General features: G+C 33.1%; 46 protein-coding genes and 2 pseudogenes (1 of these 48 only partly in view). 18 read left to right on the forward strand and 30 right to left on the reverse strand.

Annotation, left to right across the window (positions count from 1 at the left end; genetic code table 11):
• A protein-coding gene (locus CELAL_RS21645; protein ID WP_013552247.1) for a VIT domain-containing protein crosses the window boundary here: on the reverse strand, positions 1-1,638 show its 5' portion. Its footprint begins 1,227 nt before the window's first position; the window shows 1,638 of its 2,865 coding nt (coding positions 1-1,638); its start codon is at positions 1,636-1,638; its stop codon lies off the left edge, out of view.
• Positions 1,639-2,069: 431 nt separating this feature from the next.
• Between CELAL_RS21645 and CELAL_RS17635 the strand changes: the two genes are divergently transcribed.
• Together CELAL_RS17635 and CELAL_RS17640 are read left to right on the forward strand one after the other, a co-directional pair.
• Positions 2,070-3,863 carry a hypothetical protein gene (locus CELAL_RS17635; RefSeq protein WP_013552248.1) on the forward strand — a complete coding sequence of 598 codons (1,794 nt, stop codon included), beginning with the start codon at positions 2,070-2,072 and terminating at the stop codon, positions 3,861-3,863.
• Between the two features lie 103 nt (positions 3,864-3,966).
• Positions 3,967-4,194 (forward strand): hypothetical protein, encoded by a 228-nt coding sequence (locus CELAL_RS17640; RefSeq protein ID WP_013552249.1) that lies wholly within the window; start codon positions 3,967-3,969, stop codon positions 4,192-4,194.
• A 364-nt stretch (positions 4,195-4,558) separates the two neighbouring features.
• On the opposite strand, the gene CELAL_RS17645 is transcribed toward CELAL_RS17640, so the two are convergent.
• On the reverse strand, positions 4,559-5,815 hold the full coding sequence (locus tag CELAL_RS17645; RefSeq protein ID WP_013552250.1) for an NAD(P)/FAD-dependent oxidoreductase: 1,257 nt from the start codon (positions 5,813-5,815) through the stop codon (positions 4,559-4,561).
• 245 nt (positions 5,816-6,060) lie between these two features.
• On the opposite strand from CELAL_RS17645, the gene CELAL_RS17650 reads away from it, so the two are divergent.
• Both CELAL_RS17650 and CELAL_RS17655 read left to right on the forward strand, forming a co-directional pair.
• On the forward strand, positions 6,061-6,585 hold the full coding sequence (locus CELAL_RS17650) for a glutathione peroxidase (protein ID WP_013552251.1): 525 nt from the start codon (positions 6,061-6,063) through the stop codon (positions 6,583-6,585).
• Complete coding sequence (locus CELAL_RS17655; RefSeq protein WP_013552252.1) at positions 6,585-7,007, forward strand: hypothetical protein; 423 nt, start codon at positions 6,585-6,587, stop codon at positions 7,005-7,007. The genes CELAL_RS17650 and CELAL_RS17655 overlap by 1 nt, the downstream gene beginning before the upstream one ends.
• 7 nt (positions 7,008-7,014) lie before the next feature.
• On the opposite strand, the gene CELAL_RS17660 is transcribed toward CELAL_RS17655, so the two are convergent.
• From CELAL_RS17660 to CELAL_RS17700, 9 genes are all read right to left on the reverse strand, one after another.
• Positions 7,015-7,506: a CIA30 family protein gene (locus CELAL_RS17660; protein WP_013552253.1), complete on the reverse strand. Its 492-nt coding sequence runs from the start codon at positions 7,504-7,506 to the stop codon at positions 7,015-7,017.
• 52 nt (positions 7,507-7,558) lie between these two features.
• The gene (tamL, locus tag CELAL_RS17665) at positions 7,559-9,868 is read right to left on the reverse strand and encodes a translocation and assembly module lipoprotein TamL (protein ID WP_013552254.1); all 2,310 of its coding nucleotides are present in this window, start codon (positions 9,866-9,868) and stop codon (positions 7,559-7,561) included.
• A 40-nt stretch (positions 9,869-9,908) separates the two neighbouring features.
• Positions 9,909-14,900, reverse strand: a complete 4,992-nt coding sequence (locus tag CELAL_RS17670) for a translocation/assembly module TamB domain-containing protein (RefSeq protein WP_041557795.1) — start codon at positions 14,898-14,900, stop codon at positions 9,909-9,911.
• A 224-nt stretch (positions 14,901-15,124) separates the two neighbouring features.
• Positions 15,125-16,360, reverse strand: a complete 1,236-nt coding sequence (dsrP, locus tag CELAL_RS17675) for a sulfate reduction electron transfer complex DsrMKJOP subunit DsrP (RefSeq protein ID WP_013552256.1) — start codon at positions 16,358-16,360, stop codon at positions 15,125-15,127.
• Between the two features lie 92 nt (positions 16,361-16,452).
• Positions 16,453-17,589 (reverse strand): 4Fe-4S dicluster domain-containing protein, encoded by a 1,137-nt coding sequence (locus CELAL_RS17680; RefSeq protein WP_013552257.1) that lies wholly within the window; start codon positions 17,587-17,589, stop codon positions 16,453-16,455.
• Positions 17,590-17,599: 10 nt separating this feature from the next.
• Positions 17,600-18,229, reverse strand: coding sequence for a cytochrome c3 family protein (locus tag CELAL_RS17685; protein ID WP_013552258.1), 630 nt, complete (start codon positions 18,227-18,229; stop codon positions 17,600-17,602).
• Positions 18,219-18,935, reverse strand: coding sequence for a cytochrome c (locus CELAL_RS17690; RefSeq protein ID WP_013552259.1), 717 nt, complete (start codon positions 18,933-18,935; stop codon positions 18,219-18,221). The genes CELAL_RS17685 and CELAL_RS17690 overlap by 11 nt, the downstream gene beginning before the upstream one ends.
• 3 nt (positions 18,936-18,938) lie before the next feature.
• Complete coding sequence (locus CELAL_RS17695) at positions 18,939-21,266, reverse strand: molybdopterin-dependent oxidoreductase (RefSeq protein WP_013552260.1); 2,328 nt, start codon at positions 21,264-21,266, stop codon at positions 18,939-18,941.
• Positions 21,267-21,274: 8 nt separating this feature from the next.
• On the reverse strand, positions 21,275-21,508 hold the full coding sequence (locus CELAL_RS17700; protein ID WP_013552261.1) for a hypothetical protein: 234 nt from the start codon (positions 21,506-21,508) through the stop codon (positions 21,275-21,277).
• Positions 21,509-21,683: 175 nt separating this feature from the next.
• Here CELAL_RS17700 and CELAL_RS17705 point away from each other — a divergent pair, with 175 nt between their 5' ends.
• Genes CELAL_RS17705 through CELAL_RS17715 form a run of 3 tightly spaced genes read left to right on the forward strand, consistent with a single transcriptional unit; the run spans position 21,684 to position 23,679 of the window.
• Positions 21,684-22,883: a molybdopterin molybdotransferase MoeA gene (locus tag CELAL_RS17705; RefSeq protein WP_013552262.1), complete on the forward strand. Its 1,200-nt coding sequence runs from the start codon at positions 21,684-21,686 to the stop codon at positions 22,881-22,883.
• 10 nt (positions 22,884-22,893) lie between these two features.
• On the forward strand, positions 22,894-23,235 hold the full coding sequence (locus CELAL_RS17710) for a winged helix-turn-helix domain-containing protein (RefSeq protein ID WP_013552263.1): 342 nt from the start codon (positions 22,894-22,896) through the stop codon (positions 23,233-23,235).
• A 3-nt stretch (positions 23,236-23,238) separates the two neighbouring features.
• Complete coding sequence (locus CELAL_RS17715) at positions 23,239-23,679, forward strand: molybdenum cofactor biosynthesis protein MoaE (RefSeq protein ID WP_013552264.1); 441 nt, start codon at positions 23,239-23,241, stop codon at positions 23,677-23,679.
• Positions 23,680-23,776: 97 nt separating this feature from the next.
• Here CELAL_RS17715 and CELAL_RS17720 read toward each other — a convergent pair whose 3' ends face one another.
• Together CELAL_RS17720 and CELAL_RS17725 are read right to left on the reverse strand one after the other, a co-directional pair.
• A complete protein-coding gene (locus tag CELAL_RS17720) occupies positions 23,777-25,069 on the reverse strand; it encodes an alginate export family protein (RefSeq protein WP_245529648.1) in 1,293 nt (430 codons plus the stop codon).
• A 136-nt stretch (positions 25,070-25,205) separates the two neighbouring features.
• Positions 25,206-25,655, reverse strand: a complete 450-nt coding sequence (locus CELAL_RS17725; protein WP_041557796.1) for a DUF7738 domain-containing protein — start codon at positions 25,653-25,655, stop codon at positions 25,206-25,208.
• A gap of 243 nt (positions 25,656-25,898) precedes the next feature.
• On the opposite strand from CELAL_RS17725, the gene CELAL_RS17730 reads away from it, so the two are divergent.
• The 3 genes and pseudogenes from CELAL_RS17730 to nagB all read left to right on the forward strand — a co-directional run bounded on the left by CELAL_RS17730 (position 25,899) and on the right by nagB (position 28,550).
• Complete coding sequence (locus CELAL_RS17730; protein WP_174260386.1) at positions 25,899-26,273, forward strand: hypothetical protein; 375 nt, start codon at positions 25,899-25,901, stop codon at positions 26,271-26,273.
• A gap of 1 nt (position 26,274) precedes the next feature.
• Positions 26,275-26,544: pseudogene (locus CELAL_RS17735) on the forward strand (glucose/galactose MFS transporter); the annotation flags it as partial.
• A 77-nt stretch (positions 26,545-26,621) separates the two neighbouring features.
• Complete coding sequence (nagB, locus tag CELAL_RS17740) at positions 26,622-28,550, forward strand: glucosamine-6-phosphate deaminase (protein ID WP_013552267.1); 1,929 nt, start codon at positions 26,622-26,624, stop codon at positions 28,548-28,550.
• Between the two features lie 538 nt (positions 28,551-29,088).
• Here nagB and CELAL_RS17745 read toward each other — a convergent pair.
• The 5 genes from CELAL_RS17745 to CELAL_RS17765 all read right to left on the reverse strand — a co-directional run bounded on the left by CELAL_RS17745 (position 29,089) and on the right by CELAL_RS17765 (position 33,165).
• The gene (locus tag CELAL_RS17745; protein WP_013552268.1) at positions 29,089-30,444 is read right to left on the reverse strand and encodes a DUF2314 domain-containing protein; all 1,356 of its coding nucleotides are present in this window, start codon (positions 30,442-30,444) and stop codon (positions 29,089-29,091) included.
• Positions 30,445-30,569: 125 nt separating this feature from the next.
• Entirely contained in the window at positions 30,570-31,229 is a 660-nt protein-coding gene (locus CELAL_RS17750) for a hypothetical protein (protein WP_013552269.1), read from the reverse strand.
• A 143-nt stretch (positions 31,230-31,372) separates the two neighbouring features.
• Positions 31,373-31,879 (reverse strand): RDD family protein, encoded by a 507-nt coding sequence (locus CELAL_RS17755; RefSeq protein WP_013552270.1) that lies wholly within the window; start codon positions 31,877-31,879, stop codon positions 31,373-31,375.
• A gap of 12 nt (positions 31,880-31,891) precedes the next feature.
• Positions 31,892-32,548: a sterol desaturase family protein gene (locus tag CELAL_RS17760; RefSeq protein ID WP_013552271.1), complete on the reverse strand. Its 657-nt coding sequence runs from the start codon at positions 32,546-32,548 to the stop codon at positions 31,892-31,894.
• Positions 32,549-32,595: 47 nt separating this feature from the next.
• Positions 32,596-33,165: a hypothetical protein gene (locus CELAL_RS17765; RefSeq protein ID WP_013552272.1), complete on the reverse strand. Its 570-nt coding sequence runs from the start codon at positions 33,163-33,165 to the stop codon at positions 32,596-32,598.
• A gap of 266 nt (positions 33,166-33,431) precedes the next feature.
• Here CELAL_RS17765 and CELAL_RS17770 point away from each other — a divergent pair, with 266 nt between their 5' ends.
• From CELAL_RS17770 to CELAL_RS21650, 3 genes are all read left to right on the forward strand, one after another.
• Positions 33,432-34,226, forward strand: coding sequence for an alpha/beta fold hydrolase (locus tag CELAL_RS17770; protein WP_013552273.1), 795 nt, complete (start codon positions 33,432-33,434; stop codon positions 34,224-34,226).
• Between the two features lie 18 nt (positions 34,227-34,244).
• Complete coding sequence (locus tag CELAL_RS17775) at positions 34,245-35,426, forward strand: ATP-binding protein (RefSeq protein WP_013552274.1); 1,182 nt, start codon at positions 34,245-34,247, stop codon at positions 35,424-35,426.
• 555 nt (positions 35,427-35,981) lie between these two features.
• The gene (locus CELAL_RS21650; protein ID WP_013552276.1) at positions 35,982-38,483 is read left to right on the forward strand and encodes a PAS domain-containing sensor histidine kinase; all 2,502 of its coding nucleotides are present in this window, start codon (positions 35,982-35,984) and stop codon (positions 38,481-38,483) included.
• 136 nt (positions 38,484-38,619) lie between these two features.
• On the opposite strand, the gene CELAL_RS17785 is transcribed toward CELAL_RS21650, so the two are convergent.
• Complete coding sequence (locus CELAL_RS17785; protein ID WP_013552277.1) at positions 38,620-39,180, reverse strand: DUF421 domain-containing protein; 561 nt, start codon at positions 39,178-39,180, stop codon at positions 38,620-38,622.
• 312 nt (positions 39,181-39,492) lie between these two features.
• Here CELAL_RS17785 and CELAL_RS17790 point away from each other — a divergent pair, with 312 nt between their 5' ends.
• The gene (locus tag CELAL_RS17790) at positions 39,493-39,891 is read left to right on the forward strand and encodes a hypothetical protein (protein WP_013552278.1); all 399 of its coding nucleotides are present in this window, start codon (positions 39,493-39,495) and stop codon (positions 39,889-39,891) included.
• Between the two features lie 62 nt (positions 39,892-39,953).
• Positions 39,954-40,034: pseudogene (locus tag CELAL_RS22880) on the forward strand (PQ-loop domain-containing transporter); the annotation flags it as partial.
• A 228-nt stretch (positions 40,035-40,262) separates the two neighbouring features.
• On the opposite strand, the gene CELAL_RS17795 reads toward CELAL_RS22880, so the two are convergent.
• Both CELAL_RS17795 and CELAL_RS17800 read right to left on the reverse strand, forming a co-directional pair.
• Positions 40,263-42,011, reverse strand: a complete 1,749-nt coding sequence (locus tag CELAL_RS17795) for an FAD/NAD(P)-binding protein (protein ID WP_013552279.1) — start codon at positions 42,009-42,011, stop codon at positions 40,263-40,265.
• A gap of 145 nt (positions 42,012-42,156) precedes the next feature.
• On the reverse strand, positions 42,157-43,971 hold the full coding sequence (locus tag CELAL_RS17800) for an alpha-amylase family glycosyl hydrolase (RefSeq protein ID WP_013552280.1): 1,815 nt from the start codon (positions 43,969-43,971) through the stop codon (positions 42,157-42,159).
• Between the two features lie 249 nt (positions 43,972-44,220).
• Between CELAL_RS17800 and CELAL_RS17805 the strand changes: the two genes are divergently transcribed.
• A complete protein-coding gene (locus CELAL_RS17805; RefSeq protein WP_013552281.1) occupies positions 44,221-44,763 on the forward strand; it encodes a hypothetical protein in 543 nt (180 codons plus the stop codon).
• 79 nt (positions 44,764-44,842) lie between these two features.
• Here CELAL_RS17805 and CELAL_RS17810 read toward each other — a convergent pair whose 3' ends face one another.
• Together CELAL_RS17810 and CELAL_RS17815 are read right to left on the reverse strand one after the other, a co-directional pair.
• Positions 44,843-45,694, reverse strand: coding sequence for an SDR family oxidoreductase (locus tag CELAL_RS17810; protein ID WP_013552282.1), 852 nt, complete (start codon positions 45,692-45,694; stop codon positions 44,843-44,845).
• A gap of 193 nt (positions 45,695-45,887) precedes the next feature.
• Entirely contained in the window at positions 45,888-46,334 is a 447-nt protein-coding gene (locus CELAL_RS17815; RefSeq protein WP_013552283.1) for a response regulator, read from the reverse strand.
• A gap of 272 nt (positions 46,335-46,606) precedes the next feature.
• Here CELAL_RS17815 and CELAL_RS17820 point away from each other — a divergent pair, with 272 nt between their 5' ends.
• Both CELAL_RS17820 and CELAL_RS17825 read left to right on the forward strand, forming a co-directional pair.
• Positions 46,607-46,759, forward strand: a complete 153-nt coding sequence (locus CELAL_RS17820; RefSeq protein WP_013552285.1) for a YqaE/Pmp3 family membrane protein — start codon at positions 46,607-46,609, stop codon at positions 46,757-46,759.
• A 199-nt stretch (positions 46,760-46,958) separates the two neighbouring features.
• The gene (locus CELAL_RS17825; RefSeq protein ID WP_013552286.1) at positions 46,959-49,088 is read left to right on the forward strand and encodes a catalase; all 2,130 of its coding nucleotides are present in this window, start codon (positions 46,959-46,961) and stop codon (positions 49,086-49,088) included.
• A 119-nt stretch (positions 49,089-49,207) separates the two neighbouring features.
• Here the strand turns inward: CELAL_RS17825 and CELAL_RS17830 are convergent, their stop codons facing one another.
• From CELAL_RS17830 to CELAL_RS17860, 7 genes are all read right to left on the reverse strand, one after another.
• The gene (locus CELAL_RS17830; RefSeq protein ID WP_013552287.1) at positions 49,208-50,482 is read right to left on the reverse strand and encodes a chloride channel protein; all 1,275 of its coding nucleotides are present in this window, start codon (positions 50,480-50,482) and stop codon (positions 49,208-49,210) included.
• A 393-nt stretch (positions 50,483-50,875) separates the two neighbouring features.
• On the reverse strand, positions 50,876-51,829 hold the full coding sequence (locus CELAL_RS17835) for a serine hydrolase domain-containing protein (protein ID WP_013552288.1): 954 nt from the start codon (positions 51,827-51,829) through the stop codon (positions 50,876-50,878).
• Positions 51,830-52,038: 209 nt separating this feature from the next.
• The gene (locus CELAL_RS17840; RefSeq protein ID WP_013552289.1) at positions 52,039-53,778 is read right to left on the reverse strand and encodes a leucine-rich repeat domain-containing protein; all 1,740 of its coding nucleotides are present in this window, start codon (positions 53,776-53,778) and stop codon (positions 52,039-52,041) included.
• A gap of 147 nt (positions 53,779-53,925) precedes the next feature.
• Positions 53,926-54,405, reverse strand: a complete 480-nt coding sequence (locus CELAL_RS17845) for an RbsD/FucU domain-containing protein (RefSeq protein ID WP_013552290.1) — start codon at positions 54,403-54,405, stop codon at positions 53,926-53,928.
• Positions 54,406-54,441: 36 nt separating this feature from the next.
• The gene (locus CELAL_RS17850) at positions 54,442-55,212 is read right to left on the reverse strand and encodes an SDR family NAD(P)-dependent oxidoreductase (RefSeq protein ID WP_013552291.1); all 771 of its coding nucleotides are present in this window, start codon (positions 55,210-55,212) and stop codon (positions 54,442-54,444) included.
• A 285-nt stretch (positions 55,213-55,497) separates the two neighbouring features.
• On the reverse strand, positions 55,498-56,613 hold the full coding sequence (locus CELAL_RS17855) for a polysaccharide lyase family 7 protein (RefSeq protein ID WP_013552292.1): 1,116 nt from the start codon (positions 56,611-56,613) through the stop codon (positions 55,498-55,500).
• Positions 56,614-57,224: 611 nt separating this feature from the next.
• Positions 57,225-57,596 (reverse strand): hypothetical protein, encoded by a 372-nt coding sequence (locus tag CELAL_RS17860; RefSeq protein ID WP_013552293.1) that lies wholly within the window; start codon positions 57,594-57,596, stop codon positions 57,225-57,227.
• Positions 57,597-57,671: the final 75 nt, after the last annotated feature.

Raw genomic sequence — 57,671 nt, forward strand, 5'->3', positions numbered from 1 at the left:
TTGTAATGAAGCAGGGGGAACAATTTCATAGCGTACATAATCTGCTACATCGTCTAAAACAATTAAAGACGTATTTGGAGTAACTAGGTTGAATTTTTTTCCGTGTGACTTTATAGCAGCCACATTTTGATCTACGAGTAATGTTTTTAACTTTTTCTGCGCCCAAATACGTTCTCCTAAATTATGATCTAATGCTTCGGCATTATCAATAAGTATACGCTTTGTTTCCGTAATTTCACCTCCAAAACCAAAATGCAAAGTTAATTCTGCTTTATCACCTTCAATTTTGCCAGACATACTGAAATTGTCGGTTATTTTTTCTCTATTATTCGGGAATATTTCTTTTATCTTGTTGGTGTCAAATTCGGCTCTAATAAACTGCTTTTGTTCGTGGGTAGCCTTATCAATGGCTTGATCTGTAGCGGATTCGAAAGCATTAATGTAGGTACCATTTGAACAAACAGCCATATATGCTAATAAACTGTGGTTTGCTATATTAGAAGTGTTAACGGCAATAATAGGCGATTCAAAATTGTTTTTATTTTTTTCACCGAAATTAGAAACTCCATCTGAAAATAATAGAATTTCTTCGGTTTTAAATGTTGAAAAATCTATTGCATTTATAGCAGTGCCACCATCATAATGTTCTGCTTTTAAATCGCTAATAAGCTTTTCATTTTTTCCATTTGTTAGATCATATGTTTTAGAGGAATGTATGGTATTGGAAAAAGTAACTAGCGTTACCTTGCCTTGTTTCATCCAATCAAAATATCCTTGAAGAATGGCAACTTCTTTCTCTAAATCTCTATTTTGTACTGAAGAAGAAACATCCCAAACCACAGTTGTTTTTTTTGGAGTTTTCTTTTTGCGTTGTTCAGGTGTTATATCAAGATGGGTATAAAAATAATTATCTGAAGTAACAGACCCCTTATAGGTAATTACTTTAGACACCTTTTTAGGTTTTGGAATAGCAAAGCTTAGATTACTTTCCAATGTTTTATTTTCTTCTTTATAGGTACTAATATAGGAGTTACGAGCTTCTGTAAATTTTAAATTAATTTGTGGGTCGTTGCTCTTTAGAATCTTTGGTTTGTTTAAAACGACTTCAACCTTCACAGAAAAGGTTTCTAATGCGTTTTTTATATGTAAAGGCAGTTGGTAAATATAATTAGCAGCATCTCCTTTAATTTCATGTTCAAAGGCTATGATCGCTTTTTTATACCCTTTTGCAGGTATTGGGTAAACTCTAGCTTTAAAATTATTACCAGTAGTAACTTCTGCAAGTCCTGGGTCAACGTTTCTACGTGTTACCGCTTCAAAGGCTTGGGTGGCAGTCTCTTTATCAACAACAACACCTTCTCTCATTTCTCCATTTACATCTAATGCAAAACGAGAAATTGTTATTCCGTTACCTAATGGAAAATTTAATTCACCCTCCATTACGCGGTTATTAGCATTGTAAAATCGCATCTCTAATGTGGTGGTAGCAATATTATCGATGACAAAAACATTAATATGGAGATCGCTTAATTGAATAGGTTTACTGGTGTCATCGGTGGTCTTAAGTATTGGAATCCCTTGTGCAAGGGCAATTCTAGAGAAGATTAAGAACAAAATAAGAATAGAATGTTTTTTCATAATTTAATATTAGCAATAAGCTTAAAATAGAAGCATGTTATTTTTATAACGAACATTTATTCAGCTATTGTATAAATATAGGATTTAATACCTATTTATAGGCTGCTTTATTCTTTAGGAGACCAGATGTTTTTTAAATAGAAAAATAAAAGGATGCGCTATTCTTATAATTGTGAATTAATAATTAGTATAAATGTCATTAAAAACGATGTCTATGACATAGTTGGTTGTTAACTGTTTGGCGCTGTTAACAAACAATTCTACTTGTTTTATGGAAATTAATTAAAGGTAAATCAAGTAAAAGAGCTAAGAAAGTAGAGTGCTACGCTAATTACAAAGTATTAAAAAATGATAAAAATCATATTCTATAGCTAATAATAGCGCCAGTTTTGATCTAAATTATTCTATCAGAAATTATTAAAAACATTGTTATGAAAGCACATTCTTTTCATATTCCTGTAATGGGGATAGGTTTTACTATAGATACTCCATTAAAAGTTTCGCACCTTGGCATTGATTCTGCTATTTCCTTAGTAGACGATATTTTATTAGAAAAATTAAGAAAAATGTATGCCAACATATTTGACCAATCTTATATAGAAATAACAGAAGATTCTGAGGATTTTAGAGCCAAAAGGATTACTTCTTATTTAAATTTAGTGAAGAGTATTGCTGAGAAAAAATTTACAGAACTCAAAAATATAACCGATGGAGCTAGCGAGAGTTTAAAAGAATATTTTGACTTTTTGCCAGATACTTCTACGCTTAAACAACAGTTTAATAACTTAACAACTAAGTGTTGTACGGTGAATGAATTGAAGGATTTTTTAGAAGAGACTTTATGCATGGGGAGTATAGATGTAAATATTATGACTAAAGTGGATAAAGAAAATTTCACTAAAAAAGAAAAATTACCTACTATTTATAATGATGCGCACGCTGCACTCAGAGGATTTGCTCAAAGTGATTTAAAATCGTCCGTGATTTTCTCTGCCGGAATGAATCCTAGACTTTATAGTTATTTAGAAGAATTTGAAGATTTTTATCCTGATAAGGAAGGCGTATTAAAAAAGAAAATAGTATTAAAAGTAAGTGATTATAGATCTGCTTTGATTCAAGGTAAGTTTTTAGCAAAAAAAGGATTATGGGTATCAGAATATAGAATAGAATCTGGACTTAATTGTGGCGGACATGCCTTTGCAACAGACGGATATTTGTTAGGCCCTATTTTAGCCCAATTTAGAGACCAAAGAGAGGATTTTTTAACGGAGACAAGTAACATTTTTAAAAAAGCATTAAGCCTTAAAGATCGTTACATTCCAGAATCTATATTACCTGTTAAATTTACGGCTCAAGGAGGTGTAGGGACAGCCGAAGAGCATGAGTTTCTGCTAAGACATTATAAGGTAGATTCTATTGGATGGGGTACTCCTTTTTTATTGGTTCCAGAGGCTACAACTGTAGATGACGAAACTTTAAATAAAATGGTGAAAGCTAAAGAAGATGAGCTGTATTTGAGTGATATTTCCCCATTAGGGATCCCTTTTCATAGCCTTAAAAGTAATACTAAAGATGAAGAAAAGAGAGCTTTAATTGCGAAAGATAGACCAGGGAGTTCTTGCCCCAAAAAATTTGTAGCCTTAAATAAAGAATTTACAGAAAAAGGTATTTGTACGGCTTCTCGCCAATATCAGCACTTAAGAATTAAGGATTTAGATAAAGAAAATCTGAACCCAGAAATGTACCAAAAAGAATATGATAAAATCACTGAAAAATCTTGTACTTGTGTTGGTCTAGGAACTTCTGCCTTATTAAAATATAATCTGGACACAAAAACAGAAGGGAGCGGAGTTTCAATATGTCCAGGACCCAATTTGGCTTATTTTTCAAAGATTATGGGGTTAAAAGAAATTATTGGGCATATTTATGGACAATCAAATGTTATAGAAAGAACAGATCGTCCTAATTTATTTATAAAAGAACTAACTATTTATATTACGTTCTTAGAAAAGAAGTTAAAAGAGACAGGAAATTTAATAGATCTTAAACAAAAAAAATATTTACTGGTTTTTGTTAAAAATTTAAAAGAAGGCGTTTTTTATTATAAAGAGACCTTTAATACGTGCAAAAAAGAGCTTGAAAACTCCTATGAGAAGGTGTTGGCCGATTTAGAAATAAATGAACAAATATTGAACCAGATAAAAGTAAAAATTGAAAATTCTTAAAGAATTCATAAAATACACCTTAAAAATGGAAGAATCATTATCATTTAGTTGTGTAATTCCTTTTGTTTAATTATATTTATTTTTGTCTAAACAAAAAAAAACTATGGATATTTTAGAAGAAGCGACAATCTTTGAAAAAGCCAAAATGAGTCATATGTCAACTAGTGATAGAGTAGTAGCTTCAAGAGAAGCAAAACGACTGATTTTAGCTATTAATGAGCAATATAAAGAAACAAAAGATGAAGATTTAATGGAGGTAATGAAAAGGTTAACTATTAAGAAAAAAAAGATTGAAATTAGATTAAAAGGAAAACCTGATTCAGGAATTTAATATTTTGTAGGATGATATTTAATCAATTTTTTTTTAATCTATTCTATTTATCCTTTTTTAAGGGTGTTTAGAACTATATTTTTAGCGCTAACGAAAAAAAAATAAAGAATTTATATTCTTAGTTTCTTAGCCACTTAAAAGTAATAGGTTTTATAAAATATTTTGAAATTGATTCCTAATCTTTATAAATTCCAGATTTAAAACCTGGATTCAAATGGTGCTTATGTACTCCTAAATGGTCAATAGCCAAACAGGAATGCAAAGCACCATTTGTTTTGTTTAAACCTTATTTTTTAGTAGCTGTATACTTAGAAATGCATCCTAATTATTTAATAGAGTAACTAGGTATATTTTGGATCCTAATTTAGGATAACACTGTGCCAGAAATTGTTTCTATAACAGCCAGTGCTGCTCTTTCTCCACTAATGATGGCAGCATTTAAAGAACCATTAAGTTGCGTGTCTCCCGCCAGAAAAATGCCTGATGTTAATCGCGTTTCAGACGGACTCATTTCATAACGTAAGTGATCTAAATTAGGTAGTGCCGTTGGTATATGGTACAGTTTTATAAAACGTGTACCTTCTATAGCACACTGTTCTTTGAGTTCTATTTGCACTCGTTTAATAAGTGCTTCTTCAGATAGGTTTTTATGATCTATAACTGTTACCGAAAGCAACTCTTTAGTAGCTGTTGTTGCCGTATTTAAACTGGTATGATAGAAAATGTTATTTACTACACTTTCTTTATTAGGTACAAGTCCGATTAAAGGTGTACGAATAGTTCTTTTTTCTACTTCAAAATATAGTGTATAGCAAGATTTCCATTCCGTTTTCTGATTCTTCAATCTAGAAATCAAATGACTTGCTTCTGTTGCAACAATAATAAAATCACTTGCTAATTCTGTACCATCGGCAAGATCTATTTGCTTGTCTTTAACGGCACTTACTTTTGTGTTAAATTGAATTGTTGTACGTATTAATTTCTCTGAGAGTTGTTTTGGTATAGCTGCAATCCCAGATTTTGGCAAGGCTGCATAGCCTTCTCCAAACATTTTATAAATAAAATTGAACATTCTACTAGAAGTAGTTAACTTGTTTTCTAAAAAAATACCACTGAAAAAAGGAGAGAAAAAGTCGGTAATCATTTCATTAGAAAAACCAAATTCTTTTAAATACGATAATGTTGTTTGTTCTTTCTCTGAAAATATCTCTAAAACCGATTTTTGTTTTAATAACCGGTTTAATTTTAATATCAATAATTTATCAGAAAATAGACCTATTCCAGAAAGTAAAGTGGGGAAAAGTAAAGAAATATTTCTAATTGGGTCACCAATCACTAGCTGTTGACCGTTTTTAAAAATAGCAGCACCGGGTAAAAATTTTTGTAAATCTAAGGCTTTAAAATCTAGATATTTTTGAGCAGCAGGGTAGGCAGTTAAGAGTACTTGAAAACCATGATCTAATTGATAACCTTGGACAATATCTGTTTTTATTCTTCCTCCAATACTACCTGTAGCTTCAATAATAACAGGAGAGAAGCCATTTTGTTCAAGTACTTGAGCGGCAATTAAGCCACTAATACCTGCACCGATAATATGTATTTTATGCTCCTGTTGTGCCATGCTAAATTTTGTTTAATAATTTAAAAGTAATAATAAACAAAATTAGTATTTTTGAAGTAGGATTGCGTATCATTTTAATTTTTTATCCTATTTAAAACTATTTATAATTCAACGGAAAGGATAAAATTAAAAGCTTAAGGAACTGCATATTCCTTAAAATAAGTAGTACCTCTATTTATTAAGGGTATAACATAAATAGTACGATTCTAAAAGTGTAATAGTTAGTAACCACTTAAAAATAGATCATGAAGTTAACGGATAAAGCAAAAGTAACACCGACAAATTCTAATGAATTGCAAAAGCGTTCTATTTATGATATAGCAATTAATGCCATAAATGGAACACCTATTTCTTTGAAAAAGTTCAAAGGGAAAAAAATACTTTTTGTTAATGTAGCCTCAGAATGCGGCTTTACAAAACAATATGAAGATTTGCAAACCTTGAGTGATACCTATAAAGATAAGTTAGTTGTTATTGGGTCTCCTTGCAATCAGTTTGGAAAACAAGAACCTGGTGCTGCATCACAAATTCAGGAATTTTGTTCACTAAATTTTGGAGTTACTTTTTTACTCACAGAAAAGATAGCAGTGAAAGGGGCTAAGCAGCATCCTCTTTATGAATGGCTCACCCATAAATCATTAAACGGTAAAAAGAGTTCTAGTGTAAAATGGAATTTCCAAAAATACCTTGTAGATGATACAGGTCAATTTATAGATTATTATTTTTCGATAACGAAACCACTAAGCTCAAAAATAATTAAGCAGTTGTAATGTCTCTAGCAATTATTGGGCTTTTAATAGATTTTGGATTGGTTGTTTTAATTTGGATGATACAATGTATTGTGTATCCAAGTTTTAGTTATTACAGTGCGGAAAATCTTATCGTTTGGCATAATAAATATACCGCGCGCTTTAGTTTTATCGTTGTTCCATTAATAGTGCTTCAGCTTATTCTGTCTATTTACGAAGTGGTATCTGTAGCTAATTTATATACTATTTTACGTCTATTACTTATTGTTGCTCTTTGGTGCGCTACTTTTTTTCAATTTGTACCTATTCATACAAAAATATCAAATGGAAAAATCTCTAGTGAACTGCTTGTTTCTTTAGTGCATAAAAACTGGGTGAGAACCGTATTATGGACACTTTTATTTCTACTTAATTTATATTACTATCTAAGTTTTGCAGTGTAGCGATACGCTATTCCAAAATTATAGCACCTAATTCTAACATAAAATCTTCTTCTTTTTTATTGCCAATTATAAAAGCAATTTCTTCTATAGTGTTGTCTTTATAATTAGGAAGGTCTAATTTACGACCTCTAAAAATTGGTGTCATCTCAGCTAAAGAAAAGGATAGGGTTTCCCATTTTTTTGAGGTGTTAAAATGAGTTATATACGAATGACTATCAGATTGTTTAGTTTTAAATCTCAACTTATAGCTTTTTCCATCGCCTTTAATTGTTATTGTAATTTTTGAATATGAAGAAGTGTCAAGGGCCTCAAATTGATATCTTAAAGATGAAAAACCGCCATTATCCTCTAATGAAACATGACCATCAAAAATACCTTTACCTTCTTTATTTTGATAAAATTTACCTGAAGATTTCCCTCCCATTACAACATCATCTATGACAGACCACGTAGAAATATCAGAATTTTCATCAAATTTAAAAACAGTTAAGGATTGCATAGTTTCTTTATTTTTAATTTCTAAAATAAATTAGGTTTATGTACTCGTAATTTTAAAAAGGATATCCGATAGCAAAATTAAACATTAAGTTATTGTCTCCACCATCAAAAAAAGGAATCCTGCTTCGTTCTCCTTCCTCATAATATGGCACGCGTATTGGAGAAGCTAAATCTAATCGAATAACAAAACTTTGGATATCTACTCTTAATCCAAACCCCACGCCTACACCTAATTCTTTGATCCAGTTATTGCTAAATTTCCCTTTGCTATTTAGTTCTTCTATAAAGGCTATATCATCTTCGCTATCATCATCTGATGTTTCTACATCATAGGTTAACCAAACGTTTCCAGCATCAGCAAAAATGGCACCTTTTACATAAGAAAAAATAGGAAATCTGTATTCAAGATTGGCTTCAAACTTTAAATTACCAGACTGGTCATAGTAAGAGGTAGTATCATCATCTTCAGAATAGAATGTTCCAGGACCTAGTGAACGAATTTGAAATGCTCTAACACTATATGCACCTCCTGAGAAAAACTGCTTCGCGTAGGGTAGTGTAGTGGAATTTCCGTAAGGTACTCCAATTCCGGCATAAGCTCTAGCTATAAACGTGTTTTCATTTTCCCAACGATGGTAATAGCGAACATCAACATCCATTTTTGCATATTGAGCATAATCTAGTCCAAAAGCAGTTTCTTTTCCTCCACTTAAAAGGTTTAACGTATTTCCTGCAATGTCAAAATTAGTTTCTAAAAATATTGGATTTGTTTTTTCTTCATTGGCTAATTCATTATACGTGAATTTGTAATTGAGACCTGCAATAAATTGTTGCTCAAAACTATTTTCTAAATAAGGATTTTCATCCAAAATTTCTTCAAACTCCTCTGTGGTATTGGCTAAATTTACATAGTTAATGCTTATGGGTGTTAACTCGTGATAAACGTATTTGTTTTCATTCCATAAATAACCAAAGGAACTTGTGAACGATGTTAAGGTGTACAAATCTGTTCGGCTTAAAAACTCTACACCAAGGCTAATTTTTGTTTTCGGAACATTATCTTTAAATAGGCTAGGGGAAAAGGGCACCAATCTTGGTATGATTAAATCTGCAGTTAAACCACCACCAATACTACTGTTGTTATCACTTCCTGTAAGTTGCATTTCGTAAGAGAAATTTCCTGTGATACTTAAGGTCTCACCGCCTTTAAAAACATTTCTATTGCTATGCGATATAGCTAATCCTGGACCTGTAAATCCATTTGATTTTGTTAAAGCTTGAAGCTCAATCCGTGCAGACCTTTTTGTTAATGGCGATAGATAAATATCCATATCTAATGATCCGGCGTCATCTGTATTTGCAGTGGTATCCTTTTCTTTAAATTGAATGTTTACATATTTATAACTTCCTATGGATGATAGCCTGTTACTGGTAAGTTTTGCTGTATTTGCGTTGTATTTTTGCCCTTTTTCAAATAGAATATAAGGTTTAAGGCGCTTTGTTTTAAAAAACTCATTTTCTTGAATAAATTTTATACCATTCACAACGGTTGTCTCCTTTATCGTAGAGGTGTCTTCAATAGAATATTTAGGGTAAACAGTAATAGAATCAATAGTGTAAGGAATGATAGATTTTTGTGGGGTATTTTTCTTTAGACGTAGGAGAAGATCAAATTTTGGAGTTTTATAGTGGTTTGTATCCGCTTCAAAAATTAAAAAATCTGAATTAAAATTGTAATATCCACGTTGTTTTAATTGATGATCTATACGTTCTCGTTCATATTTTAACACCGCTAAATCAAACCTAGTACCTGCTTTAATTGGGGTATCTGTAAGTATTTTTTCTATCTCCTTATAAATTGGAAGCGAGTCCTTCTGAATATTAAAGTTTTCTAAGCGATACGGTTGGGGTAAATTTGCGGAATACGTAACACTTCCATACTTGGGTGTTGTTTTTATTTCTGAACTTACCTTATTGTAAAAAAAGCCTCTATTATCTAAACGGTTGCGCATTAGCTCTTCTACGCGTTGGGTATTTACGTCGGATAAATAAACAGGTTCTTCTCCAATTTTTTTGTTCAACCATTTGTTTATAAAACCAGGCTTATCTTTTTGTGCCTTAAAATGATAGTAAAGACCCAATCTCATTCCTAAAAATTTAGAATTAGGTGAAGTTGGCAATAGCGTTAATAACTCTTCTTTTATTTTTTTAGTATTCAACGTATCTTCTTGCGCTTGCAGGTTTATTTCTGAGCCTGTATATAGCACCTCTCCCTCTGGTAAATATTTAGAAACACCGCAAGAGTAACAAATGAGTACAATTGCAAGACCAATAATATAGCTGTATTTAAAATGATTTTTCAATTTCTATGAGTTGTATGTTATGATTTTAATCTTGTTAAAACTAGTTGTCTACTTTGTCCTTTTCTTTACGGTCCTTTTTATCTTTTTCCTCTTTCTTAATAGGATTGAATAATTCGCTAAAACTATTAAACTCTCTATTGAAAATTAATGCTACGCCCGTGATAATTAGCTGTCCATCAATTACGTTTTCATATTCATTTTTACGAAAGCCTTTTAAACGGTACCTACCATCTTCTGATAATAAATATTCAAGGCTTACATTGCCAATTATAGGGGTTTCCTCTTCATTTGTTTGCGCACTACCTTCAACATCTACTGTGCTACCTGCACTAACAATTAACCGATCATTGAATAGTTTTTTCTGAGCATTGATGTTTAATTGCGTTCTATCTTCTGGACTATCACCTTCATAATCTGTATAGCTATCGAAGTCAAAACCTAATTCAAAACCAGACTTACCCAATAGCTTATCTGAAAATGTATTTAACTGATCAGAAAGTACTTTGCTTACATTATTTCTAGCGATTGTTGCAGTACCACCACTACTACCATCACTACCTGAACTAGGGAAAAAACGATTTAATGTTAGTAATGAGAATACCTGTTTGTTCAATTCTGACTCTTGGTCATTTAGTTGTTGCACTTGTTCATAAACAGCGCCACTGAGGGAACTTTGCTCTTCTTCTGGCATGTCTAATTCAAAAGAAATCTCTGGGGTTAAAATTTCTCCATCAACATTTAAATATACCAGAAACGAAAGTACTTGTTGGTATTTGCTTGAAATGCTAGAATCTTCACTAGAGGTAAGGCTTGCCATTAAGGGACTGGCTGATGCCTCAACATTGTATATTGCAGTGATATCGAGATTAGCATCCGTTGGACTGCCTGTCCATGTAATTGTACTTCCACGTTTAATAGTAAATTTTCGTTTTACGACATTGTACAAGATTGTTTCATAATGCCCACTCTTTAATTCATACCTACCAGATAAACTCATGGCACCTGTAGTGTTCATGCCAAAATTTAAATTGGCTTCTCCAGAAATCTGAAGATTATCGCCTGTTTTTTTATCAATGATAACATTGAAAACAGCATCGTTATCAATTTCAATTATGGTATTTACTTTGTATCCTTTTAATATAGAAGAGGGTTCTTCTTCATCTTTTCTGGTTAGTATGGCATCAGGGTTTTCTTGATTTACAAAAATTACAACACCATCTCTTTCTTCAATGTCCAATTGTGATTCCGGAACTATGTATGTTATGTCTGTGCCTTTATCGACTTTAAATACTCCAGACACGACAGGTAGATTTAAGTCTCCTTTTACGGTAATATCAGCATTCATAAAAGCCTTTCCGTAAAAGAGGTCATTATCTTCTTTTGTGGAATTCATTACTTGAAAAGTATCCGCTTTTAACTGTAAATCGAATACAGGATTCGTAAGTTCTGAAGTTTTTATAGCACCATTTATGGCAAATGAATTGCTATTGCTGTCTTGTATCGCAAAATTGTTAAAATAAATACCTTCGTTGTTTACCTTGAGCTTTTCGTTGTTTATTTTAAATAGTGCATTTAATTGTGCCACTTTAAATTCTGCTTTATTAAAAGAAAAATCTCCGGTGTATATCGGGTTTGTTGTTGTTCCATTAACTTTTACGTTTCCAGAAATAGCACCAGATGTGTTGGTGAAAGCACCTTCAGAAAAAGCTTCGATCACTTTTAAATCTAACCTATTCAAGTCTAAATTTAAATTAAGATTTGCCCCAGTTTTAGCTGCGGTATAATCTCCTATTAAATTAAAATCGATACCTCCATCTTTTAAAGCCATATCAAAATTATATTGAGCATTGCCAGTAGCGTTAGCTTTTAAAACTAGATTTCCTAATGGGCTTTGAAGAGCTTTTAGCTGATTGATTTTAAAATCAGCAATAATACCTGTAGCGCCAAAGGGTTCTTCAATAATTAGACTACCCTCAACAAGGCCAGAGGCCAAAGCTTCATCTGGGTTTAGATAACTTAGAAAAGTTTGAAGCTTAAAATCGCTAAATACAATACCTATGTGCTCTTTTTGAGTGCCTTTTATAGCATTGGAAATACGGAGCTCTTGTGAGTTTCTTGTGAGCTTTACATGGTTAAATTCTAATCTGTTTTCACTAAATTTAATGCTGTTATCTTCTGGAATTGTCCATTGTTTTTTATTGAAAATTAATTCTGAAGGAAGAATTCTAAATGTCGTAATATCTTTTGAAAGAGAGACTTCTGAACCAATATGCAATAGCTTTTGGTCTTCATCATAGGAGGTGAAATCCAATTGCATAGCACTGTTTTTTAATTCACCTTTAAATATTGTTTTCTTTATAAATATAGGGTCTGATGATAGTTCGTTAAAACCAGCCGTAAAATTTAAATCTTTAGCATCTCCATGTATCAAAACATTTAAGCTGTCTATTGAACTCCCACTGTAAACAGCAGAAGGAACCAGCAGTGATGCATATAGCTTTTTAGTAACAGCATTAAAATTAGCCTTTATGGAGATAGTATCTAATTTTTCAATATCCCTAAAAAAAACATCGGTAAGAATAGGAGTAGGGCTAAGTTTAAAATCCATGCTTAAAACTATAGGGTTTAGCTTTGTTTTTACAGCCAAACTATCAGAAAAGTAACTAGTAATCTGTTCGTTTAAAGCAGAACTTACCTTCTCGATTGAACTGTTCGCTTTTATACTTCCGTTAAAAAAATTACTGGTAACTACTACATTAGTCGTTAAAGAATCAATTTGAGTCTTTACCAATAAATCTCCCATTCTGTAAGGTTCATCATTAAATACAGCAATGGTCTCATTAATGGTGGTGTTTAGTTTAAAAGCTTCTATAGAGCCTTTAAATTCTGAATTTATCTCAGTTGCCATTTTAATATTTTCATTGGTGATACCTAATGCATACAAATCAGCTCCTATAATATTTAAATTTAGTTTTACAACAGAGGCAATACTGTCTAATTTTAATTTAGTATTTGCTTGAAGATTTAAATTTTCATCCTTGAAATTCAGGTTGAGATCTCCATTCCCATTTACAATTTTGCCATCGAGCTTAAGGTTTGAGAAATCATAAGTATTAAATTCTAATTGTGTAAAATCAGTCTCTAGATAGGCATTTAAACTGTTGATGCTATTTCCATTACCCGAAAGATTCATGGTCATTGAAAGTGCACCCAGCTGTTCATTTTTAAGGAGTTTATCTAAACGGAGGCTGTCTACTTTTAATTTTCCTTCAAATGCTATTTGGTCTTTCGTACTATACTTTCCAGTAACTGTAGCAGTGCCTTCCGGTATCTTTAGCTCTAAATTTCCTTTGAGATTATCAGGACTTCCGCTAACTACAGCATTTAGTTTTATGGTGTTAGGGATAGAGATTCCTAAATCGCTTTCGGAAACAAAAGCAAGGATATCTTTTCTATTAGTGGAGGCTTGAATGGTATTAAAATCGAAAGATAATATATCGGGCTGCATACTATCGTAAAGCTTTCCTTTTGCAACAAGTTGTGTGTTTTCTCCCCAGTTTAGTTTTATATTAGAGAGGTCTATTTCTTTTAAAGTACCTGATGCATTTATGTTTCCTGTAAAAGGTTTGAGCGCTATTTTTTTCAAGTATTCGTTATGGGTTAACGCTGGTTGAAAGATAAAAGCATCTTTAAGATCTAACGTAATTTTGGGAAGCGTAAGGTTTAAACTAGCCTTTTCTGGAGCAGCTATCAGATCTTCAATAGAAGTAAATTTAAGTGCTGCAGCACCAAATATTGTACTATAATTTGTTTGTAGCTTTAATTTAGAAATGACTGCAGCAGTATCATATAATTTTGCATCAAAACTTAAATCTTTTAATTGAAAACCACTCTTTTCATAAAATGAAAAAGCTTCTAAGGATAGCTTCGTTTTACCATTATCATAAAATAGATCATTAGCTTTTAGGCGTAGGTTAGAAATAGCTAATGCAGCAGGATTAAATGTTCCTGCAAGGGGTTTTTGTTTTCCAGAAATATAGGTGATATTATTCTTTTCAAAATCAATTTCATTTACCCGAACCATATATTCAGGCCATTCAAAATTAGTGGTTTTATTTACAAGTTGGTCTGTATTTTCGCTACTTAATTGAAGCTCTTCTTGTTTTAAATAAATTGTTGAATTGTTTAACGATAAGTAATTGACATCAAATATATTACTTTCTAAATCTAGCTTTTCTAAACTCAATTCAAAATCACCAATTTCAGCCTTAGCGACTATCTGGTCTGGAATAGAATTATATCTCGTAGTTACATGCTCAAGCTTAAATTTCCTTATGGATACATGTGGAAGTTGAGTGTCTGTTGTTTCTTCTGTTACAGGAAATTCTTTAGTCTGTTTGTAGGTAATAGTTGTATTATTTAATTCGAAATTATCAACATCAAAATCCATGTTTTCTAAATCAAATTCTTCTAACGCTAAGTAAAGTTTTCCTAGTCGGATATCACTTTCTAAACCTAAAAAACCATCATTGTATTTAATATCAAATTCAGAAAGAGAAATGGAACCAATAGTAAGGTCTAAGGGTTTACTTTCTTGAACAGTCTTAACGGTATCTTGTGTGGCAAATGCTTGAATTAAAAAATCAAAATTGAATTCTTCAACCCCCTCTTTTCTGCTAATGTTTGCTTTTACACCTTGCCATTCTAAAGATTTTAACGTTATGCCATTTCCAAAAATGATAGGAGCTAAAGGAAGGTTAGCCTCTAAAGTTTTGGAGTAAATTAAGGTATCTCCTTTTGTGTCCTCTAAGTAAAGTCCTTCTAAAAAGATATTTCCAGAAAAGGTTACGAAAAGTCGGTCTATACCTATTTTCGTATTGGTTTTCTCTGCTGCGTAATTTACGACCTTGGTAACGATGATATCTTGCCCCCACGGACTTCTTATAAATAGTATACTACATATAAAAAATAGCAGGAGTACAGCAAAAACTCTAAGTATTCGCTTTAGAATTCGTTTTTGTTTCTTTTTCATTTGAAGCGACAAATATCTACTTTTTTAATTAAAGATATGTGCTTTACTCCATGTTAGATTAACCCAATAGCATTGTGTTTTAATAAAAAATTAGGGAGATCTACCTTTCTGTGTTAAGTATTATAAATACGCTATGAACACTGCATTTAATACCCCTATATGAATTTGGATGTATTTGATTAATATAGTTTGGTGTGTACTGACTCGTTTAGAGACATCATAGATTAGGAGGTTGTGGAGTTTTTGTCCTTAAACCTTAACTCTCCCAATTCAATCCCAATCGCCGTTTTAGCAAGGATAGTAAATACAAAGGCTCCCATTGCCCAGATACCAATAGTTACGCCTATTTCTATTCCAGAAGGCAGGTATTCTACTATTTTACCGTAGGGTCCAGGAATAAAGCCAGGAACAATTAACCCAAAACCTTTTTCGATCCATATGGCGACAAATAGCATTCCACAACAGAGGTATAATATTTTAAGATTGTTTCTAAGTTTATTGAACGTAAGCATTATGGTGGCAAGTACATTTATAGGAATAGCCGTCCATATCCAAGGCAATAATGCCGTTTTACCGTGTAAACCAAAGAATAGGTAATAGGCACTTTCGCTATGATGTGTGGGTGCATAAAACTCTTTAAATAACTCAGAAACAAGCATAATCAAATTTATTTGAGCAGCCACGGTTACAATCATCGCAATTTTTTTGATTGTTTTATCTTCTATTTTGAATGCTGTAAAGGAACGAATGATGGCTAAAACTAAAATGATAAGTGCAGGTCCTGCTGCAAAAGCAGATGCCAGGAAGCGAGGACCTAAGAGTGCATTATTCCAAAAAGGGCGTGCTTGTAATCCTTGATATAAAAAAGCAGTCACTAAGTGTATACCTACAGCCCAAAATACGGATAGAACAGCGCCTGGTACATATACACTTTTCTTAGCTTCCTTGTTTTGATAATGTTTAAAAAGGATATAAAATGGAATGCTGATATTTATAAAAAGATAACCATTTAAAACAATAACATCCCAAGTTAGCATGGAGTTGGGAAAGTTAAAAACACCTATTCCGGGAATCATATGCCATAAAACAGAAGGTCCACCCATATCTGCAACAACAAAGGCTAAACACATGATTAAAGCGGCCACGGCAAGTCCTTCTCCAATTAATACCGCTTGTTTAAAATCGATATCTTTTAAGACATAGGTTGGCATCACTAACATGACGGCAGCTGCGGCAACCCCCACCAAAAAAGTAAAGTTAGAGATATAGAGCCCCCAACTAACCCGGTCAGACATACCTGTAGCACTAAGTCCCTCCTCTAATTGAATGGAATAGCAATACATACCTATGAGCATCACGAGTGTTAAGAATCCCATCCAAAGATGATACTTTTTAGATCCTTTGGTAATCGTATCTAAACTATCGATTACTAAGCTTTTAAATACTTTAAATGTTCCCATTGTATATTGTTTTAAATCAATTAGCCAAGAATTAACTACGATTCTAAGCGTTGCGATTTATAGGTCTTTTTTTATTAAAACAGTGTTTTTAGTTAGTCCATAAAGTACCAGAACTTAGGTTCTGTACCTAAATCTTCTTTTAGTCTAAACACTTTTTTATTTTCTAGTACCCATCGTATGGTGCTGTTTGGGTCTAATAGGTTTCCAAAAATTCTAGCTCCAGTTGGACAAGCTTCTACACAGGCTGGGTTTTTTCCTTTCCGGGTACGTTGCACACAGAAAGTACATTTTTCCATGACCCCTTTTTTACGCATTCTGTTTCCTAAGTAATGTTGGTTTTTGTTTACTTCTTTTTCGGGTACTTCAGGTTTACTCCAATTAAATCTTCTACCATCATATGGGCAAGCGGCCATACAATAGCGACAACCAACACACCAGTCATAATCAATAACGACAAGACCATCTTCTTCTTTCCAAGTGGCTTGTACTGGGCACACCTCTACACAAGGTGGGTTATCACAATGAAAACATTGTGTACCCATATAAAAGTGACCTTCTGCAGGCACTTCATGGTAATAATTGTCATCTGCTTTGTCAAACTTAAAGCCTTCTCCGTCTTTCATTTCGTGAATTCGGATGTATTGCATTTCGGAGTTTCTATCTTGGTTATTCTCTTCTACACAGGCACTTACGCAATTCATATACCCTTGGCATTTTGAGATGTTGAATGCATACCCAAAGAGCACATCTTCTGCCGCATTTTCTGCGGTCATATTTATACGTTTATCGGTTCTTAATTCATAAGAACGCATAAGTCTGTCTATAGTCCCTTTTTTCTCATCATCGGTCATTAGTTTATAGTTTCCTTTAAACTGTTCTTCCCAATCAATTTGAGCTTTTTCTTTACTATCATCTCCTGTAGTTACACTGCACGAAGTACTTACGGCTCCTGCACCAATAAGAAGACTAGCTGTTAATTTTCTAAAAGCGCTTCTTCTATCCATTTTTACATCAAAGACCTGGTCAAAGCCATCTTTGTGTCTTTCTTCGCCTATAGATGCATTGATTGCTGCTTCGTAAAATTCATCAGCACTTAATTCTTCTTCTACTTGTTCCTTAGGAGTGCTACTACAGCTTCCTTCAGATTTACCGCAACCACAAGAACCCGAAGCTTCTTTTTTATTGTTTAGACCTAGGTCTAGAGAGTACCATTTTTTATTATCGCTCATACCTTTATTTTTAGTGATCTAAACCTTCTTTGCGTTCTATAGCCGTTTGTGTATTAAATTGTACAGGCCATCTTTTTTCAAAACTAGGACGGTGTGGATTGTGACAATTAACACACGTATTTGATGCTCTTGGAGGAGCCCAGCCGGCTACTTTTTTACCATGTGCACCACCTTTCCAGTCCTCAAATTGGCTTGAGTGACATTGTGCACAGAGTTTGTAGCTTAGATTGAAATCTATATTTTTACCTGTAAGGGTATTTAAGTTATTCATATCGGCTCCATTATGGCAGGTTGCACAGTTCATAGCATCACTATTCGCATGGTTTAACTTAATATCCCAGTGCGCTTTTTTTGCATCTGCGCCCATCATTTGTGAAACAGGTTTGCTGTGACATTCTATGCAGGCAAAAGATTTTATCTGTCCTTTTCGTTCCGGAATTAGGAAGGTAAACTCTCCTTCAGTAATTTTAATTAACGCTGTACCTGCTAATAGTTCTTCAGAAGAAAGGGGACCGTGATACGGTTTACTTTCTCCTTCTATTTTGTCAGATATAGAATGATATTCTCCTTCTTCTTTACAAGAGAATAAGGATACTCCTAGAAGTACTACTACGTAATATATGAGCGTTCTATTTTTCATTTAGTTGATCGAATTGTCTCAGAAATGTACTGGTATCAACATTTGGCTGAATATTATTTTTTGGTAAATGGCATTGTCTGCAGTTTATCCGTTCTGGATGAGACACCCTTATTTCTTTAGGAGCACTTGGTCCTCCATGACAAGAAATACAATTTTCTCGCATTTGAAGTTGGTGTGGTATCATTGGCGGACTCCCTAATAAAGCATTGTTTGCACCTACGCCCACTTTTGGTGGTTCTGGTTTTGAAAAGGAAAACCCTTTAAACGTAGTAGCTGTATTTTTAGTAACATGGCATTGACGACAGTTTACCATTTCTGGATGTGGAGTAATAGGCGCATAGGCATCAAATTTTTCTACAAAGCCACCATTCTTATGACATTGGATACACGTATTACCTCCAAAACTACGTTCTTTTGCTACGGGGTGTGGAATACTCGGTGGTGCTCCCGGATAGGCTCTATTATCATAATAAGTATCCAGAGACCGTTGGTGATTTTCATCAACAGGCATATTTAAATAGTCTAAACCTGCATCATCAAATCGTCTGAAAGCGCCACTTTCTGAAGGGATAAAGTTTCCTGTAGGCGTTTCAATAACCGGCATATAGGCTTCTTCCAGCCCCTGTTGGTAGCTGTAGTTCCAAATAACAATGAATGCTATGAAAATTACTACAAAAAATGATATGATCCCGAGTCTCTTTTTCATAGTCTATACTCTTTCAACTTTAACTGCACATTTTTTATAATCAGGTTCTTTAGAGATAGGGCAGAAGGCATCCAAGGTTACATCGTTAATAAGCATATTTTCATCAAAGAAAGGAACAAATACTTGCCCTTTTGTGGGGAGACCTCTTTCGTTAATAGAGGCTGGTAGTACACAAGAACCTCGACGAGAAGTAACTTTAATATTTTCTCCATTTCGTACGCCAAGAGATTTTGCATCGTCTGGATGGAACTCTACATACGCATTTGGCATAGCTTGATGTAATACAGGAATTCGTCTAGTCATAGATCCTGTGTGCCAATGCTCTACAACACGGCCAGTGTTTAACCAGAATGGGTATTCTTGATCTGGTTTTTCCGGAGCTTCTTCAAAAGGACGTTGCCATATTACTGCTTTACCATCTGGTTTGCCATAAAAATGAAAGTCTTCACCATTAGAACATGCAGGATCATATTTAGCATTGTAACGCCATTGAGTAGACTTACCATCTACATATGGCCAAATAGCACCAGACTCTTTCTTTAAGACTTCAAGTGGTGCCATTCCGTGTTTTGCACCCTCGTGGAATTGTCTGTATTCATTATATATTTCTTCTACGTGATTTTCTTTGCTATATGGGAATAGGTCTGCAAACCCCATTCGTTTCGCTACTTCAATAAACATCCAAGTATCTGGTGTTGTATCTCCAGGCCCTTCTATCATTTTCTGCCAATACTGTGTTCTACGCTCAGAGTTACCATAGAGTCCGCCTTTTTCAATATGCCATGAAGCAGGAAGAATAACATCTGCTACGTCTGAAGTAGGGGTAGGAAAAACGTCTGAAACAACCACGAAGCATGATTTTTTTTCCATTGCAGGACGGTACCGGCCGGTTTTAGGTAGCGAGACTAATGGATTTGTAGCCTGTATCCATATAAAATTTATATCGCCACGATCTACTGCTCTAAACATTTCGGTAGCATGATAGGTGGGTTTCGATGGAATACGTTCCACAGGAACTTTCCATATTTTAGCTGCCATTTCTCTATCCTTCTTATTGGTCACTACACCATGTGGTAATTTATGAGTAAAAGTTCCTACTTCACGAGCAGTGCCACAAGCAGATGGCTGCCCTGTTAATGAAAAAGGTCCGTTTCCTGGTTGTGAAATTTTACCGGTGAGTAAATGAATATTGTAAACGAGGTTGTTAATCCATGTTCCTCGAGTATGTTGGTTCATTCCCATGCACCAGTAAGACACTACTTTTTTATTTGGATCTCCATAAATAGAAGCCAAGTACTTAATATCTTTTACAGATACTTTAGAATATTTAGAAACCTTCTCTGGACTATAATCTTTTAGAAATTCTTTATACGCTTCAAAGTCTATTTTTTCAGGTTTATCGGTAAATGTAAAATTGTCTTCTAAACCGTATCCAATGTTTGTAAGCCCTTTACTAAAGCTACAGTGTTTCTCTACAAAAGATTTGTTTACCCATCCGTTTTTTATAATTTCATAACAAATGGCATTTGCAACAGCTAGATCTGTTTGAGGTTCAAATAAAATAGACCTGTCCGAAGCGGTACTTGATCGTGTTGTTCGTGTTGCAAAATCAATAATTTTAGCACCACGTCTTGATTTTTGTTCTAACATTCTGGAGAATAATACAGGATGCATTTCTGCCATATTATTTCCCCAAGTGATAAAATAATCTGCGTGATCTATATCTTCATAACAACCCATAGGTTCATCTGCTCCGAAAGAAGTTAAGAACCCAGTAACCGCGCTTGCCATGCATAATCTTGCATTACAATCTAGGTTATTAGTACCAATAGCTCCTTTCATGAATTTAGAAGCAATATACCCTTCTGGAATGGTAGACTGGCCTGATGTATACATGGCAACAGCATCTTTACCGTGCTGGGCAATAGTTTCTTTCATTTTAGAAGCAACAAGGTCTAAAGCTTCACTTATTGGTGTTTGAACATATTTTCCATTTTTCTTTACTAACGCGTGTGTGAGTCTATCCTTAGATTGAATACACATAATTTGATGGTATCCCTTAACACATAATAAGCCTTTATTTACAGAAGAATTTGGATCCCCTTTAACGGCTATAGCTTTTCCGTTTTCAGTACCTACAAGAATACCGCAACCTACACCGCAGAATCTACAAGGTCCTTTTTTCCAATCTAAATTGGCATTTTCAGGAATTCCTTTTTCTTGTTCACTGGCGAATATAATACCAGGAAACATGGATGCAGCAGCTGTAATAGCAGACAACATTGCCATTTTTTTTATAAAACTCCTTCTATTTGTTACAGAATCGTACATAGCTATATTTATTGTGGGGTGTTAAAACCTGAAACTAAAGCCAATAATTTAAGGCTACTTAGAGCTTCAATTTTTTCCTTTAAAATTTCGTCTTCCTTTTCGTTTTCCGTATCGGTGACCAAGGCTAGAATATCTTGATTCTCAGCAGGGATTACTTCACACTGATCAAAACTTTTTAAAGTAATCAGTAATTCTTCTTTCTTTCCCTTCATCGGATGAGCTAGATAACTTTTAATAGGCATACAAAATCATTTATGTTGTGTGTGAGACTCATTTTTTTTAACAAATCCCTAACATTTTAGCAAAAATCCGTAAACAATCGTAATAAAAAGATGATAATTATCATAGGTAGTATTAAAATATGAGCGCTATATTTGAGCGGAAATAACGGTTATATAGGTTCTTAAAATTAGTTAAATGGAGAAGAATTCGACTTTGATAAGCATACAAGCAGCGCAAGCATTAGTTTTAAAATATAGCTCAGTGACTTCGGTGATAGTAGAAATGGATCTTTGTAATGCTTTAGATTATGTTCTTGCCATAAATGTTATTTCAGAAATTGATATGCCTCCTTTTAGACAGGCAGCAATGGATGGCTATGCTTTTAGCATTAGTAGCGCTATAACATATACTGTTGTTGCGGAAATAAAGGCGGGAGATAATGCTAATCCAATATTAAAAGAAGGAGAAGCCGTTAGAATATTTACGGGAGCTCCAGTACCTACCACTGCAAATGCAGTAATAATGCAAGAGAAAGTAGCCATTCAAGGACACAAAATGACGGTGCAAATGCCTTTAGTTGTAGAGATGAATATAAGACCAAAAGGCTCCCAAATTAAAAGAGGAGCAATGGCCTTAGCGAAAGGCACTAAGATAAAAGGCGCGCATATTGGTTTTTTGGCTAGTATAGGCATTACAAAGGTTAGCGTTTATGCTAAACCATCTATTGCTATTGTCGTTACCGGAAATGAACTGAAAGCGGCAGGTACCCCTTTGGAGTATGGAGAAATTTATGAATCAAATGGTACAATGCTTTCTGCTGTATTGCAGGAATTGGGGTATTTAAAAACTTCAATCATTACGGTTGCAGATGATTATGACCAAACAAAAACTACTTTAAAAGAGGCTATTCAAGTACATGATATCGTGTTGGTTACCGGTGGAGTATCTGTAGGAGATTATGATTTTGTTGGAAAAGCATTGAAAGCTATTGGGGTAAAAGAAATTTTTTATAAAGTAAAGCAAAAACCAGGAAAACCTTTATTCTTTGGAAAAATGGGTTCGGTATCCATATTCGGACTCCCTGGGAATCCAGCAGCGGCATTAAGTTGTTTTTATATTTATGTGTATCCACTTTTAAAAAAGGGAGAAGGTGCTACCAACACCCAATTACTAAGTATCTTTATGCCTATAACCTCAGATTATGATGTTAAAGGAGATCGGGCTCAATTTTTAAAGGCACAAATAGAAGAAGATGGTGTACAAATTTTAGAAGGACAAAGTTCTGCATTCGCAGGTAGTTTTGGTGCCGCTAATGCATTGGTGTTTATCCCTGAACATACTCCTAAAATAAAAAAAGGAGAACGGGTTAAAACAATTCTCTTACCCATAAAATAAAGCCATACAAATGAGTAATTTTAAAATTAAAAGTAGGGTTTGGATTGAAGTAGGAGATAATGTTCTTGTTGGGGAAGGAAGAATAAAGCTTCTTAAAGCAATTGAAGTAGAGGGTTCCTTAGCGAAAGCAGCAAAATCTATTGGAATGTCTTATAAGAAAGCATGGACCCTTGTAGATGCCGTAAACAAATCTGCCAATGAAGCTGTAGTTACCAAAACTGTAGGAGGTACAAAAGGCGGCGGTACCGTTATTACTCCGTATGGGAATAAACTTATAGCAGCTTTTGAAACTATTAATAAAAACTGTTGGGAATTTTTAGACCAACAAATGAAAGAATTAAATCAATTATAATATATGTCATCACCCTATAAAAACGTTTTTAGTCAAGGTCCTATATCTTCAGAATTTATAGCGCAGTCCATTACCAAACATCAATCTAAAACAGGAATAGGAGCTCATAACATATTCCTAGGACAGGTGAGGGCAGATACCATAGACGGAAAAATAGTTGCAGCCATAGATTATTCTGCTTATGAAGATATGGCAAATAAGAAATTCCATGAAGTCCGGGAAGCTACTTTTGAAAAATTTGAATTAAGCTGTATGCATATTTATCATAGTCTTGGTGCTGTAAAAACGGGGGAAATATGCCTATTTGTATTTGTTTCTTCGCCAAGGCGAAAAGTGGTCTTTGAAGCCTTGGAGTATGTTGTGGAAAAAATTAAAGCCGAGGTGCCTGTTTTTGGTAAGGAAATTTTTGAAGATGATTCCTACCAATGGAAAGTAAATAGTTAGTGGCTAATAGCAACAATGTAATAGTTTACGTAAATAAAAAAAAGGGTGCGACCTTAAGTGTCAACACCCTTTAGAATAAATTACTGTTTGTTACTTCTTACTCGTTTTTATTCAAATTTGTTTTAAACAGCGTAGGGTTAATAGTAAGTTGTACCCAACCCCAATTATTTGTATTATCATTAGGGCGTCCACCTTTTACAATACTCATACTTTCTGAAGCAAACATTTGCGAGTAGCCTATGTTCAACTTAACAAAAGGCATCAATTTTTGTGTGTACACCACATCTATTTCCGTACCCAAATATTTAGCTGCATCATCAGTTAAATCTGCATTTGCACTAAAATAATGTCCCTTTATAAGCAAGTTAGATTTTTCTCCAGTGGTAATTACAGCTTTTGCATATACATCATTAAGCCCTACGTTATTGGCATGATTCCCCACATAGAAATAATCCATAAATCCATTAAACTTGTGATTTGTACCGTATAAAGGGAAAAAAGATTTATTTTTAGATGCTCCCTCTTGATCCGTACCGCTAAGTAATTCAATACCTAAACCATAAGTTACTTTATCGGTGGCATAAGTACCTTCTAAGGAAACTTGGTAACCTGCTAAGTCTGTTGTGGCATTTGCTTTGCCAAATTGATAGTACGCACTACCAACAAAATTAAATTTTTCTATAGGGAATTCAAAATAAGAACCTAAGGTTTGTCTATAAGAAACTCCATCTGCAATATTATTAGCATCGCCAGTAAAATCTTGGAATCCTGCATTTAAAAACAATAAACTTGCGCTAGTGTTTTCCCATGATTTTTTTAGGTATGCATACTGCATTGTTTTATACGAGAAAAACCCCTGAATCGTATAGGCATTACCTTCGATAGCTTCTTGCTCTTGACTAAAGGCCCCTCCTAAATCAAACATAAAATTGTCTTTTTTATATTTAAGAATAGCAGCATCATGAAAACGCCCTTGCATTGCCCAGTCTACACCTCCAAAAATACGTTGGTCGTCATATGATATAACTTGTCTCCCTAATTTTGTAGACCAGTTTTCATTGATTTGTAATTGTGCCCAAGCTTGGAATAATGAAAAAGAATCATTACCGTCTACATCAAGTAATTGTCGGGTATCACCCCAAGTACTCACATCTTGTACAGCTATAAATAACTGCAATTTATCAGCTTCGTAACCCATATTTAATCGCGTTCGTTGCTTTACAAAAGCAGCAGGGTCTGCATCATCAAGAAAAAGGTTGCTGTACCCATGGCGGTATTCAAAGCGGGACCTTAAATCGGCACTTATATCAAAAGTCTGCGCGGTAAGTTGTAGTGTTATTAAAACAAAAAAGAATAAAAATACATAGGTAGTTCTTTGGTTACTCATCATCTCTAATTTAGATATTAAAGTGCAAAGATTGTATAATTACATGCAAACAAAGATGACTTTTATCATCTAAGTTTAAAGATTTGCTCTATAAATTAAAGTCGTTTTTTAGTGAATTATGAATAAAAAAGCGGCAATTTTAAACTCCAGGATTCCATCCTAGAGCAATAGCAACTTGTTTATCTTCTTTAATTATAGAACGAATCATATAGGGTCTATCCATGTCTACATTTCCAATATTCTGCTCAATAGGTGCCCCATCGATAAGAACAGTTCCTGTAAAATTAGTTAAGGGTTGATGTCCGAGCCCATATCTATTATCTTCTACTAATAATAACATAAGCATTTTTTCTGGATCGGCACTAGAGCAATAAATGCCAAGATCATCCCAGAGGTACACGTTGTTTTTGGTTTGCTTTATGGGTTCAATACGGCTGGCTTCTCCTAATATTTTTTTTAGCGTTGTATAGTTGGTAGGAAAAGTAATATTTACCTCATTTATATTAATTTGATCTGGAGTACAGGTAACCGTAATACTACTAAGGTTACCCTTTCTTTTGCTGATATCTCTAAAATCAAATAATCCCATAAGATGCAAGGTACTCTTTTTTTAAAGAGTTTTATCCTTGCAAAAAATAGAAAGCACCCCTAATTGGTCAGTAAGCCCCTTAAGGGTACTACAGGGCAGTTGTACTTTTGATTTTTAGTGTATTTTTTCCATAAAACAGTAGTGCTTACTTGTGTTTTGTAGCTTAAAAAGGATCAGTATAAAATTGTACTGTACTAAAATTATCAATTATTAAACATCACCTATAAAATTAATTTTTAGCATATGAAGACCAATTATGAAGTGCGCTATGCAGCATCTCCTGAAGATGTAAAAAGCTATGATACGAACAAACTAAGAGATAATTTTTTGATTAAAGATTTGATGACACCAGATGTTATCAATTTTGTGTATAGCCATTATGATAGATATATAGTGGGTAGTGCAGTACCTGTAACTACACCCTTAAAGTTAGAAAGTATAGATGTATTAAAAGCTAGCTATTTTTTAGAAAGAAGAGAGTTAGGAATTATAAATATTGGTAACAAGGGTATTGTTACTGTTGATGGAGTAGAATATGTATTAGCGCATAAAGAAGCGCTGTATGTAGGTAAAGGGTCTAAAGTAGTGGTTTTTTCTAGTAGTTATACTTTTATTTAGGGTATGGCCTCTAACTTTAGAAGGCTTAGGTAAATTTACAAAAACAGGTTCTGCCTTATTAATTATGGCAATTTCGGGTGGTGCTATAATACCGCCACTTTATGGTAGGATTGTAGACGCAAATAAGTTAAATTTAGTAGCAGAAGGAATGAATCAATCAGATGCTGTAGCAAATGCAGCAACACAAAGTTATTGGGTTTTAATTCCTTGTTATGCGTATATCCTTTTTTATGCACTATGGGGACACAGAATTAAAAATTGGCATAAATAATACGTAAAAAAGAAGTAGTATACTGACTGTTAGCGTCAAAAAAAAATAAAATAATTTAACTGTAATATATAAGCATTATGTTAAAAAGTAGTATCGATAAAGCAACAGGTTTTGAAAAGAGATTTGAAAATATAGGCACTTTAGTTTTTGAAAATTCAACAAAGGCTTCTAAAGAGGTTGCTAAAGAAATTGCTGATTTAATAAAAGTAAAACAAGCACAAAAACAACCGTGTATATTAGGTTTAGCTACAGGGTCTTCTCCTAAAGGCTTGTATGCAGAACTGGTGCGTTTACATAAGGAAGAGAATTTGAGTTTTAAAAATGTAATAGCATTCAATTTAGATGAATATTACCCTATGGAACCTGATTCTATGAATAGTTATGTCCGTTTCATGAAGGAACAACTTTTTGATCATATTGATATTCTTCCAGAAAATTATCATGTGCCAGATGGTTTATTGACAAAAGCTGCTATTGCCGATTATTGTGACCAATATGAAGCTAAAATTGAAGCCTTAGGAGGTCTTGATTTACAAATCTTAGGAATTGGAGGTAATGGACATATAGGGTTTAATGAATCTGGCTCGCTACAAAACTCAAAGACACGTTTGGTAGCCTTAGACCATATCACTAGAGTTGCAGCTAGTGGCGATTTTTCTGGATTAGAAAATACTCCTAGAACAGCAATTACATTAGGAGTTAAAAAAATAATGGAAGCTAAAAGAGTTATTCTTATGGCTTGGGGGGAAGGTAAATCAAACATCATAAAAGCGTCAGCAGAAGGTGAAGTTACAAGTCGTGTACCCGCATCATTTTTACAAGAACACAATAATGCTACTTTTATTTTAGATCAAGCAGCAGCGTCTAAATTAACAAGGATTAATACCCCATGGCTCGTAGAAAAAATTATTTGGACAGATCAACTGATTAAGAAAGCGGTTTTGAGCCTTGCCATCCGTTTGAAGAAACCTATTTTGATGTTGACCGATGCTGATTACATTGAAAACGGAATGAGTGATTTACTAGCTGATTCTGGTCCAGCTTATGATATCAATATAACCATATTTAATAAGTTACAAAATACGATTACAGGTTGGCCTGGAGGAAAACCAAATGCCGAAGATGATAAACGACCTGAACGTGCTGAACCTGCCAAAAAACGAGTATTAATTTTTAGCCCGCACCCAGATGACGATATCATTAGTATGGGAGGTACCTTTAAAAGATTGCATGAACAAGGGCATGAAGTTCATATTGGATATCAAACATCAGGAAATATAGCTGTTGCCGATGATGAAGCGCTTCGTTTTGCAAGTTTTGTATGTGATTATAATGAAAAATTTAAGATAGAAAGTGCAGAAGCTGTCGCTATTTATAAAAAGGCGGTTACATTTCTAAAAAATAAAAAATCTAGTGAAATAGATATTGAAGAGGTTCGGTACATTAAAGGATTAATTAGAAAAGGAGAAGCTAGAGCTACCTGTCACTTTATAGGTATTCCTGATGAACAAATCCATTTTATGGAATTGCCGTTTTATGAGACTGGTGCTATTAAAAAGAACCCAATCGGAATTGCAGATGTACAGATTACATCAGATTTAATCGAGAAAATTAAACCCCATCAAATATTTGCAGCAGGAGATTTAGCAGATCCACACGGTACCCACAAAGTCTGTTTAGATGCTATTTTTGAAGCTGTAAAAAGCTTGAAGCCTAAAAAGTTTATGAAAGATTGTTGGGTTTGGTTGTACAGAGGTGCTTGGCAAGAATGGGGAATTGATGAAATAGAAATGGCAGTTCCTATGGGGCCAGACCAAGTTTTAGAAAAACGGAAAGGTATTTTTAAACACCAATCTCAAAAAGATGGAGTCGTATTTCAAGGTGCAGATAGTAGAGAGTTTTGGCAACGTGCAGAAGATAGAAATCAAGAAACGGCAGATTTGTATGATGAGTTAGGCTTATCACATTACGCTGCTATGGAAGCTTTTGTAAGATGGCATTACTAAGTTTTCCAAAGCTGATTAAACTAGAACCACAGGTTTGTATGCTGAAAAAAGAGGCTGTATTATTTAAAAGTCAGGAACCATTATTTTGCCTTAAAAAAGAGAAAATTATTCCTACTTATTGAGATTACTTATGCTTTATAAATTGGATTTCAGGAGAATTTGATTTATTACTTCAACAGCAATCAGAAATACTGAAAGTATATTTTCCCAATGGTTGGTTAAGTGTACGTACTATCGTGAATGTAAATGAAGAAAGGTTTATAGTAGTTCATGTTCAAGGAAAACCTAGAATCTCCTATCAAAAAAATGCTAGATAAAGTAGCGTTACTTTATAAGCAATTCCTATATTTTATTGCTCTTAAAGCTATGCAAAAGGCTTTATAGAAATTTGTAAATTTAAAAATAGAAACCTTAAATGATCGTATTCATTTAAGGTTTCTAAATATTGATTTTTTGTCTTCACCTCTTTATTAAGGCTATAATTGATAGACTTTTCTTTTAATTATTAAGTGTTGTTTTCTAATAATTCGGAATCAGCTTATTGCGCCCTTTTACTTATAATTTCTCCTGTTTCATTTCCTTCGCTAGTGCCATCCGGATGGTAATAAATATAATCAAAAATAGCCTCTTGTTTTGCGCTTACAATAGCTCCAGCCTTTAAATCGGCGATTTGGAAAGGGTCATTTTGAAGGATTCCTGAAATAGTTGAACCTTCCCATTTGGTTACTTCAATCCACATCCATTCTTGCCCATCTTCATCAGTCTTAAACGGTGCTTTTAAAAGTATAGCATAACCAGGTTCAAGTCCGTTATTAAATAACTTTTGAAATTCAGGCAGTTTCTGTTTTGCACGATTACTCGCAGAAAGAATATCCTCCTCATGCTCAATGAACGTAATAGCATCGGTAGCACCAAAGATTGTGCTGATCAGTTCTTGCTGTTCTTCTTGTGGTGAAGAATAGCCTTTAGTATTAAATACAATCTGAAATTGTGTATTGTAATCATCTCCTTCCTGAGGTTCTACAGATTTTAGCTGTAAAACTCCTTTTTTTAATGCATTTTCTTCAAGAGAATTTAGTAATCTGCTTTTAACACTGTCATTAGCAATGTTATTAATGTCTAGCAATACTGTAGAATCTTTAGTTATTTTTGGCAGTTCTAGTAACGTTTGTCCTAACAAATTAATAAGACTCGCATAAGAATTACTGTCACGACAACTAATGTTTTCAATAGAGATGTCTGGCAAACAGAATTTTCTCATACCTAATGTTACGGCCCTGCAGAAATCACCATCACCATCTCTATATAAGTGAATAGTAAACTGACTTGTAATATCTTTTGTTTCTGCCGTAAAACTAGCAACTCTATCCTTTTTCCATGAAGTACTATTGAAGGTTTCATAGGTTATGTAATCCGTTACCATCGCAGTAGATGAATGAATTAAGCTATCAATTATAGAATTAATCTGGATTTGATCTGCTATTACATTTTCGTGGGTACCTGAAAAATTAATTAAAACTGCTTTTTTGGGACTTTGAAGACTGTTCATTTCTTCCTCAGAGAGGTTATGGGCAGAATGTTGAAGGTAGTCCATACTAGGTGCAGGATACTCGTTTTTTGGATTTGAAAATTGTGTAATAGTATATTTATTTTCTTTAACGGGAGCAGTAATAGAATCTGCTAATTTATAGGTAGGCAATAATTTTGCGACGAGTTGTTCTATTTTAAATGTAGAAATACTATCCTTTTCTTCAATGGAGTATATACCATATGAAGTATGAAAATCACTATTTTTAATGGCAACTGTTGGGGTCATATTTGCTTTTTTATCTTTTTTCTTTTCAGAGCAACTTAAAATAAAACAGGATAAAAAGATGAAAATTAGATATTTCATGGTGGTGGTTTTTTAGATATAATTGAAAATTAAATTAAGCAGCCAAATAAGGTATTTATCCTACTTTATTTTGTTAAGATAAAGACTTTCTATTAATTATAGCCCTATTTGGAGTATTCCTTCTCTTAATCTGGATTGATCTTGCTATAGATCTTTCCTTTCCAAAAAAGCGCTTCGCTAGGTTCTAAAGTATTTTTAAACTTAAAGTCAAATTCGGCTTTTATGATCCCGTTATCGTACAGGGGTTTATCTATTTTTATCGTCCCACTCCTTAAATGGAAATTATGTATTCCCAAATCTCTAATGCTATTGAATAGTACTGTAGCAGCGCATAAATCATTTTGTAATTCTAATTTTAAAGTACTGTGTGTAGAAACATTATCTAATGATTTTCCTTTTATAGCCCCATTTTGTAGTCTTTTAAATGTGATGTAATCTGTTCCTGAATATTCATACATTCTAGTTTCGGATTGCAAGGAGTGGTATATATGTGTTGTATCAATAATTTTATAAAAAGCCTGTAAAGAATCTTTATATATTTTTCCAGTTTTATCTTTCATTCCATCAATTTCTGCGGGACAATAACCATCACAGCTCAATTGACCGTGTCTGTTTCTATAAATCCCTTCTAAATAATTCCATTCCTTATTAAAAGAAAAGTCTCCTTCTAAATGTTGAGTCCACTCAATTTTTATGCTGTTTGAAGTAGCTGTAGTTTTTTCAATCGTTTTAAAAGAAAGAAAGAGTAACAATAAAAATGAAATAACTGTAATTTTTATTTTCATAAGGCTGATAAGTGTTTTAAATCGCTATTCAAATTATTAGACTATAAGAAACGACGCTAATTGTATAAAAAATAGTAGTGTTCATCACAATATTAATGATAAGCGTATTGCGCTAACTACTATAGATACTTTGTTTGTTAGAATTATTCATTTTGCATCATTTTAAGGATCGTTTTTTTCTCTTTGCGCCATATCGTATACGTTAATGTTTTCTCATTATGATAATAAATATCTTCACTCCATGCCGTACCTTCAGAAATAGCATAAACTATAAGGTTTAAAAATTGCAACTTATTTTTAGCAAAAGATCTCAAAACAGAAGGTTTATTACAATAATCATCAATAACTTCAAAACCAAGTAGCAGTTTGCCAAAGGTGCGACCAGTTAAAGTTTCTAAGATAGGATTAATTAAAAAAAGACAAAGTAGGGCCAGAAGTACAGGATGCATGTTGAAGTCTGTATAGGCGCTAATTAAAAAAAACAAGCCGTAATAAAATAGAAAATCTAATAGCTTAGATAAGATTCTTAGGTTAAATTTTTTAACGTTGGGGTTGTATTTAAACTCAAAGTCAATAGAAATATATTTGCCACTTTTAGCCTTTCGGTTTATCGTTTTATAAGTTTTTAATTCTGATATTTTTAAACTCATTTTTTAAAGTGATTACCCTTTTTTCTTTTCTGTTTTAAATAGCTTATCCCACAAGAAGGTATAAAATCCGTAGTTTTTATAAAATAATTGATGATGATTCTTATGAAAATAATTTGTAGTAAAAATTAAGAAATGAGCATTTTGCCGATGACCATTTAAGTGTGTAATTACTCCGTAAAACCAATTGAAAACTAGAAAAGCTATAAATCCATAGATATTTAACGAAAATAATAGTGCTACGACCGTGAGTAATAAACCAAAGAAAACAGCTTCCCATGGAGACATATAGTATAAGCTAACACAATTAAAACGGTCTGTATGCTCATGGTGTTTTAAATGAATTTTCTTTAAAAAACCAATGTTATGGGATGCCCAATGGAGTGCATACATTAAAAAATCCATCACTAAAAATAAAAGTATAAAAGTCAATACTATATTCATGTTAGAAAAAACGATGATTCCTTTAACCCATAATATATAACCAGGAATAGCAATTAAAATATTTAAGAAAAGGGTAAGCAAGGAAAATAGCACCTCTTTTTTTGTAAGTATTGTTTGATGATTATAGGCTTTATCCCAAAAGTAACTGACCCCTATATTTAATATATAAGCAAGGATATTTAAGGAAATTAATACTGAGAAAAATATAGTGAAGTCCTTTATATCCATATATTGTTTTTTAAGAGAACGTTATGCATTTTGTTTTTATGCGAAAATCAATCATTAAATAAGGAATCAATTATCTTTTCTTCAATCCAATAATTTAAGTAAGGTTTTAATTTTATGGCACCGGGTATATGGCTCCATCGTTCATTCTCATAGACCATTACTATTTTAAAATCTTTGCTGGTCACTATTAACTTTTTATCATCATCATACCAATAACGAGCTCCATATAGTTTTTTAAAATGTTTTCTCCCCTTATCCATAAGTGCTTCTGTTGCCTTATCCGTAAATTCTATATGAGTTTCAGACACATAATCTACTAAGGCATAAGCTTTATTTTTGTCCTTTATAATTTTGCCTATTTCAATGATTTTAGAATTTTTAATTTCAGTTTTAAAGTTGGGGTTGCTATGAAGTTCTCCAAGAAATGAACTGATCTGATCTTCAGGAATTTGTTCTTTAAACTTAGGGTATAAAGTAGCGTAAAATTCTTCTGTTTTTTTATGCTCTACTATTTGAAAAAGAGTAGCTAAATAGGAGGTAACCAGACTTTTACTTTGAGAGAAAACTGGAAACGTAAAAAGCATGAAAATAATAATCAGAAGAAGTTTGTTTTTCATTTTATTGCTGTTATTCTAGTCATTTAAAGTTATGATTACTACCCATAAAGAGATTCTTTACACCCTAAATATAGATTAATTCAAGGTAGTTTTACTTTTACATTCTGAAATTATGAATATTTCAACGTGCCATTCTTTCTAATTACCATAATGTCAACCTTACTTTTTAGTAACCTGAAGTGCTTGAATTATGAAAGACTAACTTACTGAGATTCGTTTTGCAATTAATCATGTTTTATTATCTTTGAAACTTTTAAATTTCATCCATGGATATAGTAAAAAGAAACAACGTTAAAGTCCTCGGGAACGGCTCTAAGGTTATCATGTTTGCACATGGTTTTGGCTGTGATCAAAATATGTGGCGTTTTATAACCCCTTCTTTTACGGACAACTATAAAATAATTCTATTTGATTATGTAGGTTCTGGGAATTCGGATTTAAGTGCGTATAACACTCAAAAATATGATTCTTTATATGGTTATGCTCAGGATGTAATAGATATTTGTCATGAAATGAATCTTCATAATGTTGTGTTTGTGGGGCATTCTGTTAGTTCAATCATTGGTACATTAGCCTCTTTGCAATCTCCAGGTATCTTTGAACGATTAATCTTTGTATCACCATCGCCACGGTATATTAATGATATGGATTATAAAGGTGGTTTTTCAAAAGAAGATCTAGAGGGGCTGTTAGAAGTAATGTCTAATAATTATACAGGTTGGGCTAATCTGTTGGCACCTATGGTAATGCAAAATCCAGAAAGACCTGGTTTAACCAAAGAACTTGAAAATAGTTTTTGTACCTCTGATCCATTCGTAACAAGACAATTCGCGAAGGTTACTTTTTTCTCAGACAATCGTGAGGATTTAAAAAAAATAAAAATACCTACGTTAATTCTTCAATGTACAGATGATGCTATTGCTCCTAGCAATGTGGGTGCATATATACATCAACAAATTACAGGGAGTACATTAGTAAAAATGAAAGCTAAAGGTCATTGTCCACATATGAGTCATCCGGAAGAAACAATTGGTTGCATTAAAGAATTTTTAGAACAGTAACTACTAAAAACTTAATGCATGAGTATTAATTTGGAAAATCATAAAGAGTTTTATCATACTTCCCCAGGGTTTAATTTTACGTTATCAGATGCTGGTGATGTGCTGTTTATCAATCAAAAATTTAGAGAATGTCTAGGCTATGATCTAGTGGAGCCTTTGAAAATTAACGATATACTTACCTCAGGAAGTGTCATTTTTTTTCAAGTTCATCTTCAGCCAATGATAGATCTGCAACATAAAGCAGATGAAGTTTTTTTGTCCTTTAAAACAAAAACAGGGAATACGGTACCAGTACTTTTAAATGCTATTCGGTTAGTAGAAGGAGAAATCCCTAAAATTCATTTTGCAGGTATTAATATTTCCCAACGCAATAACTATGAAAAGGAAATACTTCATGCTCGAGATGTTGCAGAAAAAGCACTTTTAGATAATTTAGAGCATATTCGTTTAAAAAAAGAACTAGAGTACAGTCAGCATCAAATAGAAGTACAGCTGCAGAAAATTGCTAATTATTCAGAGCAGCATAAGCAAATAGATAAAGTACTTTCTCATGACCTTCAAGAACCCATTAGAAAAATAAGTATTTTTGCAAGCCTTATAGAAAATATAGATCCTGAAATAGAAAAAAATATTTCAAAAATCCTCAAATCATCAGAACGTTTACGTAAACTTTTGAACCGTATGCAGCGTTTACATGCGATTGAAAATGCAAGTCTAAACCTTAGCAATGTTAGTCTAAAAGACATTATTGAAAAAGCAAAAAATAAGCTTGATATTAAGGATAGCTCATTGCAAATTACACATATAGATTCTCTTATATTTCCTGCAGATCATGACCAATTAGTTAATTTGTTCTCAGAACTGTTAGATAACTCCTTAAAGTATAAAAGAAATGAAACTCCATTAGTTATAAAGGTTACTACGGATCATTTTATGCAAAATACATTTATTGAGACAGAGGATAAATTTCAATATGGAAAATACGTACGGGTTACCTATTCTGATAATGGTTCAGGTTTTGAAAATACATATGCGGAAACTGTTTTTGAGTTGTTTTCAAAATTACATATGGATAAGGGCTTAGGGTTTGGCCTTACACTGGTAAAAAGGATTATGAGCTTACACAGAGGCACCGTTAAACTAAAATCTATAGAAAATGAAGGAACAACATTAACAATGCTTTTTCCTTTAGAAGCATAATCTTATAAACTTAGTATACCCCAAATTAGCTCTAATCATACACCTGCTTATCTATAAAATGATTTTATAAATTAGCACTTTTTTATTTTCTAAGTCAAATAATTATATGGATTGAAGTAAAACAAAAACGTATTGCTAGGTATATTTGTTCCTAATAATTTGATGTGGTATAGAAATGCTGAATTTCATATAGTACCCAATTTTTACTACTTAAAATAGTAGCCGTTATTTTGGTGAATTGATTTTCTCAATTTTATTTTAAAGCCGTTTTATTTACTCACAGAAATAGAGACGTATTTATTATTTTTTTTACTAAAATTTTCTAGATTATTTTTAGATTTGAATAGGATTTTGATGAAAGGAAGCAATACTTTTAATTATAGGAGATATGAGGTCCTTTTTTAAAGCGTACCAACGTCTAATTCATCAATTACAAGTATTTGGTAGCGGCCTAACATATTTTTATAAGAGCGGACTAAATTAGTAGCCGTACAATACATCATTTTATACATACAATTTTCAGAATACACTAACAGTTTTGTAGTACTATTACTTATGAATGACAAATTAAACCATGAAAATATTACTTTTCTAGAGGATGGAGGGCAAATGGGAGAACTTATGCGTCTCTATCCATGGAGTGACACTGCATTGGGAGCTCCTGAAAAATGGCCCCAAAGTTTAAAAAGTACATTGTCTCTGGTATTAAATTCTCACTATCCCATGTTATTGTATTGGGGACCAAACTATTATTGTTTTTATAATGATGCCTTCAGAATTAGTTTAGGAAGTAAAGGGAAGCACCCTCGTATTTTAGGGATGAAAGGGGAAGAGGCGTGGAGTGAAATGTGGAGTACCTTAGGTCCTTTGTTAGATGGGGTAATTACTGATGGAAAACCAACTTGGCGTGAAAATATGTTTCTGCCTATTAATAGAAATGGTACACTAGAAGATGCTTATTGGACTTTTGGGTATAGTGCTATTAAAAATGAAGCTAATGTAATTTCAGGAGTACTCACCATATGCACAGAAACAACCGCTAGCGTTGAAGCAGTAAAAAAACTAGAAAAAAGCGAAGACGATCTTAAATTTGCCATTGATGCTACAGATTTAGGAACATGGGATTATGACCCTTTGAATGATAAACTAAAGACAAATGACCGGATAAAAGGTTGGTTTGGTTTAGATGCTAAAGAAGAAATAGAATTATACCAAGCTACAAATGCTATTATTGAAGAAGACCGGGAAAGAGTTAATGCTACTATTCTCAATGTTTTTGATTTTAACTCTGGCGGTAAATATGATATTACTTATACTATAAGAAATAAACAAAATGGACAGGAAAGATACGTTAGAGCACTAGGGAGAGCATGGTTTAATGAAGACAAAATAGCATATCGTTTTAATGGAACTTTACAAGATATTACCGATCAACAAAAGAGTTTAGAAAAATTAAGAGTTAATGAAAGTCGCTTTAGACGTTTGGTGAAAGAAATTCCTGTAGGAATATGTATATTAAGTGTAGATAATTATGTCATTAATGTAGTTAATGATATGGCGTTACTTATCTGGCAAAAAACCTTAGAAGAATCCCATAACCAACCATTGTTTAGTGTTTTAACAGAGATTAAAGAAGGTATAATTCCAATATTTGAAGCACTTATAGCAACAAAAAAGGCCCAATATGGTAATGAATATCCGTTTGTTCTGGAGCGTAATGGAATAAAAGAAACTGGGTATTTCAATTTTATTTTTGAACCCGTACTTAATCAAGGAGAAGTTTCTGAAATAATGCTGGTAGCTTTTGAAGTTACAGCTGCGGTAAAAGCCAGATTTGAGTTGGAAGAATCGGAACGACAATTCAAAAATTTTGTAATGCAATCTCCTGTATCAATGGGAATTCTACGAGGTTATGAGTTAAAAGTTGAAATGGCTAATGATAGTTTATTAAAGACTTTTTGGCGTAAAAAAATGCATGAAGTAGAAGGGAAAGGATTATTAGAATTATTTCCAAACCTTAAGGATTCTAAATACCCTCAGGTTATGCATCATATATTAGATACCGGAATTCCAGTTTCAGAAAAAGAGTCCTATGTAACTTTTGAAGAAAAAGGGAGTCGCTGGGAGTTTTATGTAGATTATGATTATGTTCCTTTGAGAGATTTAGACGGGACCGTAAGTGGCATAATGTTTACAACAACAGACGTTACAGATCGTGTAGAAGCAAGACAAAAGACAGAGCTTTTTTCTAAAAATTTAGAGAACCAAGTTATTCAAAGAACCAATCAATTGAAAGAAGCTAATGATAAACTGCAACTCTCCATTCGAAGTTTAGAAAATAGAAATAAAGAATTAGAAGCTTTTGCCTACGTTTCTAGCCATGATTTGCAAGAGCCATTGCGTAAAATTCAAATGTTTGCAGATAGAGTAGCGAGCAGAGATTTAGAGAATTTATCGGATAAAGGTGTTCAAGATTTTAATAAGATTATTAGTTCGGCAGAACGCATGCGGACACTAATTGAAGATTTGTTAGCATTTTCCCGTACGTCTAATCACGAAGCTAAATTTGAAAAAGTAGATTTACAGGTGTTATTAAAAGATGTTATTGATACGCTTTCTGATAAAATTAAAGCAACTAAAACAAGCTTAGAATATGATGCTTTGGTGACGGCTTCCGTAATTCCTTTTCAAATTCGGCAAATTTTTCAAAATATTTTAGAAAACGCAATGAAGTTTGCAAAAGAAGGTGTCTCCCCAATTATTAAAATTAAGACATTGCAAGTTTCTGGAGAACATCTAGAACATCTAAATCTTTTGCCAGAAAACACCTATACTGAAATTACCTTTATGGATAATGGCATAGGGTTCGCTCCTCAATATGGAGAACAAATATTTGAACTTTTTCAACGCTTACACGGAAAATTAGAGTATAAGGGTACAGGTATTGGTTTAGCAATTGTAAAAAAGATTGCAGAGAATCATCATGGTACTATTATTGGCATCGGCAAAGAAGGTGTAGGTGCAGAATTCAAGCTTTATTTACCCTTGTCTTCTTAGAGGTAGTTATTTTGATGTATAGCTTTAGTTTTTAATTATGTGGCACTGATAGGAACATGAGAACAATAAGGGTTCTAATGATATGCTGCTTAGATTGTTTTTGATGCTCTTAAAAATCTAAGTGGATCATAAGGGATTATCTCCCGACATCTTCTAGAAGCCATGGGTCTATTTGGTCTTCATTGTTTTTATGAAGTACAACCATATCTCCAGTAGTTTCAAAAATGACAGCTTTAACCTCAGAAAGTTTCACCACATTTGCTTCTCGGAGTTTTGAGCGTAAATCTCCTTCTGTAACACGTACTTTTTTCATATTTTCTTTCAAGATAAGCTCCCCATCCATTAGTAACGTTGGTTGGTTATCTATTAAGTCCCTAAATTTTTTATAACGACGAAAGTATGCTGCTGCTAATTGGAGTCCATAAACAATTACGAGACCTATGGCACCTTCTATTAAGCTCACGGTGTTAGATAATATGGTCGTGGCAACCATAGATCCTATAGATACAGTCATTGCAAAATCAAAACTAGACATTTTAGAGAAACTTCTCTTTCCAAACAATCGTGTGTATATAATAATAGCCAAATAAATACCTACGGCAGAAAGAGTAATCAATGCTATAGACTGTTGGTCAATATTTAAAAGTTTATCAAGTATGGGAGAATTTGTGGATTGTATCAGTACAGGAAGTATCATAATTGTTGCTTTGGTTGTTAAGTAATATAGTGCAATAACGCATCGCAATAAAGTTAATACTTACACTTGTTCCTGATTAACTGTATACCAAAAATTAGGTGTTTTATTGATTAATAAACCATTGATTTTTTGGATATTCAAATTTGATGCGATTTTACGTCTTCTAAAAAAGGACAACTTAAATTATCAGGGTTCATTTTTTGTTTAAATGGGTTCATAAATATCTTTTTTTTGCAATATTTTTAATAGAGACAGAAGTTGTTCTTTAAAGCGAATAACTGCTGTTCGTATAAACCTATAAAATAAAGGAAGATGAATCAAGAAATAAATGATGCGTTAAATGAGATTACAGAAATCCATTTATCATTAAAAGAAATATATCAAAAGCTTTCAGAAGAAAGTAATACAGCTTTAAAAGATACCTATGAAAAGAAGAAGAATCATTTTGAAGAATTATATAAAGAAATGATACAACTTATTTACAATTTAGGCGGCAAATACATTGAATGTAAAAATCCAACAGAACAAGAATTACAAGATCTCATCGCAATGATTTCTACTAATAAAGGGGCAATATCTAATGAGAAAATAGAAGGAAAGATAGAAACTTTTAAAGATGTGGCAAGGCAAAAATATGAGGTGGTTCTTAAAGCGCATAATTTTTCTGAAGATGAAGAAGAGGTTCTAAAAAATCATTTGAGAAAACTATAGCTTTAATGATCTCTTATGGAACTTGAAGAAATTGTTGGGTTTTAGCACGTGTATTTACTACAGGTGCTGCTCTACCTCAAATTATAAAGGCTTGGAAGACAAAAGAAGTAAATGATGTCTCAACATGGATGTTTATTGTATGAATTCTAGGGGTTTCGTTATAGACTGCTTATGGTTTTTTTCTTAAAGATTATCCAATACTTATTACAAACGGAATTTCTACTTGCTTGATTGGTTTGATGTTATTGTTAATTTTTAAATATAGAGCAACAACAACAAATGCTAATTAATGAAAACTATAAAGAGAGTAGGTAGGCTTTAGACTTAACTACGCTCTTTATTTTTAGTTTTTTTTTCAAGTTTATTATTTACTATTCAACGTCAGCTTTAAATTCATTGATGAGATGGCCAACAGCAAGGCTACTTGCTAATTCACATGCTTGCAATCCAAAAGAATAGGGTCTTAAACCGGAAGTGTGTGTAAAGGATAAATCATATACATACGGAACTGGATTTTCCTGTACATCAATTATTTGAAAATTGGTAGAAACACCAATCCCTTTTAATCTTAAGTACCAATTTTTTTCATTTTTGATAAGATTATCTTGGCTTTTATCACCAATTAAAGCATACATTTTTTTAATATTAGCCACTTTACTTTTTGCAGGACTAATAGTACCAGAGGTCACTAAAGATTGAAATGGAAAATTGTCTAATGAGATGGATTTCTGACCAGAACACGTAATAAATTTTTTATATGAAATCTTTTCACTTGCCACTGCTATTACCGTTTCCTTCTTATCATTAGAATTAGCACTTAGAATCTTGACCGCACCTTTTTTAAGTTCTAATTTTCCTTTTCTATGAAGTGCTAGCATTATTTTTGCAGACTCTAATGGCATTGCAGCAATTACATTTAGTAGAAATGGCATCACTTCGGTATTAAAAATATAGTGATCTTCGGCAGATAATAATTCTGCATGAAAATTTAAGGTATACATAAGATCATCAATAACTTCTTTCCAATAAACGGGTTCTTCTAAGTTTGCCGCTTTTTGGGCTTCTTTTAATTCTGATTGCATCCCTTTAAAAGGATCTGAATACTCGTGCATCTCAGACATTTTTTTTACGAATTCTAGAATTCCAAAATCTTCATTTTTTAGTAATGCAACAATTTCAAGTAATTCATCAGTGTATAACGCTTTTCTTAAGGTAGGTTTACATACGCAATCAAAATAAGTGTTTAAGTTTAGAAACCCATTTTCATCAACCAAATCAAGCAATGTTTTTTTGGTTATATGCCTATACACCTCTCTTAAGGGCTCTTTTTGTTCATATTGTAAATGAGGAAGCCAGCCATTTAAATCATGTAAAACAATTTTAAATTCCTCCGTATGTTTGTCAGGAATATATTCAATTTCTGAATCATTAATTGTAAAATGACCATGTCTTCTGGATAAAGAAGAAACTACATCAAAAGCACTTAAAGAAGCCCCCAGAACACCAACGGTGTAGTTGTCATAATCTCCTTTTTTGGGTAGTATTTTGTTTATAGGCCAAGGAGATGCAAAATAACCTATTTCAGGATGATCATCATTGATCCATTCATGACCTGAAGCGATAATGACCGAATTACATTCAACTGATTTTTTATTTAGAATCTTTAGTTCAAATTTTGGTATATCGCCCTTTTTGACAATGTCAACTACCTCTGAGTTACAGCATTCTTTCATAGTAATACCTGCATTTCTTAAAATTTCTTGGTAATGTTCGTATTCACTTTTAAAATAGTGACCAAGAACTAGTCTTGGATAAATTGCCGTTTCAGAAATTTCGTAAGGTGTTAAACTCAATGTTTTTAAATGCTCAACGGACTGCCTTTGTAACCAAGTAGCTAGCGACTGGCTTAGCATTGGAATTTCTTCTGATGAAATGTTAGACATATTACACATTTCTGTATATTTCTCTGAATAAGGCATACCCACACCCGCATTATCTTCCTTTTCAAATACATAAATTGTTTTAAGTTCTTTTGAGACAATTGCTATATTTTCAGCCAAGTTTTTTAAAATATAAATGGCTGTTGGACCACTTCCTACAATCCCTAAGCTTTTTTTCATGCCCATGCTTTATTTAGTTTCTAATTCAAATTAAACCTACAGTTCAACTTATTTTCTAACGAACTCAAAGTAAAAAAGTAAAACCCTAAAAACCAACTACAGTATAGTGGGTAATAAGGGTTATACTCATCCGTTTATTTATAATTTATAGGGTGTAAATTTGGCAACAATAACCAGGGATGGTTAATTTTCCTGTCCAATTTTGCCCATCTGTTTCTTCTTCCACATGGTTAATTCCTTTGATTTCTAAATCTGAGAAATCAGAATCATACCCTTTCCAAGAGCTATTAAAACGCAGTTTCCAATCATGATTATCTTCTAGACCAATTCCATAATCTATGTAATCCATATTGCTAAAGTTCATAATAATAAGTACATGTTCTTCTTGGTTTCTATCTTCTCTGATATAGGCCAAAATTTTAGTCTCATCATTAAAATGAACTATTTTAATACCCTGATCTCTTAATCCTGCGGTTCTATCTTCCTTACCAGTTCTTAAGAACACCAAGTCCCGCACTAGTTTTTGTATGCCTTGATGTTTTTCATATTTTCCCCAATCTAAAGCTTCTGTATCTTGAAAATATTTATCTTCTATAAACTCTTGACCTTGAAAAAGCATAGGAATACCAGGAGCAGTTAGTGTTAATGCTATACCAAGAATGGCACGTTTTTTTGCAAAGGAACTATCAGCCTCTCCAGGTTGTATTTCTTCTGGCACTCTAGCTTTGCCGTTGGCAACTTCGTCATGAGATTCTGTATAGATAATTCTTGTGAATACATCATTACCATACTTAAATTCTAGCGCATCTACTATTTTTTGCAAATCTCTAGAATTGTCATAGGTATCTTCTAAAACCTCTCTTACAGGATGTACAAAATTCATATCCCATTGGCTCCCGTACCCTAATCCATTATGTTCAATAGCATCTGTAACTTTATTTTCACCTTTTAAATCTTCTGCTATCGTCAATACCTGAGGGTATTTCTGTTGTAGTTCTGCATTTATATCGCGCATTAAAATATTACCTTCTTCTATTTCAGTATCATACCCAAGTCCGCCTCCTTCATATCTTATATAAGAAGTAGCATCCATGCGCAAACCATCACATTTATATTTCTCTATCCACATTAAGGCATTATCTCTAAGATATTGTCTTACTTCAGGTCTACCATAATCGGGTCTAGTATCTCCCCAAGGGGTCTGACTCCTATGATCGTTGTAAAAATAAATTCCCCCTTTATCATTTTCTCCCCATCCATCAAACTGCCATAAATCTACATCAGACGGACCTAAATGATTGTACACAACATCGATGATGACAGCAATTCCTTTTTCATGAGCAGCTTTTATTAATCTAGCAAAACCATCTGGTCCTCCATAATCTTGTTCAATAGCAAATGGATGTGCGGGGTTGTAACCCCATGAAATTCCGCCTGCAAATTCTGCAACGGGTAATAATTCTATACAATTTATTCCTAGGTCTTGTAAGTAGGGTAATTTTTCTATAACGCTATCAAAATTGGCAACCTTATCAGCATCTTTTCTATTAAATGTGCCCACATGGAGTTCATAAATTACTAGTTCATTCCAACTAGCCATTTTAAACGTATCAGCACCCCAATCAAAATCAAGTTTTCTAACTATAGAATTACCAATACTACTAGTAACTTCAAAAGCATATGGATCGTTGCGTTCATATTCTTGATTATTCGTATGAATAATATATTTATATTCATTGCCTTCCTTAACCGAATCAAAAGCAGCTGCCCAATACCCATTTTCTTCTAGCCCAAGAGGCATATTTGTTCTATTCCAGTCGTTAAAAGACCCCATTACATAAACTTTTTCTGCATTTGGAGCCCAAACCCTAAAAGTAGTTTTACCTTCTTTTAAAACAGCTCCCATTCCCCGAGATTTGTCTATGGTCATATCCATCTCTTTATATTCTAATTCAGCCATTTTTTTTATTTTTTAGATTCAATTTACGCTAGCCTAAAGTAGCTCTAGAACTTTAGTAGCACTACCTCAAAAGGTTTTTTTGTTAACCCAAAATTTTAAAAAAGCATTAATTTTTTAGCTATAAAAATTCTTGTTCATGGGACTATATTTTAAATTTATTTTTTATCGATTGTGTTAAATCTTGGTCGGAATAGAATAATACTAATATAGAAAGTATAGTAATTTTCGTGGCACAAACACGAGAGAACAATGAACATAAGTAACTACACAAAAAGAGCAATTATTGGGGGCATAATTTCTTTACTCATCATTATGACAGGAACCTTCTTATTAGGAGAACTAAGCGGGTATGAGGCAAAAGTTTTAATCAAACATTCCTTATCAGGCCTAAATATGTTATGCAATACAATTGTACTAGCTTCTGCCACTATTTTGGCATTGCTTTTAACCTTATTAAGTTTAAGTTCTGGATCTAATACCAAATTAAAAAGAGATCATTACCTATCTGTTTTGCAAATTGCTAAAACGGTAACCGGAGTATTTATAATGGCCTTGATGTCTTTTTTAATTTTTAATTTACCAATTACGGAATCTGACAATGTACCAAACAACTGGTTCAATGCTATATATTACGCAAGTTTAATTGTTTCTAGCATTCTAAGTTCTGCACTCATAGTTGTTGTACTGATGCTTTACAATACCGTTGTTAATATCATCAGAATTGTTGGATTAGGAGAAAAAGACCATCCTTTAACTTTAAAGGAAGATGATGAGGAGATATTGGGAGAGTAATTTAATAAATGTACCTGTTTAGTATAAAAATATTAAAAAATCCCAAATGAGATATTTGGGATTTTTGAGTTGTTTTAATTTAGCCACCAACGACAATACCCCCATTAATATGTAGAATTTGCCCAGTCATATAGCAGGAATCTTCTGCTGCTAAATAGACATAAGCTGGTGCTACTTCTGAAGGCTGTCCGCATCTTCCTAGCGGAGTATTTTTTCCAAATTCGCCAATGTCTGTCATAGTTGCAGGAATTAAAGGAGTCCAAATAGGACCAGGCGCCACACCATTTACAAGAATTCCTTTTGGTGCTAATTGCGCCGATAAGGATCGTGTAAAAGAAGTTATCGCTCCTTTGGTAGAAGCGTAATCTACTAATTCATTATGACCTTTGTATCCTGTAATAGAAGTGGTGTTAATTATCCTAGCACCTTTTTCCATGTACTGGTATGCTTGCTGTGTAAGGTATATCATTGACAGGATATTGGTTTTAAAAGTTTCTTCTAAGTGTTCTACTGATATATTAGAAAAATCTTCTTCCACATATTGGGTAGCCGCATTATTCACTAGAATATCTATTTTTCCATAGGTTTTAATAACAGTTTCTATTAACTCCTGGCAATAAGCATAATTTTTAAGGTCACCACTAATTTTGATACAGTTTCTTCCTTCTTTTTCGACCATTTCTGACGTTTCTTCAGCATCTTTTCGCTCGTTAAGGTAAGCAATGGCAATATCTGCACCTTCTCTTGCAAAATGTACAGCAATTGCGCGGCCAATGCCGCTATCACCACCTGTAATTAATGCAACTTTACCTTCTAATTTTCCGCTACCCTTATAACTGTCTTTTATTATTTCAGGTTTTTCATTCATATTAACCTCTAGGCCTGGCCGTCCTATTTCTTTTTCATCTTTTTCTTTTAATATCTTGCTCATGGGTTCTAAGTATTACGTAGTGAATTGTTAAGTTGAGTTGATACAGCCTATGGCGATATCTTACTTACAAAGAAAAACTTGTTTATAGAAAATGATTGATGCTAAAGAATGAAAAACTACCGTAATCTCTTTGGGGCATTAAAATTGGATAAAAGATACCTGCTACATATGTTCATGCTTTAATAAAGCTGGGTTAAGCTTTAAGAATAAAGTCTTCTTTTTTAAAGTTGCATAAGAAATCTGGCCAGTTCATACTTAAAATTTTCTTCATACAATTTTTTAAATCTTGAAACCTATTTGGTTTAATGATGTAAAGGTTGGCCCCCTTTTCATAGCAACACTGTATATCTTGTCCAGAAGATGAAGTTGAATACATGGCTATAATTACATTTTTAAGACGCTCATGAGTTCTAATATAATCCAAGCACTCTATGCCATTCATGATAGGCATATTTAAGTCTAAAAAAATCATATCAGGAATTACGGAAACGTTTTCCTCAAAAAAAGAAACGGCTTCTTTACCATTTATAAATTCTTCTAATTCAAAATTTACATTTAAGCTCTCAAGGCCTTCTATAAAAAAAGCTCTGTCATCTTCATCGTCATCAACTAACCACAGGTTAAATTTACTATCGGTCATAATTCTAATGATTTTTAAGCTTTTCTGCTCCTGTAATTTAATGAATTTTTTAATTGATGGAACTAAAAAAATCAGAAAAATGAACTCATGTGTTATTGCAACTCTAATTTAATAGATAGTGCATATTTAGAACTTACAATAGGAGATAGCATTCTTATACATATTTCTATTATTACATCTAGCGTCATGTATATCAGCAAAAAATCTTGGAGATTGCGTTAATCTATGTTAAGTGTCTAAACTAATTTTGTGAAAACTAAAAACAAACAATTATGTCAATAGTAACAATACTTTTAAATATTTTCTTACCGCCATTAGCGGTATTCCTAAAACATGGATTAGGAACTACATTTCTTGTGAGTCTTATTCTTACACTAATTGGCTGGTTACCAGGAGTAATTCATGCTTTTATCGTGAATAAATAGGATTTCAATATTTTATAGTATAAAAGTCATTTTGTGAGCAATGGCTTTTCTTTTTTTCCATATTTTCTTAAAAAAAATGTGGGTCTTTATTTCGCATTTGAGTTAATCTTTCTGTTTTTTAAGTCATTTAAAATAAAAACTTCCCTATAGCTTTATCAAAGATTAAGAGTGCACATAGTGTATTCTAAAACCACAAAAAATGAAAGATAATAAGGAGACCACAAAAAAAGATAAACAACTTGATACCTATAGGGTAGATTATAACGATAAGGCACTAACAACGCGACAAGGATTAAAGGTAAATGATACCAATAACTCCTTAAAGGCAGGTCCTCGAGGAGCCACGTTACTTGAAGACTTTTTGTTAAGAGAAAAAATCCACAATTTTGACCACGAACGTATTCCAGAAAGGATTGTACATGCTAGAGGTAGCGCGGCACATGGTTATTTTGAATTATATGAAAGTATTGAGGAATATTCTAAAGCAGGTATTTTCACAGATACCGCTAGAAAAACTCCTGTTTTTGCACGGTTTTCTACGGTTGCAGGTTCAAAAGGCTCCACAGATTTAGCACGAGACGTTAGGGGTTTTGCTGTTAAATTCTATACGGAAGAAGGGACTTGGGATTTAGTAGGAAATAACATGCCTATTTTTTTTATTCAAGATGCAATGAAATTTCCGGATTTAATACATTCAGTGAAACCTGAACCGAACAATGAAATTCCGCAAGCAGCATCTGCTCACGATACTTTTTATGATTTTGTATCCTTAACGACTGAAACACTACACAACCATATTTGGGTCATGAGTGATCGGGGTATACCTCGCAGTCTACGTATGATGGAAGGTTTTGGAATTCATACCTTCCGATTGATAAATAAAAAAGGGGAAGCACATTTTGTAAAATTTCATTGGAAACCAAAAATGGGTGTCCATTCGGTAACCTGGGACGAAGCGGTAAAAATTAGTGGAGCAGACGCTGACTTTCATAGACGAGATTTGTGGGAGGCTATTGATTCAGGACAATTTCCAGAATGGGAATTAGGACTTCAAATTATTCCAGAAGCAGACGAGCATAAATTCGATTTTGATTTACTCGACCCTACAAAATTGATTCCAGAAGAAATGGTTCCTGTAAAAATCATAGGTAGAATGGTTTTAAACAGAAATCCTGATAATTTTTTCGCAGAAACAGAACAAGTTGCTTTTTTACCAGGGAATATTGTGCCAGGTATAGATTTTACCAATGATCCGTTACTTCAAGGACGCTTATTCTCTTATAGAGACACACAATTATCACGATTAGGGAGTCATAATTTTCATCAGTTACCCATTAATAAATCTATTGCTCCCGTGCATAACAATCAAAGAGACGGACACATGCAAATGGAAATTCCGAAAGGAAATACCGCATATTTTCCAAATTCTTTAGGAGGTGGTTGTCCGTATTTATCTTCTGTTGAGGAAGGCGGATTTGAATCGTATCAAGAGCGAATCGATGCAGATAAAATACGATCTCGCAGCGAAAGTTTTAGTGACCATTTTTCTCAACCAGCCTTATTTTATAGAAGTTTAGCTTCTTGGGAAAAAAATCATGTGATAGGCGCGTATTCTTTTGAACTAGGGAAGTGCACTCATGATCATATAAAACAACGTATGTTGTGGCTTATCGCTCAAATTGATGAGGCTTTAGCAAATGAAGTGGCAGGGAATCTTGGAATGAAAGTGCCGGATGATATAGAACGGCCAATTAACCAAGCTATTGGTGCCAATGCTAATGTTGAGGAACATCAACCTAAAAAGAAAAAGATATACTTAGAGGAATCTCCAGAATTGAGTCAGGCTCATACAAAATTTGAGACCATTGCGACACGGAAAATTGCATTCTTAGTCTCTGATGGTTTTCATATGAAAGATTTTGATGCCATGAAAAAAGCGCTGGAAGCAGAAAATGCTGTCGTAAAAATTGTAGCGCCTCATGGTGGTACAGTGGTGTGTGATGAAAAAATGGAATATAAAGTTGATGCTGCAATTATGACAACAGAGAGTGTATTGTTTGATGCTATTTATATTCCTGGAGGTAAAAAATCTGTAGCTGCTTTATTGAATACCTCTAAATTTACTAAGTTTATCAATGAAGGTTTTAAGCATTGTAAAGCAATTGCTGCCGACGATGAAGGAGAATTATTAATTGATGCTAGTGCATTTGCAAAATATAAAAAAGATAAGGCTATTTTAATAAATAAAGGCGCAAAAGATTTCATTGCAGCAATAGCAAAACACCGTAATTGGGAACGCATGGAAGTTGCAGAAAAGATAGCAGTTTAGCTAAGTGTCATGCCTAGAGAATGAATGAATTTTCTAGGCATTTTTTATGGTACTTATACTTCAAAGTAATAATTAAAGATGATGTAAAACAAGTTAGGGTAGCGTGAGGAGAATACATTCTATTCTTCTTCTTTCTCCATTTGAGAACTAATAAAAGGTATTCTAGGAGCTAAAAAATACCCTGTTAAACTCGCAAATAATATCGGAATAAAGTGTCCAAAACCTGTCAGAGTAGCAAGTAGGATAGTGGTACTCATAGGTGTTCGTGTTACACAGGAATTTATTGCAGCCATACAACTAACTATTGCTAAGGATAGGTTTATTGTTGGGAATATTTTATGAATGATAAGTCCTAATGTTGCTCCTACAAAAAAAAGAGGAATAATAAATCCGCCTCGCCAACCTGACGTTACAGTTATTGAAATTGCAATGATTTTTAAAATTAAAATAGCGAGTAGTAACTTCAATGAAAAATCACCCAATAGTAATTCATTAATTTCATGATGTCCAAAGTATCTGGTTACTGGAAAATAATAAGCTATACTACCTAGTAAAATACCACCAATAAAAGTTTTGATATAAATCGGTATTTGTAATTTTTCAAAAACGAATTTAAAAAATTTGATGCAAAAAATAAAGCCCCAACCCAAAGCGGCTCCTATAATTGCAAATACAACTGCATACCCAAAATCAAAAATTCCTGAATATTTATATGCAGATAAATCCCATGTTGGGCCAAGACCTAAGTGAATTATGAGAGCAAAAACCAAATAACTAAAGCAACTAGCGACAAATGCAGGAATAATTGCCCTGTAATATTCAACCGCATGTTTATGATGGAGTATTTCCAGCGAAAATAAACTTCCACCTAAAGGAGCTCCAAATAAAGCCGTAAAACCAGAAGCCATTCCCGCAATACTTAATGATCTTAATTCTTCCCCTTTAAGTCTAAAAATTTTACCAATCCATGTACCCGTTGAGCCCGTTATTTGTACTAATGGAGCTTCTGGTCCAAGACTACCTCCTGAAGCTACACACAACAATGAAGATAGTATCATTGATAGGTTGTTTTTTGGGTCAAGCTTTCCTTTATTAAATCTTATGTTGTTAACAATTAAATTTATTTCTCCAGGGTCTCCAATGAAGTAAATTATCAAACCTGCAAATAGTCCGCAAGTTGCCATTAAGGGGATGACGAGCCAACCATCAAAAAAGGCTAGTTGATGTGTTAAAAATTCAAGTACAATCCAATAAATACCAGCGATTATACCACCTATCAAACCGAGAAATGCCCATAACAAAAAAGACCTGCTAAAAACGAAAGGGTTAAATTTTACGGGTTGATCTAAAATGTTTAAGTAATTTACTAATTTTTTTCTACGCTTTAATTTCACGTTTTCTAATCAATTTTATTGTTCGTAGGTAATCGCTGTCTTAAACCGTAAAAATACTAAATAAAAGAGTGAAGATTATTGCATTAAATAAGAAGTTTTCGCGCTAAATAAAGTTGTAGATAAGTAATTTATTCTTTTTTAATTGTTGTTTATGTATCTCCTCATAAAGGTTCAAAATTAACGTTCCAATAACTTTTAAATAGTTACAAAAGAAAATAGAAAATTCACGATAAGTAGAAGGAAAAACAAAAACCTCATTGAGTTTTATAAGGATTTTTTGTTAATATATCTTTTGTCTATTTTTTAGAGTATAGCTACAAACTACCTAGTAAGAACCTTAAAAAAATATTACTTTCTGATAGTAATTTATTGTGATAAATGAGCAATTAGACTTTATTGATTGGCAATGCGTAGGCTTTGTTTTTTAACAGCATCCATTACTGCTGTGTGGACTCGGAACGTATTTTTGAAATTACCTAAATCTCTCGCATTATTTTCTAAGACAATAACCTGTGTTTTATCCTGTGGGTAATAATAACAGGCCGATACAAAACCAGGTGAATAACCTAATGCTCCAATTTGAATATTCTCTTCTCCTTCTTTGAAAAGTAAACCATAACCATATTCCCCAGTGTCAAAAATAGGATGGATTCTTGTGGCATATTTAGTGGTCATTAGTTTTAAGGATTCTTTGGTAACTAATTGACCTGAATACAGTTTTTGACTCCATTTTTTTAAGTCCGTTGCATTAGAAATAAATCCTCCTGCAGGAACATAATTTTCTAAACTATTAGGAGCAAAAATTAAAATCCCTTGTTCATTTTCAACATATCCTTTAACAAGATTATGGTATTTTTTATGCTGTGGGTGAAATGTATTTTTGAGCTTATGTTCTTCAAAGAGTTCAGTAGCACTTATTTCGAAGCTTTTACCTGTAATTTTTTCAAGAATTTGAGCAAGTAATTCATACCCTAATTGCGAGTATTTAAATTGCGTTCCCTCAGTAAATTCAAGGGGTTTTTCTATATCTGAAATCCCGTGTGTATGCGTAAGTAAATGGTGGATAGTTATTTTTTTGGACCAAGGCTGCTTAATTTTTTCAAGATAGTTATGAATCGTGTCTTCTAGTCTAAGATTGCCTTTTTCAAATTCTCGTAAAATTAGAACTGCGGTAATCTGTTTACTTATGGAACCAATAACAAATTGGTCACTAAACTTAATCTTAGTTTTAGGATCTAAATCTGAAAAACCTACAGCATTAGAATAAATAGTAGTAGTGTCTGTAGCGACTAAAATAACACCATTAAATTCATGCTTATGAACTATAGCATCAATTGAGGAGACCAAATTACTATAGCTTTCTTTGTTCTCCTGACCGTTTGTTTGATAAGAGAGTACTAGGATAATGCCTAAAATTAAAATGCTAATTTTCTTACAGTGTATTTAACTTATGTTTTAAACTGCTTTTTGAAAGGTTGGAAAATTAAAAAAGGGAATATATAGTTTATTTAATAACAACTAAACTATTGTTTTTATAAATTGATTAACTACTTATTTTACTCATATGCAGTTCCATTATTTTCTATCTGCCAATCAGGCATATACGTGGAAGATTTTAATATTTTTAAGCGATCATTATACCTAATATCAACTTTTATTAAAGCGTCGAAATTTGTTAAATCTGGAATTTTAATAAGGTAAGGATTATGTTTTATGTATACTTCTTTAAGTTTTGTAAATTGTACCAGAGAAGATAAATCTGTTACTGAACTTACATAAAATTCAAATACTTCTAAGTTACTGTTTGAATAAAGAGAAGATGGAATTTCTGATAAAGTATACATTGATACTTTTAATTGTCTTAAATGCTTAAGGTTTTTTATAAAACGAATACTATTGGTGGTACTTTCTATACTTATTGTTTCAATATTATTAGACGCTTCTAAATTTTCAGGGAATGTAAATTGATTATTTACAGCACGTATTTTCAAAGTTTTCAATTTTTTTAATCCTCCTAATCCATATAGAAACTTTAAGCGTGTCATAAATTCTAAGTGTATATCCGTTAGTGCTAAATTGCTTGAAAACGAAAGCGGAATTTCTCTTAACTGATTACATTCATAAAACCGAACGCTTCTTAGGGATTTCATGTTTTTAATTTCAGAAATATCAGCTATTTCACTATGGCTAAAATTCAGTTCATTAAGGTTTTCTAAATCCGAAAAGTTCTTGGGTAAGTTTTTCAATTTAGTTTGGCCTATTGCTAAGGATTCTAACGATTTGCAGGTTGCAATGCCCGTTATATTTTGCAGGTTTTTAAGCTCTTCTAAGCGGATAGTTTTAAAATTACAAGAACTCATATCAAGATTGATATCTGTTAATGCAGGTAGCCCTATAATTTCAATGTGATCTAATGTATTAAAAGTATTAATCCCGTCTATAGCGTTTAAAGAATCATTGTAGGAGAAACTAAAGTTTTGTAATTTAAGTAGTTTAGAAAAATCACCTTTTAAATTTCTTAAACCAGTTCCTTTGAGAAAGACGGTAGTAAGGTTTTGATAATTTGCAATACCTGAGACGTCTTTTAAATAAGGTAAGCTGGAAAGATTAAGTGAATTTAATTTTTCACTAAAATTATCTGGAAAAACACGCATACTTCCACCAACGATAGTTAGCCTTTCTAGTTTCTTTAATGCACTAATTTTAGTATAATCTTTAAAATTGGAACCAACAGATAAAGTGAAGTCATTAATTCTATTATGAGCTTTAAATACAGGAAGGGTTTTAAGACTATTGCTTTTAAGATAAAGACTTTCTAAGGTGGTACTCGCTGATAAAACATTTATATTTTCAAGGTTAGGAGCAACTATTCTTATAGCTTTCAAGGAAGTGAGGAGCACAAATTCTTTAGGAAGTTTTTTACCTGAAAAATTAAGCCTTAGATTTTTTAATTGGGATAAATTTGGTAGCCCGCTTAAATTTTGAAGGAGTGAGTCAGCATAAATATTTAAAGTAGATAAACTATCAAATTTTATATTAGAAAATTCTTTAGGTAATTTCGGTAAATCAATAATTAGAGATAGAGATTTAAAAGTAGATAAGTTTTTAATTTTTTCTAAATGAGATGTCGAATCTATGATAAAGGAACATCTATAGAAATTAGGAGAGTTTTTACAATTTTGAATTTCTTTTGCTGAAAAATGGTTTATATTTTTTTCAACAGTACTATTACCAGGTTGAGAAAAGGCTATATTTATAAAAAATAAAAAAAATATAAGTAAAAATCTAGTATTCATTTTTATTCTTTTACCATATTAAGAAGGAGGGAGTAAGTTCACAGAATAGAGTTTTACCCATAGAAATTACAGCCTAATCAGGTTTTTTAATTCTTTTATTTTTTTAAAGTGTTACGGTTTCTTTTTCAGGAAATAAACTACAAAGTACTAAAAACGACTTTCTTCAGCCATTTTTACGACACCAACAATTAAAATCAAATTAGCGAAACGGCGTTGTTCACCTGTTTGAATGATTAAGGTGGTGGCTGGTTCTCTAATTTTATCATAGAAAGCCCAACGTTCCATCTCGTCCCAAGTTACCTCTCCTAATAATTTTTTATAAGCACCATGTATTTCAGCATTCGCTTCTGCAGGTTTTTCCATAACGATTGCACCTTGAACAGGGCATACCTCTAATATGCCTTCAAGTACCGTAAGTGCATCTAATAGTCCAGGACGAAAGTTAAGGTGTACCGTGGTAGAATTAGGACCTGTCATGGCACCGACCGGCAAATTGCCATCTGCAATGACTACTTGTGCAAAATGGCCAGAACGCGCAAGCGCTTCCATAATGGTTGGGTGTATTACTGGAGTTTTTAGCATAAATATATCTTTAGGAAAAATGGAAATAAGAAATACTAGGAGCATATTTAGCGCTTAGTATTTCCTATTTTAAACAATTAATTACATGTTGTAAACGCCACCATTGATGTCTAATGTAGCTCCTGTAATAAAGCCATCGTATTCAGAAGCAAGATATAAAACTGCTCGCGCTACATCATCTGCGTTACCTGCACGTTGGATTGGAATTCCGGCTGTTGTTGCAGCTGCTGATTCTTTTGTCGTATGCGTATTATGAAATGAAGTACCCAGGATAAGTCCCGGAGACACAGCATTTACTCGAGTACCTTGAGGTCCTAATTCTGCAGAAAGTGCTCTTGTAAAGGTTAAGATAGCACCTTTGCTGGTAGAATAAGCAAGAGACCCTGGATGACCACCTTTACGGCCAGCTAGTGATGCCAAGTTAACAATACTACTGTTATCATTTTTTGCGAGGTAAGGAGCTGCAGCTTTTGTTACGAACATCATAGAGGTAAGGTTTATGTCCATTACCTTGTGCCAGAATTCAGCTTCCATTTCGTTAAGCATTCTACGTGCAACTAATGAACCTGCATTGTTAATCAAGATGTTCAAACTACCAAAAGCTGCTATTGTTTTTTCGACCATGGCATTCGCATCGGCTTCTTTTGTTAAGTCACCAGCTATAGCAACTGCTTTTTGACCTTTACTAGTTGCGTATTCAACCAATTGGTTTGCCGTATCAGCACTGGAAAAATAGTGGATGGCAACATTGGCTCCACTGTCAATAAAATGTCTCGTGATAGCTTCTCCAATTCCTTGTGCACCAGCAGTAATAAGGATGTTTTTACCTGTTAATTTAGTATTATTTTTCATATATATTCTTATAGTAATAACGATAATAATCAAAGTAAAATTACTACTTATCGTTATAAATATTTTTTTTTATTTTGTAAATATTATTTAATAAGTCACGTGTTTTCAAAAACAGAAACGGAACGGGTCATTTTTTCTCATCAACTACTTTGTACTTATTGCAAGTACTAAATGTATTCTTACGTACGTTAGTTAAAACTAAATTAATAGCAGAAAAGAAGGCTAAATTTAATCTACTACACAATTAATGAGCAATTTACTGCACAGCTTAGTCTATACAATTCTTTATTTCAAATCATTTTTAGTGAAATAACCTTCATTAGACACTGCGGCATCACTCACAGATATACTTGCTGTTTTAAACCAAACCTCAGCATAGTTTCCATCTGCATATTGTTTTTGAATATCACCTCCATGGGTTTCCGCACCAGAACACCAGTTTTTATTTACTTCAGGAGATTTTCCATTTGTTTGGTTATATGCGCCAAGCTTAAAGAAACAACCTTCGCCTGTGTAAGCTTCTTTGCGTTCCACTCCGTCTTGACCTATTGGTACAAATAACTCTTGGGTTTGTTTAGGGATGTCTGCAGTTGTTGTATATTCTGATGCTATCAAGTTTTTTGTAAACGTTTTGGTTTCATGTCCTTCACTAGTAAATTTCAAAGTCATCATACCGTCTTTAACTTCAACTTCATAACTAAATTCTTCACCTAAAGCAATGCCATCTTTAGGTTCATCGGGATAAGTACTTTCACCAGTACCCACAACAGAAAAGTCATTGCCCCAAACGGCAGAAGAATAATCCCATCTTCCAGAATTATCATCTCCTGCCGTATTAATTTCGTAATGCCAAAAAACAGCACCTTTAGTGTGACCTGGGAATTTTTTGTAAAATATTTTAAGCGGTTCGTTTTCATGTGCATCAGCGCTATGAATCTGACCCACTACTACAGCGTATGATGCTGCAACTCTAGCATCTCCTGTAGCAGAAACATTCATTACTTTAAGAGTAGCTGTCAATTTATCATTAGCAGTTTTTGGATACCATTTTTTTACTTGCGCTAATTCTGTTCTTGTGTTATTAGACGTTCCATGCGTGTCTCCACCATTTGGTGCCTTAAAAACAATCCAATCGCTATCACTATCATGTGCGGTATAAAAGAAATTTTTATCTTCAAAATTAGTTGCAATACCCGCATTTGAACCGTCACCCAAAATTAATTTCCAGTCCTCAAAAAATGGAATAACGTCGCTTGCGTAAACGGTTTTTTTAACTTCTTTATCATCCGTACTGGGTGTTGTTGTATTCGTTTTCTTTTCAGTATTACCACAGCTATTTAGTATTAAAAAAATACCAAGTGTTAAGAACGTTGCAACTGATGTGAGCGTTTTTTTATGCATTTTAATGATGTTTGATTTCAAATTGTATGGTTCGTAGTTGAATTAGATACTTTTGTATGAGTGGAGTGGAAGCAACTATTTTTTTTCGTTTCTGTCTACGCACGTTGGGATACCTTTTATTTTGATTTACTTCTCGTTAAGAAAACCAACGCTTAAATATAGAGAAAACTTAGAATTAAATAACAGTCCTAACATTACTACCTGTTTTTGTGATATGCAGGTTTCTTTTTCAAAATGATGATTTATGCTCATCATCTGTAATTTGTTGTATCATTTTTTTACAAGTATTTTCACATGTGTTACTTTCACTTAAATAAGTTTGGTGCGATGTACATTTAATGTTTACCTACTGTTTTATCTTCTAATGCTAGCATTAAATATACCTTTCCAAACGCTAAACACCTTCTTTTTGGCTTTTTATAGGGCTGATTGCTGCTAAAGATTCACTAGTTAAAGCGTAGTGCTTTTTATAAATAGTTTAGTTATTGACAGATACAAACTGAGTTTTTAAAAATAATAAAATCTTCGTAATGATAATTATTAGTGTATTGTTATATGTTTTCTCCTAGTAGACGTTTTAGGGGTATATTAGTTTTTATATAAAATAGGTGTTAATCTTCTTCTATTTTATTGCTATGGAATAGAGGCAACGGAGGTGGTGGCATTGGAGTCAAATAATCAAACAAAATTCTTAGTTCTATAGTGTCCTTTACTTCTTCTTTTACTTTGTCAAAAGAACGGGTTATTTTTATTAATAACTCTTTGAGTTGCTTTCCATTTTTTGAATTATTAAGAGTGACTTGAATAAAGGCTTTATTTGGTGATTCAGCATAATAGGGAACTGCGCCATTGTTGAGATAATGTCTTTTTAAAATTCGCTTTAGTTCAGTTATTGAATATCCCTCATCAATTAATAGGGAGTCTGTTTTTATATCTAAAACGTTACAGTATTTTGTTGGTTTACCTCGATAATAATAGGGCATTATTTGTTTTTTACTTTTTTAAGTACACTACATTAAAAAACACCTAGCCCCATATTGATTGAGTTTCTAGAATGT

This window comes from Cellulophaga algicola DSM 14237 (assembly GCF_000186265.1).
Lineage (GTDB): Bacteria > Bacteroidota > Bacteroidia > Flavobacteriales > Flavobacteriaceae > Cellulophaga > Cellulophaga algicola.

Excerpts from the sequence above, each read along its gene's own strand:
- CELAL_RS17635 (WP_013552248.1), top strand. The coding sequence starts at position 2,070 with ATGAAAGCACATTCTTTTCATATTCCTGTAATGGGGATAGGTTTTACT.
- dsrP (WP_013552256.1), bottom strand. The coding sequence starts at position 16,360 with ATGGGAACATTTAAAGTATTTAAAAGCTTAGTAATCGATAGTTTAGAT.
- CELAL_RS17850 (WP_013552291.1), bottom strand. The coding sequence starts at position 55,212 with ATGAAAAATAATACTAAATTAACAGGTAAAAACATCCTTATTACTGCT.
- CELAL_RS17845 (WP_013552290.1), bottom strand. The coding sequence starts at position 54,405 with ATGCTCCTAGTATTTCTTATTTCCATTTTTCCTAAAGATATATTTATG.
- CELAL_RS17825 (WP_013552286.1), top strand. The coding sequence starts at position 46,959 with ATGAAAGATAATAAGGAGACCACAAAAAAAGATAAACAACTTGATACC.
- CELAL_RS17725 (WP_041557796.1), bottom strand. The coding sequence starts at position 25,655 with ATGGGATTATTTGATTTTAGAGATATCAGCAAAAGAAAGGGTAACCTT.
- CELAL_RS17700 (WP_013552261.1), bottom strand. The coding sequence starts at position 21,508 with ATGCCTATTAAAAGTTATCTAGCTCATCCGATGAAGGGAAAGAAAGAA.
- CELAL_RS17785 (WP_013552277.1), bottom strand. The coding sequence starts at position 39,180 with ATGATACTTCCTGTACTGATACAATCCACAAATTCTCCCATACTTGAT.
- CELAL_RS17670 (WP_041557795.1), bottom strand. The coding sequence starts at position 14,900 with ATGAAAAAGAAACAAAAACGAATTCTAAAGCGAATACTTAGAGTTTTT.
- CELAL_RS17640 (WP_013552249.1), top strand. The coding sequence starts at position 3,967 with ATGGATATTTTAGAAGAAGCGACAATCTTTGAAAAAGCCAAAATGAGT.
- CELAL_RS17705 (WP_013552262.1), top strand. The coding sequence starts at position 21,684 with ATGGAGAAGAATTCGACTTTGATAAGCATACAAGCAGCGCAAGCATTA.
- CELAL_RS17655 (WP_013552252.1), top strand. The coding sequence starts at position 6,585 with ATGTCTCTAGCAATTATTGGGCTTTTAATAGATTTTGGATTGGTTGTT.
- CELAL_RS17775 (WP_013552274.1), top strand. The coding sequence starts at position 34,245 with ATGAGTATTAATTTGGAAAATCATAAAGAGTTTTATCATACTTCCCCA.
- CELAL_RS17685 (WP_013552258.1), bottom strand. The coding sequence starts at position 18,229 with ATGAAAAATAGAACGCTCATATATTACGTAGTAGTACTTCTAGGAGTA.
- CELAL_RS17795 (WP_013552279.1), bottom strand. The coding sequence starts at position 42,011 with ATGAAAAAAAGCTTAGGGATTGTAGGAAGTGGTCCAACAGCCATTTAT.
- CELAL_RS17755 (WP_013552270.1), bottom strand. The coding sequence starts at position 31,879 with ATGAGTTTAAAAATATCAGAATTAAAAACTTATAAAACGATAAACCGA.
- CELAL_RS17745 (WP_013552268.1), bottom strand. The coding sequence starts at position 30,444 with ATGAAATATCTAATTTTCATCTTTTTATCCTGTTTTATTTTAAGTTGC.
- CELAL_RS17660 (WP_013552253.1), bottom strand. The coding sequence starts at position 7,506 with ATGCAATCCTTAACTGTTTTTAAATTTGATGAAAATTCTGATATTTCT.
- CELAL_RS17650 (WP_013552251.1), top strand. The coding sequence starts at position 6,061 with ATGAAGTTAACGGATAAAGCAAAAGTAACACCGACAAATTCTAATGAA.
- CELAL_RS17840 (WP_013552289.1), bottom strand. The coding sequence starts at position 53,778 with ATGAATACTAGATTTTTACTTATATTTTTTTTATTTTTTATAAATATA.
- CELAL_RS17690 (WP_013552259.1), bottom strand. The coding sequence starts at position 18,935 with ATGAAAAAGAGACTCGGGATCATATCATTTTTTGTAGTAATTTTCATA.
- nagB (WP_013552267.1), top strand. The coding sequence starts at position 26,622 with ATGTTAAAAAGTAGTATCGATAAAGCAACAGGTTTTGAAAAGAGATTT.
- CELAL_RS17715 (WP_013552264.1), top strand. The coding sequence starts at position 23,239 with ATGTCATCACCCTATAAAAACGTTTTTAGTCAAGGTCCTATATCTTCA.
- CELAL_RS17680 (WP_013552257.1), bottom strand. The coding sequence starts at position 17,589 with ATGAGCGATAATAAAAAATGGTACTCTCTAGACCTAGGTCTAAACAAT.
- CELAL_RS17645 (WP_013552250.1), bottom strand. The coding sequence starts at position 5,815 with ATGGCACAACAGGAGCATAAAATACATATTATCGGTGCAGGTATTAGT.
- CELAL_RS17810 (WP_013552282.1), bottom strand. The coding sequence starts at position 45,694 with ATGAGCAAGATATTAAAAGAAAAAGATGAAAAAGAAATAGGACGGCCA.
- CELAL_RS17860 (WP_013552293.1), bottom strand. The coding sequence starts at position 57,596 with ATGCCCTATTATTATCGAGGTAAACCAACAAAATACTGTAACGTTTTA.
- CELAL_RS17730 (WP_174260386.1), top strand. The coding sequence starts at position 25,899 with ATGAAGACCAATTATGAAGTGCGCTATGCAGCATCTCCTGAAGATGTA.
- CELAL_RS17765 (WP_013552272.1), bottom strand. The coding sequence starts at position 33,165 with ATGAAAAACAAACTTCTTCTGATTATTATTTTCATGCTTTTTACGTTT.
- CELAL_RS17770 (WP_013552273.1), top strand. The coding sequence starts at position 33,432 with ATGGATATAGTAAAAAGAAACAACGTTAAAGTCCTCGGGAACGGCTCT.
- CELAL_RS17760 (WP_013552271.1), bottom strand. The coding sequence starts at position 32,548 with ATGGATATAAAGGACTTCACTATATTTTTCTCAGTATTAATTTCCTTA.
- CELAL_RS17710 (WP_013552263.1), top strand. The coding sequence starts at position 22,894 with ATGAGTAATTTTAAAATTAAAAGTAGGGTTTGGATTGAAGTAGGAGAT.
- CELAL_RS17855 (WP_013552292.1), bottom strand. The coding sequence starts at position 56,613 with ATGCATAAAAAAACGCTCACATCAGTTGCAACGTTCTTAACACTTGGT.
- CELAL_RS17695 (WP_013552260.1), bottom strand. The coding sequence starts at position 21,266 with ATGTACGATTCTGTAACAAATAGAAGGAGTTTTATAAAAAAAATGGCA.
- CELAL_RS21650 (WP_013552276.1), top strand. The coding sequence starts at position 35,982 with ATGAATGACAAATTAAACCATGAAAATATTACTTTTCTAGAGGATGGA.
- CELAL_RS17815 (WP_013552283.1), bottom strand. The coding sequence starts at position 46,334 with ATGACCGATAGTAAATTTAACCTGTGGTTAGTTGATGACGATGAAGAT.
- CELAL_RS17750 (WP_013552269.1), bottom strand. The coding sequence starts at position 31,229 with ATGAAAATAAAAATTACAGTTATTTCATTTTTATTGTTACTCTTTCTT.
- CELAL_RS17790 (WP_013552278.1), top strand. The coding sequence starts at position 39,493 with ATGAATCAAGAAATAAATGATGCGTTAAATGAGATTACAGAAATCCAT.
- CELAL_RS17800 (WP_013552280.1), bottom strand. The coding sequence starts at position 43,971 with ATGGCTGAATTAGAATATAAAGAGATGGATATGACCATAGACAAATCT.
- CELAL_RS17820 (WP_013552285.1), top strand. The coding sequence starts at position 46,607 with ATGTCAATAGTAACAATACTTTTAAATATTTTCTTACCGCCATTAGCG.
- CELAL_RS17805 (WP_013552281.1), top strand. The coding sequence starts at position 44,221 with ATGAACATAAGTAACTACACAAAAAGAGCAATTATTGGGGGCATAATT.
- CELAL_RS17720 (WP_245529648.1), bottom strand. The coding sequence starts at position 25,069 with ATGATGAGTAACCAAAGAACTACCTATGTATTTTTATTCTTTTTTGTT.